The organism is uncultured Sulfitobacter sp. (genome assembly GCF_947497275.1).
Classification (GTDB): domain Bacteria; phylum Pseudomonadota; class Alphaproteobacteria; order Rhodobacterales; family Rhodobacteraceae; genus Sulfitobacter.
In genome coordinates, this window is the sequence record NZ_CANMFS010000003.1 from 1 (window position 1) to 57410 (window position 57410).

The 57410-nt window shown below is 62.4% G+C and carries 53 protein-coding genes (1 of these 53 running past the window's edge); 20 read left to right on the forward strand and 33 right to left on the reverse strand.

The features are described 5' to 3' along the window. Together Q1A06_RS06785 and Q1A06_RS06790 are read right to left on the reverse strand one after the other, a co-directional pair. Positions 1-3914 (reverse strand): filamentous hemagglutinin N-terminal domain-containing protein (locus Q1A06_RS06785; protein ID WP_299560606.1); only part of this gene is annotated, 3914 nt, incomplete at its 3' end. A gap of 64 nt (positions 3915-3978) precedes the next feature. Further along, positions 3979-5652, reverse strand: coding sequence for a ShlB/FhaC/HecB family hemolysin secretion/activation protein (locus Q1A06_RS06790; RefSeq protein ID WP_299560609.1), 1674 nt, complete (start codon positions 5650-5652; stop codon positions 3979-3981). 323 nt (positions 5653-5975) lie between these two features. On the opposite strand from Q1A06_RS06790, the gene Q1A06_RS06795 reads away from it, so the two are divergent. Genes Q1A06_RS06795 through Q1A06_RS06805 form a run of 3 tightly spaced genes read left to right on the forward strand, consistent with a single transcriptional unit; the run spans position 5976 to position 8671 of the window. Then, the gene (locus Q1A06_RS06795) at positions 5976-6392 is read left to right on the forward strand and encodes a CopG family transcriptional regulator (RefSeq protein WP_299560612.1); all 417 of its coding nucleotides are present in this window, start codon (positions 5976-5978) and stop codon (positions 6390-6392) included. Between the two features lie 31 nt (positions 6393-6423). Next, positions 6424-7515 (forward strand): PHB depolymerase family esterase, encoded by a 1092-nt coding sequence (locus tag Q1A06_RS06800; RefSeq protein WP_299560615.1) that lies wholly within the window; start codon positions 6424-6426, stop codon positions 7513-7515. Position 7516: 1 nt separating this feature from the next. Continuing rightward, entirely contained in the window at positions 7517-8671 is a 1155-nt protein-coding gene (locus tag Q1A06_RS06805; RefSeq protein ID WP_299560618.1) for a C45 family peptidase, read from the forward strand. A gap of 74 nt (positions 8672-8745) precedes the next feature. Here the strand turns inward: Q1A06_RS06805 and Q1A06_RS06810 are convergent, their stop codons facing one another. The 3 genes from Q1A06_RS06810 to Q1A06_RS06820 are packed head-to-tail and all read right to left on the reverse strand — an operon-like array spanning position 8746 to position 12430. Then, positions 8746-10944, reverse strand: a complete 2199-nt coding sequence (locus Q1A06_RS06810; protein WP_299560621.1) for a xanthine dehydrogenase family protein molybdopterin-binding subunit — start codon at positions 10942-10944, stop codon at positions 8746-8748. Next, on the reverse strand, positions 10941-11924 hold the full coding sequence (locus Q1A06_RS06815) for a xanthine dehydrogenase family protein subunit M (RefSeq protein ID WP_299560624.1): 984 nt from the start codon (positions 11922-11924) through the stop codon (positions 10941-10943). The genes Q1A06_RS06810 and Q1A06_RS06815 overlap by 4 nt, the downstream gene beginning before the upstream one ends. Next, positions 11921-12430, reverse strand: a complete 510-nt coding sequence (locus Q1A06_RS06820) for a 2Fe-2S iron-sulfur cluster-binding protein (protein WP_299562010.1) — start codon at positions 12428-12430, stop codon at positions 11921-11923. The genes Q1A06_RS06815 and Q1A06_RS06820 overlap by 4 nt, the downstream gene beginning before the upstream one ends. Positions 12431-12846: 416 nt before the next feature. On the opposite strand from Q1A06_RS06820, the gene Q1A06_RS06825 reads away from it, so the two are divergent. From Q1A06_RS06825 to Q1A06_RS06855, 7 genes are all read left to right on the forward strand, one after another. Next, positions 12847-13242, forward strand: coding sequence for a 6-carboxytetrahydropterin synthase (locus Q1A06_RS06825; protein ID WP_299560627.1), 396 nt, complete (start codon positions 12847-12849; stop codon positions 13240-13242). A gap of 1 nt (position 13243) precedes the next feature. Next, positions 13244-14017: a class I SAM-dependent methyltransferase gene (locus tag Q1A06_RS06830; RefSeq protein WP_299560630.1), complete on the forward strand. Its 774-nt coding sequence runs from the start codon at positions 13244-13246 to the stop codon at positions 14015-14017. A 100-nt stretch (positions 14018-14117) separates the two neighbouring features. Then, positions 14118-14933, forward strand: coding sequence for a RibD family protein (locus Q1A06_RS06835; RefSeq protein WP_299560633.1), 816 nt, complete (start codon positions 14118-14120; stop codon positions 14931-14933). Positions 14934-14989: 56 nt separating this feature from the next. Beyond that, positions 14990-15520, forward strand: a complete 531-nt coding sequence (locus Q1A06_RS06840) for a hypothetical protein (protein ID WP_299560636.1) — start codon at positions 14990-14992, stop codon at positions 15518-15520. Next, positions 15520-16491 carry a zinc-binding alcohol dehydrogenase gene (locus Q1A06_RS06845; protein WP_299560639.1) on the forward strand — a complete coding sequence of 324 codons (972 nt, stop codon included), beginning with the start codon at positions 15520-15522 and terminating at the stop codon, positions 16489-16491. The genes Q1A06_RS06840 and Q1A06_RS06845 overlap by 1 nt, the downstream gene beginning before the upstream one ends. After that, positions 16484-17338, forward strand: coding sequence for an inositol monophosphatase family protein (locus Q1A06_RS06850; protein WP_299560642.1), 855 nt, complete (start codon positions 16484-16486; stop codon positions 17336-17338). Before Q1A06_RS06845 ends, Q1A06_RS06850 begins: the two co-directional genes overlap by 8 nt. A 27-nt stretch (positions 17339-17365) precedes the next feature. Next, positions 17366-18421 (forward strand): glycosyltransferase family 4 protein, encoded by a 1056-nt coding sequence (locus Q1A06_RS06855; RefSeq protein ID WP_299560645.1) that lies wholly within the window; start codon positions 17366-17368, stop codon positions 18419-18421. Here the strand turns inward: Q1A06_RS06855 and Q1A06_RS06860 are convergent. The 4 genes from Q1A06_RS06860 to Q1A06_RS06875 are packed head-to-tail and all read right to left on the reverse strand — an operon-like array spanning position 18404 to position 22588. Continuing rightward, positions 18404-19351: a lysylphosphatidylglycerol synthase transmembrane domain-containing protein gene (locus Q1A06_RS06860; RefSeq protein ID WP_299560648.1), complete on the reverse strand. Its 948-nt coding sequence runs from the start codon at positions 19349-19351 to the stop codon at positions 18404-18406. The genes Q1A06_RS06855 and Q1A06_RS06860 overlap by 18 nt on opposite strands. Then, on the reverse strand, positions 19348-20979 hold the full coding sequence (locus tag Q1A06_RS06865; protein WP_299560651.1) for a sulfatase-like hydrolase/transferase: 1632 nt from the start codon (positions 20977-20979) through the stop codon (positions 19348-19350). The genes Q1A06_RS06860 and Q1A06_RS06865 overlap by 4 nt, the downstream gene beginning before the upstream one ends. Beyond that, positions 20976-21734: a CDP-alcohol phosphatidyltransferase family protein gene (locus tag Q1A06_RS06870; protein WP_299560654.1), complete on the reverse strand. Its 759-nt coding sequence runs from the start codon at positions 21732-21734 to the stop codon at positions 20976-20978. Before Q1A06_RS06870 ends, Q1A06_RS06865 begins: the two co-directional genes overlap by 4 nt. A gap of 53 nt (positions 21735-21787) precedes the next feature. Beyond that, positions 21788-22588, reverse strand: coding sequence for an endonuclease/exonuclease/phosphatase family protein (locus Q1A06_RS06875; protein ID WP_366523514.1), 801 nt, complete (start codon positions 22586-22588; stop codon positions 21788-21790). Positions 22589-22690: 102 nt separating this feature from the next. Here Q1A06_RS06875 and Q1A06_RS06880 point away from each other — a divergent pair, with 102 nt between their 5' ends. After that, positions 22691-23275, forward strand: a complete 585-nt coding sequence (locus tag Q1A06_RS06880; protein ID WP_299560657.1) for a YceI family protein — start codon at positions 22691-22693, stop codon at positions 23273-23275. Positions 23276-23342: 67 nt separating this feature from the next. Here Q1A06_RS06880 and Q1A06_RS06885 read toward each other — a convergent pair whose 3' ends face one another. The 8 genes from Q1A06_RS06885 to Q1A06_RS06920 form a co-directional block, all read right to left on the reverse strand. After that, a complete protein-coding gene (locus tag Q1A06_RS06885; protein WP_299560660.1) occupies positions 23343-24875 on the reverse strand; it encodes an AMP-binding protein in 1533 nt (510 codons plus the stop codon). Between the two features lie 40 nt (positions 24876-24915). Further along, entirely contained in the window at positions 24916-25686 is a 771-nt protein-coding gene (locus Q1A06_RS06890) for an SDR family oxidoreductase (RefSeq protein WP_299560663.1), read from the reverse strand. Between the two features lie 97 nt (positions 25687-25783). After that, positions 25784-26590 carry a metallophosphoesterase gene (locus Q1A06_RS06895; RefSeq protein WP_299560666.1) on the reverse strand — a complete coding sequence of 269 codons (807 nt, stop codon included), beginning with the start codon at positions 26588-26590 and terminating at the stop codon, positions 25784-25786. Further along, positions 26587-27360 carry an ATP-binding cassette domain-containing protein gene (locus tag Q1A06_RS06900; protein ID WP_299560669.1) on the reverse strand — a complete coding sequence of 258 codons (774 nt, stop codon included), beginning with the start codon at positions 27358-27360 and terminating at the stop codon, positions 26587-26589. Before Q1A06_RS06900 ends, Q1A06_RS06895 begins: the two co-directional genes overlap by 4 nt. Then, complete coding sequence (locus tag Q1A06_RS06905; protein WP_299560671.1) at positions 27357-28301, reverse strand: ABC transporter ATP-binding protein; 945 nt, start codon at positions 28299-28301, stop codon at positions 27357-27359. The genes Q1A06_RS06900 and Q1A06_RS06905 overlap by 4 nt, the downstream gene beginning before the upstream one ends. A gap of 19 nt (positions 28302-28320) precedes the next feature. Further along, on the reverse strand, positions 28321-29139 hold the full coding sequence (locus tag Q1A06_RS06910; RefSeq protein ID WP_299560673.1) for an ABC transporter permease: 819 nt from the start codon (positions 29137-29139) through the stop codon (positions 28321-28323). Continuing rightward, the gene (locus Q1A06_RS06915) at positions 29136-30080 is read right to left on the reverse strand and encodes an ABC transporter permease (protein WP_299560676.1); all 945 of its coding nucleotides are present in this window, start codon (positions 30078-30080) and stop codon (positions 29136-29138) included. Before Q1A06_RS06915 ends, Q1A06_RS06910 begins: the two co-directional genes overlap by 4 nt. A 52-nt stretch (positions 30081-30132) precedes the next feature. Then, positions 30133-31617 carry an ABC transporter substrate-binding protein gene (locus tag Q1A06_RS06920; RefSeq protein WP_299560679.1) on the reverse strand — a complete coding sequence of 495 codons (1485 nt, stop codon included), beginning with the start codon at positions 31615-31617 and terminating at the stop codon, positions 30133-30135. 380 nt (positions 31618-31997) lie between these two features. Between Q1A06_RS06920 and Q1A06_RS06925 the strand changes: the two genes are divergently transcribed. The 3 genes from Q1A06_RS06925 to Q1A06_RS06935 all read left to right on the forward strand — a co-directional run bounded on the left by Q1A06_RS06925 (position 31998) and on the right by Q1A06_RS06935 (position 36779). Beyond that, positions 31998-34103 carry a Hint domain-containing protein gene (locus Q1A06_RS06925; RefSeq protein ID WP_299560682.1) on the forward strand — a complete coding sequence of 702 codons (2106 nt, stop codon included), beginning with the start codon at positions 31998-32000 and terminating at the stop codon, positions 34101-34103. A gap of 445 nt (positions 34104-34548) precedes the next feature. Continuing rightward, positions 34549-35829: a flavin-dependent oxidoreductase gene (locus tag Q1A06_RS06930; protein WP_299560685.1), complete on the forward strand. Its 1281-nt coding sequence runs from the start codon at positions 34549-34551 to the stop codon at positions 35827-35829. A gap of 95 nt (positions 35830-35924) precedes the next feature. Continuing rightward, positions 35925-36779, forward strand: a complete 855-nt coding sequence (locus tag Q1A06_RS06935) for a universal stress protein (protein WP_299560688.1) — start codon at positions 35925-35927, stop codon at positions 36777-36779. Between the two features lie 57 nt (positions 36780-36836). On the opposite strand, the gene Q1A06_RS06940 is transcribed toward Q1A06_RS06935, so the two are convergent. The 6 genes from Q1A06_RS06940 to Q1A06_RS06965 all read right to left on the reverse strand — a co-directional run bounded on the left by Q1A06_RS06940 (position 36837) and on the right by Q1A06_RS06965 (position 43794). Continuing rightward, positions 36837-37454 (reverse strand): ABC-type transport auxiliary lipoprotein family protein, encoded by a 618-nt coding sequence (locus Q1A06_RS06940; protein ID WP_299560691.1) that lies wholly within the window; start codon positions 37452-37454, stop codon positions 36837-36839. A 4-nt stretch (positions 37455-37458) separates the two neighbouring features. Further along, positions 37459-39177 (reverse strand): MlaD family protein, encoded by a 1719-nt coding sequence (locus Q1A06_RS06945; protein ID WP_299560694.1) that lies wholly within the window; start codon positions 39175-39177, stop codon positions 37459-37461. After that, a complete protein-coding gene (locus tag Q1A06_RS06950) occupies positions 39177-39971 on the reverse strand; it encodes an ABC transporter ATP-binding protein (RefSeq protein WP_299560697.1) in 795 nt (264 codons plus the stop codon). The genes Q1A06_RS06945 and Q1A06_RS06950 overlap by 1 nt, the downstream gene beginning before the upstream one ends. Then, entirely contained in the window at positions 39971-41065 is a 1095-nt protein-coding gene (locus Q1A06_RS06955) for an MlaE family lipid ABC transporter permease subunit (RefSeq protein ID WP_299562016.1), read from the reverse strand. The genes Q1A06_RS06950 and Q1A06_RS06955 overlap by 1 nt, the downstream gene beginning before the upstream one ends. Before the next feature lie 234 nt (positions 41066-41299). Beyond that, positions 41300-42301: an ornithine carbamoyltransferase gene (gene argF, locus Q1A06_RS06960; protein WP_299560700.1), complete on the reverse strand. Its 1002-nt coding sequence runs from the start codon at positions 42299-42301 to the stop codon at positions 41300-41302. Between the two features lie 44 nt (positions 42302-42345). Beyond that, the gene (locus Q1A06_RS06965; RefSeq protein WP_299560703.1) at positions 42346-43794 is read right to left on the reverse strand and encodes a YfcC family protein; all 1449 of its coding nucleotides are present in this window, start codon (positions 43792-43794) and stop codon (positions 42346-42348) included. Positions 43795-43936: 142 nt separating this feature from the next. On the opposite strand from Q1A06_RS06965, the gene Q1A06_RS06970 reads away from it, so the two are divergent. Further along, on the forward strand, positions 43937-44545 hold the full coding sequence (locus Q1A06_RS06970; protein WP_299560706.1) for an exopolysaccharide biosynthesis protein: 609 nt from the start codon (positions 43937-43939) through the stop codon (positions 44543-44545). 50 nt (positions 44546-44595) lie between these two features. On the opposite strand, the gene Q1A06_RS06975 is transcribed toward Q1A06_RS06970, so the two are convergent. Together Q1A06_RS06975 and Q1A06_RS06980 are read right to left on the reverse strand one after the other, a co-directional pair. Continuing rightward, on the reverse strand, positions 44596-44808 hold the full coding sequence (locus Q1A06_RS06975) for a DUF2892 domain-containing protein (protein WP_299560709.1): 213 nt from the start codon (positions 44806-44808) through the stop codon (positions 44596-44598). A gap of 88 nt (positions 44809-44896) precedes the next feature. Beyond that, on the reverse strand, positions 44897-45238 hold the full coding sequence (locus Q1A06_RS06980; RefSeq protein ID WP_299560712.1) for a phasin family protein: 342 nt from the start codon (positions 45236-45238) through the stop codon (positions 44897-44899). Between the two features lie 263 nt (positions 45239-45501). Between Q1A06_RS06980 and Q1A06_RS06985 the strand changes: the two genes are divergently transcribed. Both Q1A06_RS06985 and Q1A06_RS06990 read left to right on the forward strand, forming a co-directional pair. Further along, on the forward strand, positions 45502-46626 hold the full coding sequence (locus Q1A06_RS06985) for a site-2 protease family protein (RefSeq protein ID WP_299560714.1): 1125 nt from the start codon (positions 45502-45504) through the stop codon (positions 46624-46626). Between the two features lie 81 nt (positions 46627-46707). After that, positions 46708-48240, forward strand: coding sequence for a PAS domain S-box protein (locus Q1A06_RS06990; protein ID WP_299560716.1), 1533 nt, complete (start codon positions 46708-46710; stop codon positions 48238-48240). Here the strand turns inward: Q1A06_RS06990 and Q1A06_RS06995 are convergent. Beyond that, positions 48237-48980, reverse strand: coding sequence for a response regulator (locus tag Q1A06_RS06995; RefSeq protein WP_299560719.1), 744 nt, complete (start codon positions 48978-48980; stop codon positions 48237-48239). The two genes, Q1A06_RS06990 and Q1A06_RS06995, sit on opposite strands and share 4 nt — an antisense overlap. A 174-nt stretch (positions 48981-49154) precedes the next feature. Here Q1A06_RS06995 and Q1A06_RS07000 point away from each other — a divergent pair, with 174 nt between their 5' ends. Then, positions 49155-49838, forward strand: coding sequence for a helix-turn-helix domain-containing protein (locus Q1A06_RS07000; RefSeq protein WP_299560721.1), 684 nt, complete (start codon positions 49155-49157; stop codon positions 49836-49838). A gap of 9 nt (positions 49839-49847) precedes the next feature. Here Q1A06_RS07000 and Q1A06_RS07005 read toward each other — a convergent pair whose 3' ends face one another. Then, positions 49848-50267 (reverse strand): DUF3775 domain-containing protein, encoded by a 420-nt coding sequence (locus tag Q1A06_RS07005; RefSeq protein WP_299560723.1) that lies wholly within the window; start codon positions 50265-50267, stop codon positions 49848-49850. A 206-nt stretch (positions 50268-50473) separates the two neighbouring features. Between Q1A06_RS07005 and Q1A06_RS07010 the strand changes: the two genes are divergently transcribed. Next, complete coding sequence (locus tag Q1A06_RS07010; protein ID WP_299560725.1) at positions 50474-51313, forward strand: universal stress protein; 840 nt, start codon at positions 50474-50476, stop codon at positions 51311-51313. Between the two features lie 208 nt (positions 51314-51521). Continuing rightward, the gene (locus Q1A06_RS07015) at positions 51522-53054 is read left to right on the forward strand and encodes a PAS domain-containing sensor histidine kinase (RefSeq protein ID WP_299560726.1); all 1533 of its coding nucleotides are present in this window, start codon (positions 51522-51524) and stop codon (positions 53052-53054) included. On the opposite strand, the gene ureG is transcribed toward Q1A06_RS07015, so the two are convergent. The 6 genes in view from ureG to Q1A06_RS07045 are tightly spaced (at most 12 nt apart) and all read right to left on the reverse strand, a layout consistent with a single transcriptional unit that may run on beyond the window. Then, entirely contained in the window at positions 53051-53695 is a 645-nt protein-coding gene (ureG, locus tag Q1A06_RS07020) for an urease accessory protein UreG (protein ID WP_299560728.1), read from the reverse strand. The genes Q1A06_RS07015 and ureG overlap by 4 nt on opposite strands. Then, complete coding sequence (locus tag Q1A06_RS07025; protein WP_299560730.1) at positions 53692-54339, reverse strand: urease accessory UreF family protein; 648 nt, start codon at positions 54337-54339, stop codon at positions 53692-53694. The genes ureG and Q1A06_RS07025 overlap by 4 nt, the downstream gene beginning before the upstream one ends. Continuing rightward, positions 54329-54817 (reverse strand): urease accessory protein UreE, encoded by a 489-nt coding sequence (locus Q1A06_RS07030; protein ID WP_299560732.1) that lies wholly within the window; start codon positions 54815-54817, stop codon positions 54329-54331. Before Q1A06_RS07030 ends, Q1A06_RS07025 begins: the two co-directional genes overlap by 11 nt. Further along, the gene (locus Q1A06_RS07035; protein WP_299560735.1) at positions 54814-55572 is read right to left on the reverse strand and encodes an HNH endonuclease signature motif containing protein; all 759 of its coding nucleotides are present in this window, start codon (positions 55570-55572) and stop codon (positions 54814-54816) included. The genes Q1A06_RS07030 and Q1A06_RS07035 overlap by 4 nt, the downstream gene beginning before the upstream one ends. A 12-nt stretch (positions 55573-55584) precedes the next feature. Next, entirely contained in the window at positions 55585-57294 is a 1710-nt protein-coding gene (gene ureC / locus Q1A06_RS07040) for an urease subunit alpha (protein WP_299560738.1), read from the reverse strand. A 4-nt stretch (positions 57295-57298) separates the two neighbouring features. Next, a protein-coding gene (locus tag Q1A06_RS07045; RefSeq protein WP_299560741.1) for an antifreeze protein crosses the window boundary here: on the reverse strand, positions 57299-57410 show its 3' end. Its footprint extends 203 nt past the window's final position; the window shows 112 of its 315 coding nt (coding positions 204-315); its start codon lies beyond the right edge, outside the window; it ends in the stop codon at positions 57299-57301.

The following is a 57410-nucleotide window of genomic DNA, read 5'->3' on the forward strand; positions in this document are numbered from 1 at the left end:
GCGAACTCCGTCCCGTCGAACGCCAGCGCACTGCCGTAGGTCTTGGCCGCGTCGTTCACCGTCAACTGCAGCGGCGCAGGAGTGATCTCCGCACTGCCCTCGCGCGCGACAACGGCATAGTCGCGCAGGGTGGAACTTGTCAGCGGCGTCGTGTCCAGCGTGAAAATCTGTGTACCAACGGTATTGTCCACAAAGGTCGGCGTTTCAAAGAGGGGCGTCGTGTCCAGCGTCTCGCCCGCGTCAGCGAAAACGTAGATGCCCGGTCCGCCAGAGACGGTTCCGCGGGCGACGGCGGTTGTCGTCTGGCCGTATGTAAGTACCAGGGCGCCAGGCGTCGCGAACACAACCCTGTCTATTGTGTAGATCGACGGGTAGCGGTTGATGGCACCGGGTGCCCAGACGTTCGCGAAATCCCATCCTGCCGCCTCGGCGCGTGTGAAAAACCCTTCTGTGTCCTCGAACTCTACCGTGCTCAGCCCTTCTCCGAGGCTTGCATCGCCGGTATCCGCTTGGCCCGCCGTGTCGACATCCCAATAGGACGCCGTAACCGTCGCTTCGGCGTTCTGTCCGATCAGCCCGCCGACTGTCGCAACACCTTCACCCTCATTCGATACGATGCCGTTCGAGTAGGTGTTGAGAACGGTGCCGCCTCCAAGAGCGCCGATGAGCCCTCCAACGAATTTACGAGCGAAACTGGACGCCGACACATCGCCACTGGCGTAGCTGTCGCGGGTCGTGCCGCTGAACTGAGTACCGGTGTGCCCTCCAACGGCGACCGGCACCGAGAGGGTCTGCCCCGATGCGGAACCGCGCGCCGCTGTGCGGGTCTGAGTATCGGAGTTCAGCCCGGTAAAGCCGCCGACCGACGACGCGTAGTTAGCTCCGCTCGTGCTGCCGTTGAAGGCCAGCATGGACAGGCTTGCATCGCCACTGGCGAATGCGTCCGTGATGGTGCCCTCGTTGCGGGCCGCGAACCCACCCACGACACCTTCGAGGTCGGTGGCGTAGGACGCAGCGCCGGTCGCGGCCGCCTCGCTGATCTCACCGGGGCCGCCGCTGTCGCTGCCGCGACCGTTGGTACCGACAAAACCTCCCACAAAACTGTTTACAAGCGCCGAGCTAACCGTGAGATTGCCCGATGCCGTGGCGCCGCTGATGGGGCCAAAGTTTACGCCGACGAGCCCGCCTGCCTCGGTTGTACGCACGCCTTCGACCAAAGCTTCGTTCGACACATCGATGCTGCCGGACGCCGTGACGTCCGTGACCGGACGGACCGCGCTGTTTTCGTTGAAACCGATCAGCCCGCCGATGCGCAGATCCGATCCTGCGGCTGCGATCGAAAGGTTGCCGGTGGCGTCCGAGCCGGTGATGGATCCGATGTTGTAACCCGCAAGCCCGCCTGCATAAACGGCATCTTCCAATGCGCTTTCCACCGACAAAGCCATCGCACTGGTGGCGTTGGTGATGCCTTCGATCGAGGTGTTTTCCCCTGTAAGCCCACCGATGTACAGCGGTCCGCCACTTCCGTCTGCGGCAACCGTACCGGATGTCGTGACTGTATCGACGGCACCGCCGTTGATGCCGACCGCGCCGCCGACGTGCCGCTGGCCGATGGTTGTCCCTGTTTCGAGAACCTGACCGGTAAAGGTGCTGTTGGACAGCGTAGAGAGGAAACTACGCCCGACAAGGCCACCAACAATCAGATCGGTATCGGACTCGTTCTCGGCGGAAACACGGCCCTCGAACCGGCTGTTGTTCAGCGTTCCTCCGGCGCCGCGCATGTCCCCCACCAGCCCGCCGGCGATGGTTCCGAATTCATTGGCGACGATGCCGGTGGCGGTGACGTTCTCGATCGTCGTATCAATCGCCGTTCCGATCAAGGCGGCGGAAATATTCGACCCGCCAATGAGCACGTTTCCAAGGGTCAGATCCTGGATGTCCGCCCCGTCGGTCCTGGCGAAAAGCGCGGCATCGAAATCATTGGAAGCCAGATTGTTGATGGCATTCTCCTGACCGTCGAACGTGCCGCCAAACGCCGATCCGCTCAGGCCGTCGATTGCGGCGAAACCGTCGCCGCTGTTCCAGTTTTCGGTCCCCGAGGCCTCGATGTCGTTCGCCAGCGCAAAGCTTTGGTTCAGCAAGGCCTGTGTCCTGAGCCCCTGTACCCCGTAGATATCGGTCAGCAGGTACGGATCCGCCGCAGTACCGGTGCCGCCGAGCGCGCGTAGAAAGCCGGTGTCGGTGTTCTGTGCGACCTGAAAGTCGGTCGCATCGAATGCTGGCAGCGCCGCGCCAAGCTGGGCCCAGTCGCCGCGCAACAGCTCGAACGTGCCCACGTTCACGGAACCGGCGGGGCCGGTGGTGATCGCACCGCCTGCGTCGATCTGCAAGCCACCCGCATCCGCATCGACACCGGCATCGAACCGCACGTCTCCGGCGGCCTGAAGTGCCAGAACGGTCGGCGCCGTCCAGTCTATTTGCGAAGCGACGGTGATATCGCCGTTTTGCGCGCCGACGGTCGCGCTACCGGTCGAAACTGTCACATTGTTACGCCCCAGGTTGTCTTCAAGCTGGGTGACTGACAGGGTCGAATTGTCAGCGTTCGGTGTTAAGTCAGTTGCCGTCAGCGTGCCGCCCGATGTCGGTACATCGTCAATTGTTACGTTGTATGGATCGAGCAGCAGTGTCCCGAACGCGCCGTGGGGGGCACTGGTATCAACCATGCCGCTGAACGCGAGCGTTTGCTTGCCGGAAACTTCGACAAAACCGCCGTCCCCTGCCGACGTACCGCCGCGTGCTGAGATGGTGCCGGCGAATTCAGTCCAGGTGTCGGACCACAGGATCACACGGCCTGCGTCACCGCGCGCACCTGCATCGGCGGTGATCGTGGTGTCGACATCGACGCCAAGGTAGAGTGCTGTGGGCAACGTGTCGCCGCCCTGGTAATCGCCGCCGATGCGCACGATTCCACCGCCGCCGCTGGCGTCGATCTTCGCGCCGATCAGCGAGATATCGCGGCCTGTGATAGTGACATCACCGCCGCCGGGCCGGGCCGCAGGGCGGCGCGATTGCGCCACGATGATGGCCGGGCGCCGTTGTTTCTTCGCCCGCGTTGTCGCGCGGCCCGAAACCGTCACCCGACCACCCGCACCACCGCCCAGCGTGATCGTGCCGTTGCTGACGGAGACCGAGCGCGCCTCGGCCACGCCCGACAGGTTGATCGCATGGCGGGCCGCGTGTCGCGCAGTTGCCGCCTGCATCTCGATCAACCCGCCATCGGCAGAGACCGTGCCTGAATGCTCGATCAGTGCGCGCATCTCGTCGCCGCCCTCGGAAGGGATCTCAACCTGCAGGAAACGGTCGCCTGACAGATCGAGCGTCGTACGCTCGCCCGCGCCAAAGCCGATCCGGCCCATCGGCACCATGACAAGACCGGAGTTCGAGACGCGACCGCCCAGAAGGGCCGCAAATCCGCCGCGCCCGATGATGATCCGGCCCGCGTTGTCCACGGCGGCTGAGCTGCCCACCCCGTCGAAACGCAGGCGCCCCGCCATGAAATCGTCGTCGTTCGTATCCAGCGTGGAGCCGACAAATCCGCCCTGCGCGCGAACTTCGCCCTGCGGACCGATGAACAGACCGTTGGGATTGACGACGAACACCTGCCCCGTCGCGGTCAGCCGGCCGTGGATCTGGCTCGTCGTATCACCGGTCACGCGGTTCAGGATCGCGCTCGAGGTGTCGGGCTGGCGGATGTCGACCGACCCGCCGCGCCCGATGGAAAACCCGTCCCAGTTCACGATCGCACGGTCGCTGCCCTGGTTCAGCACCATCCGCCCCGCACCCGGCGTCGAGATGGTGACATTGCCCTTGATGACGCTGCCACCCTGCGGCAGGACCGTTTCGGCAAGGGCCATATGCGGCTGTAGAAACCCCAGAAGAACCAGGGTTAGCGGTGTCAGGCGGACAGGCCCCCGGGAATCAGAAGCGGAAATTACCCGAAATGCTGAAACGCGTGTCATCCGAACCATGGTTCCGTTCTCCTCTGGCCACTTCGACCCTCAAACTGCTTGCTCTGAAACGTGAATCTGTCTGTGAAATTAGGTCCAGCCCGACGCCGTAGGACTGGGCGTTCTCGCTGTTGCGCTCAAGCGCCGTGGGCCGTTCAATCGAAATTCCGCCCGCAGCAAGAAAGACATAGGGGCTTACGACGACAGGCGTGTTGCCCAGCGCGGTCTTGGTCTGGTGCGCGATCTCGGCTCGCACGACCCAGCCGCTGTCACCGCGCAATTCGCCGGATTCAAATCCCGACAGTTCGCGCACGCCCGACAGGCCGAATTGCTCCGCCGTGACAAGCGCGTCTCCAAAAGAGATCTGCGCACGCCCTGTCACCGCCAATACGATGCTCTCGCTCAGGGCGCGCTGATGATAGCCTGAAAAGCTCAGCTTGGTAAAATCGGCATCGGCGCCCTGACGTGACAGAGGTGTTCCCACACCGGCGTCAGCAGCACTGCGCGCGCCCCATACATCGACGCCGCGCGACAGAACGGCACCGGCATCGGTGAACGCTCCGTCGTCGTGGATATAGCTGACGTTGCCGCCGAACCGCAGCACGGTCGTCTTGTCCTCGTAGATCGGCGTGATGCCCCCGGAAATCAGATCCTGGCTGTCGCGCTGGCGATCGATCGAGAACTGCGTGCTAACGTTAAGCTGCCGCGCGCGGATCAGCGGATAGATCAGCCGCAGGGACTGACGGTCGAAGTTCGACCGAGTCGGCGCCGCATCGTCGTCGGGGGTCGTGTCGCTGGTGGTTACTTCTGCGTTGAGGACCAGACCGGATGGCCCAAGCGGCACCACGAAGCCACCTGCCAGAACGCGGTAGCGCGGATCGCTGCCCAGATAATCGCTCGGCGCACCCGACGCGCGGAGGTACAGCGTTTCACCGTATCCGAAAGGGCTGTTGAATTCGATGCCCGCATTCAGCGTCAGGCGGCCCAGCTCATCCGAGGCGTTGTTGTCGAAACCGACAAAACCAGTGATTTTCTGGTACTCCGGATCCAGTGTCAGCACCGTCCCCCCCGGGCGTTGTCCCGCCCCCAGCACCGTGCCAAGTGCAACGCCGGCGGTGTCGCCCGCCAGCAAAAGCTGTCTCTCAAGCTCGGCCAGCGTGAGCCCCTTGCGGTTGACCAGCGGCGCGGTCAGCTGGTCGATCCGCCGCTGCACCTCAGGCGGGACGTTGCTGCGGTCCACTGTCTCGACGAAACCGTCCACCACGACCACTCTCAGGACACCGCCGTCGCGCAGACTTTGTTGGGGCAGCACGACCCGGGCCAGAACGAAACCGGCGTTGGCATAGGCTTCCTCCAGCGCACCGACAGCGTTGAAAAGTTCCGACACCGGTACACGGCCTCGCGTCAGCCGCGCCTCGAGCGCGGCGTTGGCTTGCGCCATCTGCGGCAACCCGCCTTGCAACGATACACCCGAAAGTGTGATGCCGATCCGCTCCGCGCCCGGAGGGGCTTCGGTGCTGGTCGCGCCGGAAAACACGATCGCGCCGTCGAGCTTTTGCAGCGGTGGGATGAAGCTGTCGGGCGTCACGCTGCTTGCGGTGTTGGCGTCTTGTGCGCCGACGCTATCGGAAAGCACCAAAGCCATCGCAAGAGCACAGGACGCAACGGTTCTCGGACGCAGGTTTCGGATCACCATCGGGCGCACTCCAGACAATAAATTCGGACAAACCGGACACGAAAATAGTACATGAGCCAAAAATCACAGGCTCTTGACGTAGAGTAACCCGCGCAATGGCGCAGTTTGCAAGGAATTTCTACATTTTTGCGCCGCTACGCGTCACAGATCGGTGCGAACCACGGGGTAGCACCGCAGCGAAAAGCCGCCACATTTACGCTTCGCGCGCTATTCGATCTTGATCTGGTGACAATTACCATCCATATACCATCCAATCAGATGGAGTTTTGATAATGACCAACGTCAGACAGCTGCGCGACAAGACACCCGAAAGCGAAAAGATCACGATCAATCTCGGCTACGTGGACCTCGGCCGCATCGATCTTCTGGTGCAGGAAGGGTTCTATTCAAACCGCAGCGATTTCATCCGTACGGCGATCCGCAATGGGCTGGAGGCGCACAACGAGGTTGTGAGCAAGTCAATCGAACGACACACGATGGAATTGGGTCTGCGCGATTTCAGCGTGTCGGACCTGGAGGCGCTGCGCGCCGCGGGCGAAGTGCTGCACGTCAAGGTCGTCGGTCTCGCGCGGATCGACCCGGATGTCACGCCGGAACTGGCGCTGGCGACCATCGGTTCGATTACGGTTCTCGGCGCCCTGCAAGCCAGTCCCGATCTCAAGAAGGCACTCGCCGACCGCATCAAATAGGCGTTTCAACGCCGATCAAAAAGGAAAGAACATGAAAAGATTTAACGCCGGTGCACCCCACCGGGCGACCGATGACGCACGCGTCGCGCACTACAGCGCCGCTTCCGATCTGGTACGCAGAACCCTCGCGCAGCACGGGCTGATGCCTGCCGCGCAGGAAGGTGACGCCGGTGGCCTGCCGTTCGCATCGCCGGATATCACGGGCCTGTTTGGCAGATTGGGCACCGCACACCGTCGCGCACCCTCTGTCGAGGCAGCACTTCCTGCCGGTGCCAGTTTCGAGCGACAGACCTATACCTGCGCCTCGGGCACCCGTGCCTATCGCACTTACGTACCGTCCACAGGCACGCAAGGCATCGCGGGCGTCGTACTGATGCTGCACGGCTGCACACAGACACCAGAGGATTTTGCCGCAGGAACGGGTATGAATGCGCTGGCCGAAACGCACCGGCTGGCCGTTGTCTATCCGCATCAGGCACGCGGAGAGAATGCACAATCCTGTTGGAACTGGTTCCGGCGGGGCGACCAGATGCGCGGCCGGGGCGAACCCGCCCTGCTTGCCGGTCTGGTGGCGCAGGTAGCCTCGCAGCATGCAACCCCGACGACACCCGTTTTCGTCGCAGGTCTTTCCGCCGGCGCGGCGATGGCCGTTATCCTTGGCGAGACCTATCCAGAGGTTTTCTCCGCCGTAGGTGCCCATTCGGGCCTGCCCTTCGCTGCAGCGACGGACATGCCATCGGCTTTTGCCGCTATGGCAGGCCAGGCGCCGCGCGCGGCCGGGTCTTCGGTCAAAGGCACCGTGCCGACCATCGTGTTTCACGGATCTGCGGACACGACTGTGCACCCATCCAATGGCGACCGGATCGCGCGTGACGCGCATCATCCGGATGTCCACCAGCCGTTGGTGACAGACAACCAAAGCACCGTCGCAGGCCGGCGTGTGGACCGCACGGTTACGACGACGCAACAGGGCCGGCCGGTGCTGGAGCACTGGCGCATCGACGGCCTCGGCCATGCATGGTCCGGCGGGCAGCCCGCCGGATCCTACACCGATCCTGCGGGGCCGGATGCGAGCGGTGAAATGATCCGTTTCTTTTTTGAAACCACTTCTGAGAGCAAATGACATGACCAATCTTACCCTGACTTTCGACGCCGTGGACGAAGCTATACCCGGACCGAAATGGGCCGCCCGCTGGCACCGGTCCTGGCCCGCCTACGAGGCGTGGTTCCTTGCGCGCGGCGGGGACTCCGGCCCGTCGGCGCGCACCTGCCGGGACAAGCTGACGCACTTCATGCCAGAGCTGGTACCGGTCTACGACCGTCTGGTCACATTGGCGGGCGGCTCGGAGAGAGCAGCGCGGTTCCTGTCGACCTGGTGCCCGCCAACCTATCTGGGAGGCTGCTCGCTTGCTGCGGTGGCCGACGGGCGCGACGTGCGACTGGTGCGTAATTACGATCTTTCACCTGACCTGAACGAAGGGCTGCTCTTGAGGACCGAATGGACCGGGGGCGCCGTGATGGGCATGGTCGAATTCCTGTGGGGGCTTTCGGATGGCATCAACGATGCTGGTCTCAGCGTCGCACTTGCCTATGGGGGGCGGTCAGAGTCCGCCGACGGTTTTGGGATCACGACGATCCTGCGGTACCTGCTGGAAACCTGCACCACTGTTGATGAAGCGATGACCGCGCTCAAACGGATCCCGTCGCATATGGCGTACAATGTTGTGCTGGCAGACGCCGCAGGCAACACCGCGAGTGTCGAGATGTCGCCCGGCGGCGGGGCGCGCCGGATGCCGCAGGCGATCGCGGCAAATCACCAAAGCGCGCCCAGCCAAGCGGACCATCCCGCGTTTACCCGCAGTTTCGAGCGCCACGCGCATCTCGCGCAGTTGGATGCATCTCCGACCGCGCTCAACGCGGCGTTCCTGAAAGGACCGCTTTTGCAAAACCGGTACGCGCAAGGGTTCGGCACACTGTTCACGGCGGAATACGATCCTTCCGCCGGTACGCTCGGTCTCACGCTGAACGGGACGCGGTGGGATCAGTCTCTGACCGCGTTCGAGGAAGGTCAGCGCATTGTCGACTACGCGCGGATACCCGACGCCGCCAACAATCCACTGCCGCCGCGAGAGGCGGTCAGTGATCTGCAAGGCGACACCTACACGCAAAGCGCGCCCGACTGGACCAGGGCCGCGCGCATCGACTGGAGCAAGGTTGCATCGGATTATGCCAGCGGCAAAGGGCGCCCGATCAGGTCGTATCTGGCCGACGTCGCATAGAACCGGCTAAGCCTACACGAATAAGCGGGCCCTGCTTGGACGTACAAGCAGGGCCCGTCCGATACGAAGATCCATTACGGATCGGGCAGATCCGGTATGATCTTGTCCAATGTTGCGGGATAGTCGCGCACGCGCACCCCGGTTGCGTTGAAGATCGCATTGGTCACCGCCGCGCCGGCGCCTGAAATGCCAAGCTCTCCCACCCCTTTGGATTGGATCGGGTTGGCCCATTCATCACGTTCCTCAAAAAACACAACATCAAGTTGCGGCACATCGAGATTCACCGGGACATGGTATTCGGCGAGGTTGTGGTTGACGACATGACCGTCGCGTTGATCGTGGACCAGGTCCTCGGTCAGCGCCGCCCCGATCCCGAAGATCATGCCGCCGTGGCATTGGGATGTCGCGGTCTGCACGTTAAGGATGCGCCCCGCCGAAAACACACCCAGCATCCGCCGCACACGGGTTTCGCCCGTCACGGCATTTACCGCAACTTCCGCGAAATGCGCGCCGAAGCCCGCGTGTTGCACCACCTCGCTCGTGTCTCCCGGCTCGATATGACCGGTCGCCGTCAGCGTTTCGCTTAAGAGCGCGCTGAGCTTTTTGCGTACGTTGCCGGAAGTCGCCATGCCGTCTTTCAAGGTCAGGTCGGATGCCCGTGCGCCAAGCATTTCGGCAACATCGCCGCGTAAGGACTGACAGGCAAGGAACACGGCCGATCCGACAGAGCTTGCGCCCCATGATCCGCCGGAGCCAGCGCCGGGGGGCAGATCGGTATCACCCAATTTCACAGTGACGTCGTCTAGCGGCAGTCCGAGCAATTCCGCAGCAATCTGGGCGAGTATTGTATAGGTGCCGGTACCGATGTCCGTCATGTCCGTCTCGACAACCACTGTCGCGTCGGGGTTCAGAATGACGCGCGCCTTTGCCTCCGACAGGATGTTGCCGCGTGCGGCGGACGCCATGCCGTGCCCGATCAGCCATTCGCCTTCGCGGTTCTGTCCCGGTGTGGCGTTGCGTTTTTCCCATCCAAATCGCTGCGCCCCCTCGGTCAGGCAATCCGCAAATCTGCGGGACGAAAATTCCTTGCCGTTTTCGGGGTGGACGTCGGGGATGTTGCGCAAACGCAAGTCGACGGGATCTATGCCTGTCTCATGAGCCAACTCGTCCATCGCGTTTTCCAGCGCAAGCATCCCGACCGCTTCACCGGGCGCGCGCATGGATCCGGCACAGGTGCGGTGAATGCGCGCGATCTGGTGCGAATAGGCACGGTTCTTGCCTGCATAGAGAAAATGGGTGGCGAGAGCGACGGGTTCGCTAAACGCCTCGCCGGGTAGGTTCGACACGGTCGCGTCGTGGCCAATTGCCGTCAGATTGCCTTGCGCGTCTGCCGCCAGACGCAGCCGCTGGCGGGTGCCGCTGCGGCGCATCGTTGTCTCGAATACCTGCGCGCGGGTCATGACTACGCGTACCGGCCGCTCCAGTTCCTTGGCCGCGATTGCAGCAGCCACCGCTTCGGGTGCGATGCCCAGCTTGGACCCGAATCCGCCACCGACATAGAGGGCCAGAACACGGACGTTTTCAGCGTCGATACCCAAGGCATCCGCGAGCTCATTACGGTTGTATTTAAGCATCTGGTAGGAGCCATACAGTGTCAGCTTGTCGCCCTCCCACTGCGCCAGGGACGCATGTGGCTCCATCGCCGCACTGTTTTGCGAGGGCGTCGTATACACGGCGTCAACGCTGGCATGGGCCTGTGACATCGCAGCATCTATATCCCCCTGCTCGGTCTGCTTGCCATCAGGCCGGTCAATGACGGCATCGGGATCGTCCGGATCAGTCGCCCCCGCCTGAGCAGAGTAGCTCACCTGCGCGGATTGTGCCGCGTGCCGGGCCTGTTCGAATGTCTCGGCAACGACAAGCGCGATGGGTTGTCCGAAATAGGCAACGTCGCGTGGCCCCTGGACCGGAGCTTCGTTTGCGGTGCCTTGCGCGGGGTTGCGCAACAGCCGCTCGTCGGTGATGACCGCAAGCACACCCGGCATCGCACGCAGCGCCTGTTCGTCGATCTGTGTCACCTTCCCCTTTACGACAGTGGCACGGACCAACACTCCTACAGCTTCGGATCCGTCCCCGAATTCCGCCGCATATTGCGCCTGCCCGCTGACTTTCAATGGACCGTCCCTGCGCGGTGCCGCAGTGCCCACGATGCCCTGCGCCATGTCGGCAAGGACATCCGGCTGCTTTGTGTCCATCTTGTGATGTGCGCTCATTGGTTTGTCTCCGTCGCTGTGCGCAGCACGGCCTTGAGCGTGCGGCGGGCAAGTGGGATCTTGAAATCATTCGCGCCGTAACCGCGCGCATCGGCAAGAAGGATGTCCGCAGCCTTGTCGAACAGCGCGTCGGACGGTCTGTTGCCAATCAACGCATCCTCGACAGCGTCGTTGCGCCACGGCTTAGGGGCGACACCGCCAAAGGCCAGCGTCGCGCGGGCAATTTTTCCGTCGTCGATACGGATGACCGCCGCAACCGACACGAGCGCGAAGGCGTAGGAGGCCCGGTCGCGGACCTTGCGGTAAATATGCGTGCCCGGTTCTGGTGCAGGCAGCAGAACGGCGGTGATCAGATCGCCGGGCTTCAGCACCGTTTCGATTTCGGGCGTATCACCGGGCAGACAGTAGAAGTCGCCGAGCGGGATGCGTCTCATATCGCCCGCCGTGTCTTCAACCTCGACAACGGCGTCCAGCGCCATCATCGCGACAGCCATGTCGGACGGGTGCGTTGCGATGCAGTGCTCGCTCGTCCCCAGAATAGCGAGGATGCGGTTGAACCCTTCTCTTGCCTGACATCCACTGCCCGGCTCGCGCTTGTTGCACGGCATAGCTGTGTCATAAAAATAGGCACAGCGCGTGCGTTGCAACAGATTGCCACCCGTGGTCGCCTTGTTACGCAACTGTCCCGACGCACCGGCCAAAAGCGCCCGCGACAACACCTCGTACTCCTGCCGTATCCGCCCATGCGCGGCGAGATCGCTGTTGCTGACCAATGCACCGATCCGCACGCCACCGTCTTCGGTGTCCGTGATCTGGTGCAACTCAAGCCGGTTGATGTCCACGAGCGCGTCCGGCGCCATGACCTCAAGTTTCATCAGATCGAGCAGATTTGTTCCGCCTGCGATAATCGTCGCCCCGGTCGCGGCGTGGTGCGTCGCGTCGGTCCGGCTGGCGGCACGGGCATATTCAAACTCTTTCATGGTGTTTCTCCCTCAGCGGCTTCGCGGATAGCACGCACTATTCCGGGGTACGCGGAGCAACGGCACAGATTGCCGCTCATTCGCTCGGAGATTTCCGCATCCGACAGCACGACATCCTCAGCCAGCGTCTCGGATACATTCGATGGCCACCCGGCACGGGCTTCTTCAAGCATCGCAGTCGCCGAACAGATCTGGCCAGCGGTGCAGTAGCCGCACTGAAACCCGTCGTGACGTACGAACGCCTCTTGCAGCGGCGACATTTTCTCCGGAGTGCCGAGGCCTTCGACGGTGGTAATGTCATCGCCGTCGTGCATGCAGGCCAGCGTCAGACAGGCGTTGATCCGCCGTCCGTTGATCAGCACGGTACAGGCGCCGCATTGGCCATGATCGCATCCCTTCTTCGTCCCGGTAAGGTCGAGATGATGGCGCAGCGCATCCAGAAGTGACGTACGCGGATCAGCGTCTATCTCATGCGCCTCCCCGTTGATCTTGAGCTGAGTCTTCAGAGACATGGATAGGGCCTTTCTGGTAGAAGTGTGCGGGCGTCCGGTGCAGGACGATCGCGTAAGGGATGGATCTATCGGCCAAGCGTGACGTTCTTCCGAACGCCGCTGACTTGAGGATTTTTTCGTACGACCGGACGGTGGCAGTGTCCTTGGGTGTTTTGGCAACCGCGGTGCGACACTTTGAGAACGCTAACCTGCCGCATAAGTTCCCCTTTTGCGCGAGTTGCGGTTTAACCCCCACAGAACGCAGCGACGCTCTGCGTCTGTTGCCCCTAAGTTGGAGCCTCGGACCGAGATCGGGACACGCACCTCTCAGCTCTGTGACAGAGGGGCCGACTGAATTTTTACCCGCTACGCTTGACCCGGATACGCGAGGCCGTAGATCAAGCATCTCGACTTAGAAAATTGGACCCCACATGTTTGCTGTTGAAGTTCGCGACCACATCATGATTTCGCACTCCCTGCCCTCGCCCGTCTTCGGCCCCGCTCAGGGCATGCACGGGGCCACATTCGTGGTCGACGCTGCGTTCTATACGGACGATCTTGACGATAACGGGCTGGTCGTCGATATCGGGCTCGCTACGGACGCCTTGGCCGCCACGCTTGCGCCCCTGCGGTATTGCAATCTTGACGAGGTACCGGAGTTCGAGGGCAAGATCACGACCACCGAGTTTCTGTGCCACCATATTTGGGCACAGCTGCGCGATGCCGCGAAATCGCAGGGGATCGGCGACAACGGGCGCCTGCGCCGGATCCGCGTGATGCTGCACGAAAGTCACCTCGCACGCGGTTGGTACGAAGCGGATATTTAGGGTGGCGTTCTCCGTTGACTGGCTGGCACTGCGTGAGCCTGCGGATATGGCAGCGCGTGATCGGGATCTGCTCGGGCAAGCGGCGACGATTGCCGCAGGGGGGCTAGCCGTTCTCGACCTTGGCAGCGGCACAGGATCGACCGCGCGGGCTTTCGACGCGGCGGGCGCGCCAGATCTGAAATGGCGGTTTGTGGACAATGACCCCGCACTGCTGAAAGTTGCGCGCGAAAGCTTTTCTGACAGTGCTCAAATTTTGGGTGACTTGGGCGACATCGACGCGCTGCCTCTGGACGGGGTCGGATTGGTGACCGCGTCCGCGCTGCTTGATCTGATGCCCCATCACTGGCTTTCGGCGCTTGCGCACCGCCTGCGTGCCGCGCACATCCCCTTCTATGCCGCACTCAACTATGACGGCAACTTGCTCTGGACGCCCAACCATCCGCAGGATGCAAGCATCACGGACGCGTTCAACGCGCATCAACGCGGTGACAAAGGACTTGGCCGCGCGCTTGGACCCGACAGTGGTGTGCAGGCGGCAGCCCAGTTCGATGCGCTGGGTTTCGACGTCTCTCTGAAGAACAGCCCGTGGAGGATCGGGCCCGGACAGGCCGCGCTGCACAGCGCGCTTCTGGATGGCATTGGCGCCGCCGCCGGCGAGGCCGGCCATCGCGGCGTACCGGAGTGGACAGCCGCACGCCATGCGGGCGTACACCACAGTCTTTGCGAGGTCGGTCATACCGATCTGTTGGCCATTCCCCCGGAATACGGCTCATGACATTGCGCGATACTGGGCTATTTCATACCGAAGAATGTTCCAATCGCTGTCCGAATACCGCAGCAGAACGGGTGTTGGCAGTGGCCTCAGGGAGGGCGAGATGAACCTTGTCGACGTGACACCGAGTGTCTGGGACAGAATTCTGGCAGTGCGCAACGGCAGGGCCTGTTTATGCTGTGGCGCCTGGTCACCGGGCGAGCGGCGCAGTCTTGCGCTTTACGGAGCACTTGCACAGCCCGATGCCGAAACTAGTGTTGTCGCCCAGATCGGTCAATCGCTCGACGGTCGGGTCGCCACGATTTCGGGCGATGCGCAGGATGTCTCCGGTCCCGACGGGCTGGCGCATCTGCACCGCATGCGCGCGCTGTCCGATGCGGTGGTCGTCGGAGTCAAAACCGCGCTGAAAGATAATCCGCGGCTGACGGTGCGCCTTGCACCGGGTGAAAACTCCGCCCGTGTGGTGATCGACCCGTCCGGCAGGTTGCCCAACGATACAAGACTGCTAACCTGCGACAATGCCCGGCGGATCGTCATCCAGGCGGTGGACAAGCCGCGGCCCGCCGGTGTCGAAGTGGTCCGGCTGCCGCGCGGTGACTGGATCGCGCCGGATGCGATCATCTCGGCGCTGCGCGGTCTGGGGCTCAAGAGACTGTTGATCGAAGGTGGCGGTGTCACAATCGCGCAATTTCTTGAGGCGGACGCGCTGACCCGACTTCACATTGCGGTGGCGCCTGTGCTGATCGGTGCCGGTCCGCAAGGTCTAACTACGACGCCGGTCGCGACGCTGGCACAGGCACGCCGGCCCATGACGCAGGCGTATGCACTTGGATCGGACGTTGTTTTCGACTGTGCGCTCACGCCTGCCACATCGCCACGTCCGACCTGCACCCATTCGGGGTGTACTGCCGAACACTGACACCTGCGCCGCCTGCCCTACCGCTCGCAAGTGACCGAAAACCGAGGACTGCAAACATGTCAACACAGACCGACACGCTCTCGCCCGCGCCGACCGGAAAGGTCGCGCGTTGTGTCACCGATGTGCGCATGGGGTCGCCCTGTGTCTTCGTGTCGGACAGCGACGACACCATTTCGGCAGCGGTCAGAACACTCTCAGACGCCGTGAAGATACTTTCCGCTGCGCGCCAGCCTGTCGTTACGGGCCAGCCTGCCAGCGTAATGTTCTCGACCGAAGCCGCGAATAACGAGCGATTGCATACATTTCACGAGTTCACCAATGGGGCCGGGGATTTGCCTGACTCTTTAAAATGCGATTGCGGCCCGCAAAGGCGCGCGGACCTTGGACGGACAGGATCGGAAGGTGCCAGCCTCCGGCGCTACCGCCATCAGGAAGGCCGTGGCAACGGTTTGGCAAACATGATCCGGGTCTATGTACATCAGGAAAAGTATCTCGACACGGGCAATGCCGATCACCGGTCGGCGCTCGAGGATGATGATGCCTTCGCGCGCGCTGCCAACGCGCAGAAACACGGAGGAGTCCTGTGATGCAGTTCGATCGCGAAGCACGGGCGCTGTGGATGACCGCCAGAAATAAGGCGGCACTGCGCACAACCCCCTATGACGTCCCCGATACCCATGTCGTCATCGAAACCATGTTTACGGGCATCAGCAAGGGCACCGAAAAGCTGGTCTTTGAAGGACGCGTGTCGCACGGTGAACACGAGACCATGCGCGCGCCTTTTCAGGAGGGAGACTTCTCGTTTCCGGTGAAATATGGATATGCCGCCGTTGGCCGCCTGTTGGACGGTGCCGGTGCGGGTGACATCGTGTTTGCTCTTTTCCCCCATCAGGACTACTTCTCAATACCGGTCGAAGCCGCTTTGTCGGTGCCGCCGGACGTCCCGGCCGCGCGCGCCGTGCTGGCCGCGAATATGGAGACCGCGCTGAACATTCTTTGGGATGCGGGCGTTCAGGCCGGGGACCGTGTGGTTGTCGTCGGCTGCGGCGTCGTGGGGGCGTTGGTGGGGTATCTCGCCAGACGAATTCCCGGCACCGAGGTGTGTCTGTGCGATATCGACCCGGGGCGCGCGACATTGGCAGACACGCTGGGGTGCAATTTTGCCCTGCCGGATGAGGCTCCGAATACCGCAGACGTTGTCATCCACGCCTCTGCCACGGCAGCGGGGTTGGCCACCGCGATTGCGCTTGCTGGAGTCGAGGCCACAGTGGTGGAGGCAAGCTGGTACGGCGAGGGTACCACGCAAGTTCCATTGGGCGGACGGTTTCACCAGCGGCGGTTGCGCCTGCTCAGTTCGCAGGTGGGTCGCATCCCGCCAAGCCATGCAGCCCGCTGGACCCATCGCCGCAGGCTGCAGGTGGCTTTGTCGCTGTTGGCCGACCCGACGCTCGACGCGCTGATCTCAGGTGAGACGCGTTTTGAGGAGCTGGCTGTGGCGTATTCTGCTATCCTCGGCGATCCGCAAACCCTGTGTCACAGGGTCCGGTTCGATGACTGATGCCCCCAACGATGCGACCACGCCGGTTTTCGACGGCGCCAGCGATACACTGCGCACCATGGTCGATGCGGCGGTCCAGGCCGGTGCGCTATTGGTCGCCGCGTCGCAACGCAGAACCGATCTGCGCGTCGATGAAAAATCCGCGGGCGATTTCGTATCAGAGGCGGACCGCAGCGCTGAGGCGCTGATCGCCGATGTTCTGATGGGCGCCTACCCGGCCTACGGCTGGTTGGGTGAGGAAACGGGCGCGCGCACGGGCCGGAACAGTGATCTGCGCTGGATCGTGGATCCGCTGGACGGGACCACGAATTTCCTGCGCGGCCTGCCACATTGGGCGGTGTCCATCGCGCTGTGCCGGGGCGAGGATGTCCTGTGCGCCGTCGTTCATGATCCATCAAAGGCCGAAACCTTCGTTGCCGAACGCGGCGCAGGCGCACATCTCAATGGACTTCCGATCACGGTGACCAAGGGTATTGCGCTGGATGCCGCGTTGTTCGCGACCGGCGTACCGGCGGGCGGGCGCATCACCTATCTGCCCGATTGTCTTGGCGATCTGGAACGGTTGATGCCGAGATCGGCCGGCGTGCGGCGCTGGGGGGCGGCGGCACTGGATCTCGCCTATGTAGCGGCAGGCCGCTACGACGGCTATTGGGAGCGTAACCTTGGCGCATGGGATGTTGCCGCCGGGATGTTGCTGGTTCAGGAGGCAGGAGGCCGCATTGCACCGTTGTGGCCGAGTCACAGCGTGCTGTCATCCGGGTCCTTTGTGGCCAGCAACGCCGATCTCGGCGACGCTCTCGCCGCGCAGATTGGTCGCCGTTCCGACTGCGAGGGTTGGCATGGCTGATCGTTTTCACGCATTTCAAGGACTGACATGACCGGAACTCTCGTCTTTGCCGTCCCCGGCGACATCCAGACACGCACCGGCGGATATCTATATGATCTCAAGCTGATGAACGCGCTTTGCGCGCTTGGCGTCGACGTGCGCCATATCGCGCTGGGAGACACCTTTCCCGCGCCGACACGCGCACACGCCACATCTGCCCTCGCGCAGTTGCAATCACTTCCCCCAGAGGACGCAGCCCTGGTGGACGGACTGGCGTATGGTGCGCTGGATACGGACGGTCTACGCGATGTGCGCGCGCCTCTTTTTGCACTGGTGCATCACCCGCTGGCGCTTGAAAGCGGCCTTGAGGCCGGTCTGGCCGATGCAATGGCTGCGCGCGAACGGGCCAATCTGGCGCTGGCGCGGCATATTTTCGTGACCAGTCCGCATACCGGCGGAATCCTTTCGCAGCATTACGAGATTTCGCCCGACCGGGTCACCGTGGTGCGGCCCGGTTTCGACCCCGTCGCCGAAATTGACACTGCCGCAAAGGACACGCCGCCGCTTATCCTGTCCGTCGGGATCCTGGCGCAGCGCAAAGGGCACGACATCCTGCTGCGGGCGTTATCACGGCTGGGCGATCTGCCGTGGCAGGCCGATATTGTCGGGCGCGAACACGAGCCGGGCATGAACGCACGTCTTTCGGCACAGATCAGGGATCTGGACCTGCGCGAGCGTGTTCGCCTGTCGGGTGAGATCTCAGACGCCGCACTCGAAAGCCGCTACCGGCGCGCGACACTGTTCGCGCTTGCCACCCGCTACGAGGGCTATGGCATCGTGTTCGGCGAAGCGATGGCGTACGGGCTGCCCATCGTGTCGACGCGTGTCGGCGCAGTGCCGGAGACTGTCGCCAAGGGCGCCGGGATGCTGGTGCCCGCGGACGATCCCGAAGCTTTTGCCGGGGCGCTGAGGCGTCTTTTGACAGATGCCAAGGCCCGCGAGACCTGCACACGGGCCAGTTTCGCGGCGGGTCAGGCACTTGCGGGTTGGTCCGATGCGGCGGCACTGGTGCGTGACCGGCTGCCGCTATCTACCGCGCCCTGAAGACGCGGTGGAAGCCGCAGTAGCGATCCCTTGACTTGGGTACGCAGCAAGCGTCAAAAGGCCGGGCACACTTGCGATCAACAGCGCAAGACCATAGGCCACACCCGCCGCAACCCCCGCCTCGGCTCCCGCGCCGATGATCGGGAAAAGCGCCGCAGCTGCTCCTTCGCGCAGGCCCCATCCGCCGACCGAAACCGGGATCATCATTGCGCTGAGGATCAGGGGCACAAGGACCAGCGCCGCTTCGACGGACATCACGGTACCGGTTCCACGGGCAGCGGCCCAGAACGCAAGGACCATCAACAGCGCAATCACCAGCGACAGCGCCAGTTGCCGCCCGATTACGTCAGGGGCCAACAACGCCGTCCCGAGCGCGTTCACGAAGCGGCGCAACGGCCCGACGAACCGCGCCAAGATCGCGATGCCTGCCCCCAGAATACCGAGACAAACACTGCCCCAAAGCGCGCCGCGCACCAGCCAACCGGGCCAGTCGACACCCCCTGGCAGCAGCGCCAGCACCGCACCGCCCAACAAGACAAGCGCCACGGCCGCCTGCCCCGCGAGACGCTCGATCATCACCGCATGGGCGGAACCGCTCAGCCCGCCCGCGCCGCGCGGGGCGCGGACAGCACGCCCCGCATCACCAAGCACACCGCCCGGCAGGCAAAGGTTCACGAGCTGCGACAGGTAGTATTCGCGCACCGCAAAACCAATGCCGAACATGGCCCCCAGACTGCGCGCCGTGATCTGCCAGCGCCACGCCATCAGGACGGTCATCAGCGTAAAACAGGCGACTGACACGGACAGCCAGCGCAGGTCCGTTTCCAGCAGACGGTGGTAGGTAGCAGACGGATCCACGCTCCAGAACAACGCGGCCAAAAGCGCCAGAGACACCGCCAACCGCAGCAGATATTCGCGCCACCGGGTCACGATGCGTCCGCCATGCGTGACAGGGTGCTGTAGGCGCGGATGAACCGGTCGCGGAAATCCTCCATCGGCCAGACCGGTGTATCCGCCTGCGGGACCATCCCGTCCTGCCACTCCCATCCGTCGGCCTGAGCAATCAGGTCGGGCGGCCCGATCAGGTGCACGGCCACATCACGGCTGTCGCTCCCTGCGACAAAACCGGCAGGCTGGTGATCCCCGAGGATAACAAACAGCGGCAGGTCATCGCGGCGCGCGGCGTAGGCAGTCGCGGCTTTGAGGGAATAGTCGACCGCCAGACGGTACTGATCGCGCACACGGTCACGGTCGCGCCAGACTGCGGCCGGTGTATCGCCCGATGCTGCAATCTCGTTGAACACCGTGCCGTCGCCCACATCGGCCCAGTCGATCATCCGGGGTACAGGGACCCAGGGTGCGTGCGACGAGATGAGCGCGATCTGAAGGAAATCGGGCCGCGGATCGGGCGGCAGCAGCGCCGCGTAGGCCGACAACGTGTATTGATCCGGCATCGTGACCCAGTTGAACGGAAGTCCGGCATAGCCCAGATCATCCGCAGCGAGGATGGTATCGAAGCCCATCGTCAGCCCTTCGGGCCAGGCCAGTGTGATTGCGGGCATGACAGCCGCCGTGCGAAATCCGGACGCCTGTGCGAGGTGGAACAGACTTTGTCGGCCGGAGGCCAGCATGGCGCCATAGCGCCCTTGATCGGTGGTGCGCAGACCAGAACCCAAGGTGCCGTGCGCCAGCCAGCTTTGCCCGCCGGCGGTGGGTGAGTTCAGCCACCCGCTGCGCATTGCGTAGCCCGCGCCCGACAACTCCGCCTCTGCGCGTCCCAGCGTCCCGACATGCGTTGGCGCGTAGAGAGGATTGTCAAAACTCGTTTTGCCATAGCTCTCGATATATATGACGACGATATCACGCCCGCCGGTCCGGTCGAAAAGCGCGGATTGGCCCTTGTAGGGATCGCGTGCCGCGGCCGTGCGAAACAGCCGCAATTCTGACAGGGCATCCCGACCACGCGTGATCTGTGCTGCGGCCAGAACGGCATTCGAGGCGGAACCGGGCGGCTCCACCGGTATGCTCCATATCCCCCGTGCTTTACCATAATCCGCAAGGGCAAGGATCACCGCTCCGGCAAACACTGCACCTGTCGCCAAGCGCGCGCGGGGCGAGAGAGGGTGCCTCGTGATCCTGCGCAGGGCAAGGTATACCGCGAATGTCAGGGTGCAAAACGCAACAAAACCAAGGCTCGCCGCGATCCACGCGGCAACCGGCCCGATGCTGCCGGATACCACGTCAAACCCGGCCCGTATCAGAAACATGTCGACCACAGGGCTGAACGGTCGGTTGAGCGCCGACAGCATTGCGAAATCACCGATCTTGAGAAGTACGATGAGCATCAGGGCAAAGGTAATGCATGCACTTAACGCGGCACCAACACGCCAATGCGGCGGCACCACGACAAGCCCCGACACGAGCACCACCCACTCCAACGGAAACGTCAGGGCTGCGTCTGACAGATCGCGGGGCGATGCGGGCAACACCAGCAGGACGTACAGCAACATTGCGCCAGCCGCTGCCGCGATACAGGCCCGCATGCGTGATCGATTCATCGTTGCCGCGCCAGATACCGGATGTCGCGCCCGAACGACCACACAAGCAGGGCCGCGGCACCCAGCGCGATTGCGCGGGCGGTCTGATCGGTGAACACGGGCAGCAGCAGGAGGCAAAGCGCCCCGATCTGGATGACGCACACAACCTTGCGGCCAAGGCGATCCGGCAGAGGCGCGCGCAGCCACCCCAAAAGGAACCCTGCCGCCAGAAAGGCGTAGCGGCTGAACCCGAGGATCAAAAGCTCGGGCCCGGCGCGCTCCGAAACCAGAAGCACGAGGGCAAGCATGCAGGCCAGTCCGGCATCGACTTCCATATCGAACCGGGCACCGTAGGCCGAGGGTACGCTTTGATGGCGCGCAAGCCATCCATCCAGACCGTCGAGCGCGAGCGCGGATGCTGCGACGGCGAAAATCGCCAGCCCTGCGCGGTCCAGCAGGGTCTGGTCGACCAACGCCACCGCCAGCGAACAGACGAGTGCAAGGCGAAAGAGCGTTACGGCGTTGGGACTGCCGTAAACATCTCGTGGATACCCCAGAGGTGCCATCGCGTATAGCGATGCCGCGGCAGCGCAGGCATATAAAGCAAAAGCGATCGCTGGTGCAGCGATCCCGCCTGCCGGATCGAGCAGACGCACAAGAACAACCACACCGACAGCAAAAAACGCCGCGAGCAGCGCCCCCTGCGCCTGGGCGCGCGACATATGCCACCAAGCCAGCACGGTAGGTCTGAAGGTAAAATGATTCCCGGTTCTCATCTCTACAGATTTAGCGTTCAACATCCGATTTCAAGACAGCGTACATCACAACGTCACACGCGGCTGTGCCCCGAGGGAACAGCGCAGATGCGCGCCACCAAGGGCCGGTGGTCCGACGCCGCGCGAATGGCGGGACTGTCGAGCGCGGCAAGCCCGGTCGGCCCGGTCGCATCGTCCGTCAAGATCCGGTCCAGCGGCAACACCGGGCGCCGCACGGGAAAGCTGGCCACAGCGCCACCGCGCAGCGTGCTGCCGAAGAACCGTCGCGAGAGCGCGAGACCGCCCCAGGGCCGCCACTCGTTCAGATCACCCAGCAGCAAGGTACGCATTTTTGGTCGCCGCGCGATGTACTGTCCCAAGGTGCGCATCTGCACCGCGCGCAGCCCCTGAAGAAGCGACAGATGCGTTGCAATAATGCGCAGATCATGACCGTTGCGGCGGACCTCCGCCACCACGGCACCGCGCGGATAATGTCCCGGCAGATCAATCAATGCGCGTGTGCGCACCTCGAACGCGGGATGCAGATACAGCACTGTTCCGAGAAAGCCGTGGCTTTGCGCGCCCCATCGGGCATCGGTCGGGCGATGTAACCAGTCCAGTCCTGTCGCTGCCTCGATCCGGTGCGGATCGATCAGACCGTCATAGGGCGGCTGCTCACCGTCCGCTTCTTGCAGGGCAAGAATATCGGGCCGTGTCGCCGCGATCTCGTTGGCGATCACCCGTTCAATTCTTTGCGGATCGACCCTAGTGTCGCCGCCACGCGCACGGTGGACGTTCCATGTCGCGCACCCGTAGGTAGACCGTGCTTGATGTTCGATGGCGGATATCCTCCGGGGATGCTTTACCGGATGTATTCCGCATACGGCTCACCCGCGCAAGGCGGGCATCGTATCGCTTGCCGCAAAGAAATTTTCGCTTAGACTTCAGGTCTCACCCCTCTGCGAAAGGATCCGCCTGTGACACGCTTTTTTCCTTCGGCCGCTCTCGCCCTCTCACTTGCCCTTCCCGCGCAAGCAGAGCCGCTCAGATACGAGCTTGATCCGGCCCACACCACAGTCGCTTTCACGATCCAGCATCTCGGCTACGCCGACACGCTGGGGCTTTTCGGCGAGGTTTCGGGCGGCTTTACCTACGACATGGAGACGCAGCAGCTGTCGGACGTCAGCGTCACTGTCGCTGCAGACAGCATCACAACCCTGAACGAGGCCCGCGACGATCATGTGCGCGGGAATGATTTTCTCGGCGTCCAGGATCATCCAACAATCACCTTCACCGCCGATAGCGGCACGGCGCGCAGTGACACTGCAGGCACCGTCAAGGGCGAAGTCACCATTCTCGGACAAACCCGTCCCCTCGCACTCGATGTCGAACTTGCGGGCCAAGGTCCCTATCCTTTCGGGCACAAACGCTTTGTCCTTGGCGTATCGGCGCGCGGCAGTCTGATGCGCAGTGATTTCGGTATGAACTACGGTGTCGACAACGGACTTGTCGGGGACGAGGTGCAGATATTGATCGAGACAGAAGCGATGCAGGTAGAGTGACCCAGAACCGGTCCGAGGTTCTGCGGCGCGGCGCGCTGCGGGTTGCGGCTCTGCGCATACGCAGCGACTAGATCTTGCGCCCGGTCTCTTTCCAGTATGCGGCCCGCAAACGTGGCTTGAATATCTTGCCGCTGTCCTCTCGCGGCAAAGCATCGTGAAAATCTATGATGCAGGGATGTTTGAAGCGGGCGAGCTTGCCGTCGAGCAATGCACGTACCTCTGCTTCGTCGGGGATCCACCCATCGGCGGGTTCGATCGCTGCGACGATCTTTTCGCCGAATTCCGGATCGGGCGCACCAAAGACCGCTACATCGCGGATAAAGGGTGCGCGCATCAGGACCGCTTCGATCTCGGCGGGAAAGATATTCGCACCGCCCGATATGATCATGTCCTTCTTGCGATCGGTAATGAAAAGATAGCCGTCCGCGTCGAGCCATCCCAGATCCCCCACCGAGACATGGCCATGCTTTTCCGCCATGCGCCTGCTATCGGGATCGTTTGAGTAATCGAAACCGCCGAAAGCTTCCATGCGGGCATAAATCTCGCCGACCGCGCCCGCCGGAAGCGTGTTCCCGTCGCCGTCGAGGATCAGAACGGTGCCGCCCATCTGCATCCGGCCGGCGGTGCCCGGTCTGGCAAGTGCCTCTGCGGATGACACCATCGTCATGAAACCGATTTCCGTCGCACCGTAGCTTTCCCAAAAGACCGGCCCCCACCAATCTATCATCGCCGCTTTGAGATCATGCGGCCAGGGCGAGCCCGTGGAGACGCAGAACTCTACCGATGACAGATCGTACCGCGACTTCACCGCTTCGGGCAGTTTCAGAAGCCTGCTCATCATCGTCGGCACCAGATAGACATGGGTGATGCGCTGCTGCGCAATGGTTGCGAGGAACGGCTCCGGTTCGAACCTGGGGGCGATGAGGGTCGACACCCCTTGTGCGACGAGCGCGGCACTCGTCAGCGTCGACGGTGCCGAATGATAGATCGGGGCGGCGGTAAAAAAGCGCGCACCGGGTGTCAGTTGCATCATCTCGGTAGCGACGCGCTTGAGCACATCTTCGAAATTTCTGCGAGGGCCGCTGCCGGTGCGACGGACACCTTTGGGTGCGCCCGTCGATCCGGACGTGTACCGCATTAGTGGGCGCATCATCTCGCGTCGCTGCAACGGTGCCTGCGCCGCGACAAGATCGCGCCACTCGGGGCAGTCGGGTCGGGCGTTGGCAGCGTGCACGTCGATACCGTAGGCTGCGCGCAGTGCCGCACCCGGTGCTACCGCAATGACCGTGCGCCCGTCAAGGGCCGGACCGAGAGCCTCGATCAGATCGCGGTGAATGATCACGAACCGCGCGCCGCTGTCGTCGCAGATGGCCGCGACTTCTTCGGCCGCCGCGTGCCAGTTGAGCGCGACGATAACCGTACCGGCCCGTGCTGCCGCACGCATGATCTCCAACTGCGCGAGGTCGTTGCGCATGATCACCGCAACCGGCACATCCGTACCGGCCCCCAGTGCGATCAGCGCCGCCGCCCCTTGTGCCGCGCGCATCTCCAGCGCGTCACGGGCTACGCGGGTGTCGAAATCGGCAACGAATGGCGCCATCCTGTCGGTCCTTCCAAAACTGAGCGGCGGTCTACGGATGTCAGGGCTTTGCCCCTTCGACTTCGGCGATGCCCACGAAACTGCGGTTCCACGTTGGCGAAATCAGGATCTCGTTGAGACAGACATGCGGCGGCGCTTCGGCAATGTAGCGCACGATCGCGCCGAGGTCCTCGGCCTTGAGCATCCTGGCCACGTCTTCCGGCGACGGCGGTTTCGGGCGCGATTCAAGGATCGGGGTTGCGACCTCGCCGGGCATCAGCGCGGTGCAGCGGATGCCGTGAACGCCCTCGTCCTGATTGATCGAATGGCTCAACGCGACGACGGCATGTTTGGACGCGCTGTACGCCGGCCCGGTCAGCCGCGACGGATAGCGCCCCGCCCAGGACGCCGTCAGGATCAACGTGCCCGCACCCTGTGCCCGCATCTGTGGTAGGACGGCAAGCACCCCGTTCATCACACCGTTGAGGTTGATGTCGACGACTCTTGCAAAATCCTGCGGGGTGATCGCGTCGACGGTACGGTTGGGTACATTGATACCGGCATTCGCCATGAAGATGTCGATACCGCCATGGCGGGCGATGAGATCTTTCGCAATGGCCAGTGTGGCATCCACGTCGACAACGTCGAGCGGTGCCGCCTCTGCCTTGCCGCCTTCGGCCCTGATCTCGGACACGACCCGGTTCAACTCTTCGACCCGCCGACCCGACACGACCACACGCGCGCCACTGTGGGCGAGTGCCTTGGCCGATGCCTCCCCGATACCGCCCCCTGCGCCGGTGATCCATGCAGTCTTGTCTTGTAGTGCGTTCATTTCGATCCTTCCCTGAATATGTGTTCGATTGAAGCCGAAACCCACCCCTTCAGGTCTTTGTCGAGGATTACCGCGGTGGGCTGCACGTCTTATGCGATCAGCGGAACGCCAACAGTTGCGCATGGTCGATGGTGCCAAGATCCTGCTGCTCCGGGCTGAGTGGTACGAAACTGATCGAAAGGCCCGAAGGGCGATGATCGCAGACCGCCATGGTGGTGCCTTCGAGCAGGCGCAGATCGTAGTCTTCCAACAGATCCACCGTGTAATCGAGGCCACTTGTGATGCACACCGGGATGCCGTGCCAGTGATGTACGCGGTTGATGTGGATATGCCCCGACACGATGCCCGCGACATTTGCGCTCTCAAGCGCCTCGGCAAGCCTGTTGGTCGAGGCGAGATCTACTGTTTCCCAGAGCAATCCGCTGTCGTCGATGCGCGGCGGGTGGTGCATGACGATGAGCTTCGGCAACTCCGCATGCTGGGTCAGTGCCTGCGCAAGATCGGCGAACTGCGCCTCGCAAATCGCACCCGCGACCCGCTCGGGTACCTTTGTATCGAGAGTGATCACATGCAGACCGCCGAGCACCCGATCGTGGAAATGGGGGCCATCCCCCTGCCCCGTCTCAAAGACGGCGTGGAATTCCGCGCGCAGATCATGGTTGCCCAGCGCCATTACGACAGGCACCTGCAGGGGAGCCAGCAGATCGCGCACCAGCGCGTAGCTCGCGGCATGACCGGTGTTCGTCAGATCGCCGCTCGCCACCACGAAATCGGGCGGCGGCTGCATCGCGTTGATCAGTCCGACAACCCGCTCAAGCGTGTCACGGCTGGCGCTTTTATCCACGGGATCATCCGCATCGGGATGGGAAATGTGCAGATCGGTAAGGTGGATGAAGCGGGTCACATTCTGTCTCCGGCGGCTTTGAGGAGGGATCGGGTATAGCTGTGCGCGGGTGCGTTCAGGATATCGCTGGCCGCACCGTATTCAAGCACCTTGCCGTGCTGAAGAACCAGAAGCGTATCGCAGATCGATGCGACCACGGCCAGATCGTGACTGATGAACAGGATCCCGATGCCCAGGTCGTCCTGAAGATCCATCAGCAGATTAAGGATCTGCGCCTGCACCGATACGTCGAGCGCCGAAACCGCCTCGTCCGCGATCAGTAACCTGGGGCGCGTGACAATGGCGCGGGCGATGGCGATGCGCTGGCGCTGACCGCCGGAGAACTCGTGCGGGTACTTGCCGCCATCGCGCGGGTGCAGGCCCACCTGTTCGAAAGCCTCGCGCACGCGTTCGGGCGCGCGGATGCCCATTGCGCGCAGCGGCTCTGCGATGGACCAGCCCACCACGCGCCGCGGATCGAGCGAGCTGAAAGGATCCTGAAAGATCATCTGAAACGCGGGCCGCAAGCGGCGCAGTGCGGCGGGCTTGAGCGCATGGATATCCTGCCCCTCGAACGCGACCTGCCCCGCATCCGGCGCCTCGAACGCCATCGCCATGCGCGCCAGCGTCGATTTTCCCGACCCGCTTTCGCCCACCACACCAAGGGTGCGACCGGCGGCGATTTCAAAGCTCACATCGTCCACGGCGGTAACGTGTGGTGTCTTTCCCAACAGCCGGGTGCGCGGCAACCGATACCGCCGGGTGAGGTTTCTTGCCCGCAGCAGGGTCATTCAGGGCCCCCTGCCAAGGCGTGGCAGGTGGCATTTCGGGGGCCGACGGGTGCGGGTTTCACATCTGCGCAGAAGGAACGCTCGACCACGCAGCGCCCGGCAAACCGGCAACCCTGCGGCAGCGCCTCGAGCGGCGGCACCGTGCCGGGGATCGTCGGCAGCCGCTTGCGCCGTCCACCCGCATCACGCGGCACCGCACGCGGATCGGGGCGCGCGGCCAGCAGTCCCTGGGTGTAGGGATGATGCGGATTGGCCAGCACATCCGCCGTGCGCCCCCGCTCGACGATATCGCCGCCGTACATCACCGCGATGTCGGTTGTCGCGCGCGCGACCGCGGCAAGGTCATGACTGATGAACACCAGTGCCATTGTGCGCGTGCGGCTCAGATCCACCAGCAGATCGGTAATCCTCAGCGCGACATTTGCATCAAGCGCCGTCGTCGGCTCATCCGCGATCAGCAGCTCTGGATCGCAGGCCAGCGCCAGCGCGATCAGCACCCGCTGACGCTGGCCGCCTGACAGTTCGTGCGGGAACATGCGCAACCGTGCTGCGGGATCGGGAATACCGACCTCCTCGAACAGGGAGATCACGCGCGCGCGGGCCTGCGTCTTGCCCATCCCCAGATGCACGCGCATCGGCTCGGCCACCGTATCGCCGACGCGGCGCAGCGGATTAAGCGCCGTCATCGGTTCCTGGAATATCATCGCGGCACGGCGTGCGCGGATGGATTGCCAGCGCGCCTCGGAGGCCTGTGCCATGTCGACGCCGTCGATGGTGAGCGTGCCGGTCAGCGTCGCGGCCTCGGGCACCATGCCCATCAGGCAAGCGGCCAGCATGGATTTGCCGGACCCGCTTTCCCCGACGATCCCGATCCGGTCGCCCGGCGCGATGCGCAACGACGCCGCGCGCAGGGCCGCGCCAAAGCTGAAGCGTACCGTCATATCGCGCATCTCGAACATCTCAGCGCACCCTCGCCAGCCGGGGGTCGGTGATATCGCGCAAACCGTCCCCCAATAGTCCGAAGCCCAGCACCGCTGCGACGATGCACAGGCCCGGATAGACCGCAAGTTCGGGTGCGAGATAGATCAGTGTCTGCGCCTCCGACAGCATCCGCCCCCAGCTTGACGCGGGCGGCTGTGCGCCGAGCCCGAGATACGACAGAGCCGCCTCCGCCAAGATCGCGACTGCGAATTCGATGGTCGCCTGCACAATGACGGCGGCGGCGATGTTGGGCAGAATGTGATCGCGGGTGATCGCCAGTTTGGTCATGCCTGCGGCGCGCGCGGCCAGCACGTATTCGCGCGTCCATATCTGGTTGGCCGAGGCCCTTGCGACCCGCGCGAACACGGGGATGTTGATAAAGGCGATGGCCAGCACCGCATTGGTCAGCGATGGCCCGAACACCGCAGCCAGCATGATCGCGAACAACAGCGCCGGAAACGCAAAGCCCAGATCGGCCAATCGCATCACCGCATCCTCCACCCAGCCGCCCAGCGCGGACGCCAGAAGGCCGAACGCCACGCCAACGGAGCCGCCCAGCAGCACCGCCACCAATGCGACCGTCATGGAATTGCGCGCTGCCGCCATCAACTGACTCACGATGTCGCGGCCCAACTGATCGGTGCCCAGCCAATGCACCGCCGAAGGATCCGCAAACTTGCCCCGGATATTGAGCGCGGTTGCGTCATGCGGCGTCCAGATCAGCGACAGCGCCGCCGTGCCGACCATAAGAGCCACCAAAACCGCACCGATGATGAAATTGGCGGGCAGCAGTCTCATGCGCGGGCCTTCAGGCGCGGGTCGATCAGGATGTACAGCAGATCGACGACGAAATTCGCGGTCACGACGATGACGGCGAACAACATCACCAGCGCCTGCACTGTGGGCAGGTCGCGGTTGGAAATGGATTGAAAGATCAGACGTCCAAGACCGGGCAGATAGAACACGTTCTCGATCACGATCGTGCCGGTCACGAGAGCCGCAAATTGCATTCCCACGATCGTCACGATCGGCACCAGCGCGTTGGGCAGAACGTGACGCCACAGGATGCGCCGCTGCGACAGTCCGCTTGCGCGTGCAGTGCGGGTGAAATCCTGCCGCATCACCTCGAGCGCAGAGGAGCGTGTCACCCGCGCCAGAACCGCCGATTGCACCAGCGCCAACGCGACCGTGGGCAGCACCAGCGAGCGCACCGCCGCCACCGGATCGGACCAGCCGGAAAAGCCGCCGGGCGGCAGCCACCGCAGCTTGACCGCGAACAGCAACACCAGAAGGATCGACAGCCAGAAGGCAGGCACCGCGATGCCGAGTTGGCTGAGAAACATCGTGGCCCAGTCTCCCGCTTTGCCATGGCGGGCCGCCGCGAATACGCCGACCGAAAGCGCAACGGCCAGCGTGACGATCATCCCCGCCACCGCCAGCGAAATCGTCAACGGCAACCGCTCCGCGATAAGGTCGGCCACCGGTACGCGAAAGGAATGGCTGGTGCCGAAATCGCCTTTCAGCGCGCCGCCCACCCACGCGAAATACCGCGCGACGACCGGATCGTTCAGACCCAGATCTTCTCGCAGCGCGGCAAGCGCGTCGTCCGTCGCGTCCATGCCGAGGATCGTCAGCGCCGGGTCGCCCGGCAGCACGTTCATCACCGCAAATACGACAATTGAAACCGCGATCAGCGTCGCGATAAATCCAAACGTGCGGCGCAGCAGGAAATAGGTCATCTCCGGTACGGCTCACGGAGAGGGGTCGCCCCCTCTCCTTTCCCCGGGCGGATCACCCGTTGGAAACGTTTTTCAGTGGCATGTAGAGCACCGGTGACGAGGACCAGTAGCCCTCCACCTCATTGCGGAACACGCCCAGAAGCGGCATCTGGAACAAGAACCCGTGGACCGCCTGATCGGAGAGGTACTGCTGGCCTTCCTTGAGCAGCGCATCGCGCGCCTGCGGGTCTGCCTCGGTCGAGATGCTTTCCCACAGGGCGGTGAACTTCGGATCGTCGTAGCCGTAGAAATAGTCAGGTCCGCGCGCGAAATTGCCCATGTCATTGGGGCTGGTGTGCGCGATGATCGTCATGTCGTAATTCTTTTTCTTGTAGACCTCGTCGATCCAGAAGCCCCATTCCACATTCTCGACCTTCGCGTCGATGCCCGCGTCCGACAGCTGTGCCTGAATGATCTCGGCAGAGCGGGTGGCATAGGGGAATGGCGGCACGCGCAGGGTCATCGTCTGGCCCGCGACGCCCGCCGTCTCGAACATCTCGGCCGCCTTGGCGCTGTCGGTGGGATAGGCATCGGTCAGATCGACGTAGGCGGTGCCGTGGGGCGGATAAAAGCTGCCGATGGGGATCGCCTTGCCGTACATCGCACCATCAATGATCTCGTCGCGGTCGATGGCGGTGGCGATGGCGCGGCGCACCTCGATGTTGTCGAACGGCGGCTTGGCGTTGTTGATCGCAAGGATCACCTCACCCTCAGTACTGCCCTGATTGACGCGAAAGCGTGGATCGGCCTCGAACTGCTCAAGAAGCTCGGGCGCAGGGAAGCCGGGAAACGCATCCAGTTCTTCGGCCATCATCGCCGCGGTCGCGGCGGCGGCATCCGAGATGAAGCGGAACGTCACGCTGTTGAGTGCCACCGTGTCCGCATCGCGGTGATCGGGGTTCTTGACCAGTCTCAGCCTGTCGCCTCGCGTCCAGTTGTCGAACTTGAACGGCCCGGTGCCGACGGGGTTGATGTTGTTGGTCTCGGCGGATTCCGACGCCACGATGGCGCTGTCGCCCTGCCCCATGTTGAACAGGAAAAACGCGTCCTTGTTCTTCAGCTTGATCTGAACTGTGCGCGGATCCATCGCGGTGACGCTCTCGATCTGTTCAAAGATGTCCTTGGACGGGTTCACGCTGTCTTCGGCCATCGCGCGGTCGAATGAAAACACTACATCCTGCGCGTCGAACGCGGTGCCGTCGTGGAATTGGGCGGCATCGGTCAACGTGAAGGTATACGTCAGCCCGTCGTCAGAGACGTCCCATTCGGTCGCCAGATTGGGCCCGACCTCGCCGTTCTCGGCGACGATGGTGAGTGATTCGAAGACGTTTTGCGTCATCATCCCATCAATGGATGCGGTCGCGTCCGCCGTAGGGTCCAACGACGTCGGTTCCTGCTGAAGCCCGAGCACCAGCTCATCGGCCTGCGCCGCTGTCGCGCTGAGCCCGAGCGCCAGCGCGAAAGCCGTGAACCGCAGCGAATCTTGAAAATGCATCATGTGAAGCCCCCCAAAGGTCAATTGCATCTGCCCACAAACGCAGCACCGCGTGCAAGGCAAGTCCAACGTAAGAAGCGCCACCCGCCCAGGTCAACAGTAATCCCTTCGGTCGCCCTTTTCCTGCACCTTACTGGCGGGCGACGCGGTCAAAACCCGAGCCACTATTGAGACACCGAACCGCCGGTCCGGGCAGGCGGACCGACCGCCTGCCCCATTTGTTTTAAATTCAACGCGCTTTTGCCTCAATTGAAGCGAAGTCCGGCCTCAGTCCAACTGTATCTTTTCAGGAAACGCACTGTCCCCAGACGGGTGGCGCGCATGAAACAGACATCAGCCGCAGCGCCGCAGGAGCGCCGGCATTCAGGACAGGAGCACCGACGATGCCTACAGGATATCTGGTAACACTCGGCAACGGTGCATTGGGTGTCGGAGACATCATTTCAGGCGGCACGGTCAATTTCACCACGGCCTCGACCATCGGCTCGGGTCAGTGGCAGTGGACCGGGGCGTACAACGGCCAAGCCTACACCAACACGCTGGAGCCCGGGACCTACTACTACGCCACCAATGGCAACGTCTATTTCGTGCCGCAATACGGCAGCGTGACAACCCTCACCAACGGGACTGCCGTTTCCGCACCTTCGTTTACCCTGCCGTCGAACGGTACGGTCAGCGGGACATCCGGCGCGGATGTGATCGACAGCACGTACACGGACGCCGATGGCGACCGGGTCGACCGAGATCCGGGCGCACCCGACGACAGCGTCGTCGCGGGCAACGGCAACGATACGATCATCGCCGGAATGGGCGGCGATACGGTGTCCGGCGGTGGCGGCAACGATCTGATCTATGGCGACAGTGGCCCGTCCACCGCCGCCCCCGTAACCGAACACATGAGCTGGGCCGCGCAAGGAACCGACGGGAGCAGCGTTGCGGGCGGCTTTACCCAAGATACCGGCGCGATCAACGTGACCGTCGGGTTCACCGACACCGGCAACAATAATCCCACCTATCAGGTCGAAACCTCCGACACGATGTACTCGGCGGGCAACGAGAATTTCCCGGTCAACTCCTCGTTGTTCCTGTTCGGCAATGGTGACGGCGCGACGTCAACCACAACGATCAGTTTTGCCGCCAGCCCCGGTGCGGAGGTCGCGGATGGCGTCAGAAACCTTGAATTCCGCATCAACGACATTGACTGGGGATCGGGCAACCACACCGATGTCGTGACGGTCAACGCCTTCGATGCAAGCGGCGCGCCGGTCACTGTGACGTTCACGCCGGCGGGTAGTGATACGGTATCGGGAAATACAATCACCGCTGACACGGCCGCAGACACATCGGCCACCGCTGGCGGGTCGGTTCTGATCCAAGTGGCCGGGCCGGTGTCCCAGATCCAGATCCTTTACGGCAACGGCCAGGGCGGGACGCAGGGCATCAACCTGAGCGATCTGCGCTATGAGATCATTCCCGAAGCGTCGGGCGATGACCGCCTGTCCGGCGATGCGGGCAATGATACGATCTACGGCGAAGGCGGCGATGATACGTTGCTGGGCGGTGCCAACAACGACCTTCTGGTCGGCGGCACCGGTGCCGACAGCGTGCTGGGCGGCACCGGCAACGACACGATCCGGGCGGGGCAAGGCGACACGGTCGACGGCGGCGACGGGGATGACCTGATCACTTTGGTCGATCTGGGCGAGCCAGGCAGCGGTACCATCACGATCCAGGGCAACACCGGCACGCAGTCGGACGGCGATACCCTGGACCTCAACGGTCTGGCCGACCGTACGACACTGAACATCGCGTCCGACATCGACGGCGAGCGGTCGGGGACCATTCAGATGCTGGACGGCACCATCGTCAACTTCTCCAACATCGACAACATCATCTGCTATACGCCCGGCACCTGTATCCTGACGGAGGGCGGCTATCGTCCGGTCGAAACCCTGCGCCCGGGGATGATGATCGCCACCCGTGACGATGGCCTACAACCGCTGCGCTGGGTCGGCAGCAGCACCCTGCCCGCGCAGGGAAATGCGGCCCCCGTCGAGATCGGGGCGCATGCGCTGCCGGGGGCCACCGGACCGCTGCGGGTCTCGCCCCAGCACAGGATGCTGATCGAAGGGCATCAGACGGAGTTGTTGTTCGGCACGTCTGAGGTTTTCGTCGCGGCGGCTCATCTGCTGAACGGTCGGGACGTGCGGCGGGTGATCGGCGGCACTGTCACCTACATCCACCTGATGCTGGACCGCCATCAGGTCATCTATGCCAATGGCATGGCGTCGGAAAGCTTCTTCGCGGGTGGTCAAGGATTGGAGTCGCTACACCCTGCAGCGCGGGAGGACCTTTTCCGGCAGTTCCCCGCCCTGCGGCGCGCGCCCGACAGCTATGGCGAAACAGCGCGGATTTGTCTGAAAGCGGCGGAGGGACGGATGCTGTCGCAACGGCTGTTCGGGGACATAGACATTTTCGCGGCGGCCTGATGTACTACGCCCCGGTGCAGGGCGCAACGGGGACGCGGCTCCTTGCGCTTCGCGGGCGCAGCCTCACCGATAGATGCGCGAAATGAGCATCCCCATACACCGGCCACATAGGAACAGCGCCATCCGTTGTGGCAGGACCCGAACCACAGCAACTTGACGACATCCCTGTAATCGCTGCCGCCACCGGGCAGTGCCGCCGCAGTCACGGATATGATCACTGGCGATTTCAGGCAGTTGTCTGAGCTGTTGCGGGATCATACGCCGGGAATTGACTTTGCGGTCCATCCCTGCGTCGCCGGTCTTGTGCCTGCCGGAGCCGCAGCACACGCGGTATGCAAGGCGCTGCCGATCCCACCTTGCCCGCCCCGCGGGTGGTCCATATCCGCCCCGTTGATGCGCACACCGCTTCTGATAGGCTCGCGGCACACGGTCGAAGGAAAACACGATGAAGCAACTTCCTGTCCTGATTGCCGGTGGCGGCATCGGCGGGCTTGCCCTAGCGCTCACGCTTGATCAGATCGGCGTGCCGTTCAAGGTGATCGAAACCGTGAACACGGTGCGCCCCCTTGGCGTCGGGATCAATCTGCAGCCCAATGCAGTTCGCGAACTCTACGATCTGGGGATCACCGCGCGTGAACTGGACAGTCTCGGCCTTCCGATCCGTGAATGGGCGCTGGTCGGGCGCAACGGGATTGACATCCATGCAGAGCCGCGCGGCCGCGATGCGGGGTATCGCTGGCCGCAGTATGCGCTATATCGGGGCCGCTTCCACATGCTGCTTCATGATCATCTGATACGGCGGGCGGGCACCGATGCCTTGCAGTTGGGATCGCGGGTGACGGGGTACCGCAACAATCCCGATGGTACTGTCACGGCCGAGATCACCGACGCGCGCGGGTACACGACGCACCTGCGCGGCGCGCTGTTGATCGGTGCCGACGGGATCCATTCGAACGTGCGCGCACAGATGCACCCCGACCAGCCCCCCATCCATTGGGGCGGTGCCGTCATGTGGCGCGGTACCACAAGGGCACGGCCCCTTCGTACCGGCGCATCCTTCGTGGGCCTGGGCGGCAGCAAGCAGCGGATGATCATCTATCCGATCACCGCCGCCGATAGCGATGGTTTCGCCACCATCAACTGGATCGCCGAAGTCGCGTTCGAAAACGCGGGCGACAGACCCGCCGGATGGTTCAAGCCCGCGGACCTGCCGGATTTCGCGCACCATTTCGACGACTGGTCGTTCGACTGGCTGGATGTGCCGGCGCTGTTGCAGGCGGCCGACGTGATCTACGAAAATCCCATGATCGACCGTGACCCGGTGGCGACCTGGCGCGACGGTGCCGTGGCGCTGATCGGGGACGCCGCCCACGCCATGTACCCGACCGGATCGAACGGAGCGAGCCAGGCGATCATCGACGCGCGGACGCTGGGCGCCACGATGCTTGCGCGGGGTGTGACGCCGGACGCGCTGGGCGCCTATGATGCGGCCCTGTGCGGGCCGGTATCGGAACTGGTACTGCGCAATCGCGGTGCGGGACCGTTCGGATTGCTCGATATTGTCGAGGATCGGTGTGATGGCGTATTCGACACCATCGACGACATCGTATCCCCGTCCGAACGGACCGCGTTCATGGCGCGCTACAAGGCTGCGGCGGGGTTTGCCATGGACACGCTTAACAACGCCGACCCGATGATTGCCGCAGATGCAAGAATAGGGGCATAGCCACGTCCGGCCCTTTCATCCGGCTTGATCGAAATCAAAGCGATGAGCGGTGCCGCTTGATACCGTCGCTAAATCCCCACTTTAGGAAGCTTGCGATGAAAAATGCCACCCTTCTCGTTGTTCTCGGTATAGGCGCCAAACCGACGGATCTCGAACCGCTGAGCTCCAGCGCACGAGACAATAATCTTCACCTGAATGTGCTCGTCCTCGGTGGCATGCCACCGTTGCCGGTTTTCAACTACGGCATGGGGGGATATGGCGGCACCCCGATCCCGGACTACTGGCATGAGCAGGTCGATACGCAGAACAGGACGCTGGACCAGAACCGCAAGGAAATTTCACGGTATTTGGCCGATCAGGGCGCCAGCGCGGAGGTCCGCGTGGTCAGCGGTGAGACGACAGCACTTATGGACGCGGTCGCGGGCATCGCGCTGGCCTGCGACCGGGTCGTCTTCGGCGACGATCTGCGCGATGATCCGCAACTGTTCAACGACGCCTTGCGCGCGGCGTTGTTCCGCGCACCGGCGGGGGTCATGCTGAACGCGCTGCAATCGCCCTCGGCGCTCGCACCGAAATCCGTGTTCGTGTCGTGGAAGGCATCGGTGGCCGCGTCGCGTGCGGCGCATGTCGCTCTGCCGACCCTGCGCCGCGCGGACACTGTCACGCTGGCGTTGTTCGATCCGGTCGCGACCAGCGCACAGGACGGCGAAAATCCCGGCTCGGACGTCGCGGCATGGCTTACCCATCAGGGTTGCAGCGTCGAAGTGCAGCAATATCCCAGCGGCGGCGGTGAGATCAGCAAGGCGCTGATGCAACGTGCCAAGGAGACGTCGGCGGATCTGATCGTGATGGGGGCCTATGACCACTCGCGGCTGCGCGAAACCGTGTTTGGCGGCACCACCCGCAGTATGATCGAACAACACGGGGTGCCGGTTCTGCTGACCCACTGATGGTCTGATCCCTGCCCTGTGCCGGAACGCATCCGGCACAGACCGCGCCCCGACACCCTATGCGCGCGCGACGGCCCAATCCGCCATTTCGGGAAGCAGCGTATCGAGCGCGCTTTGGAACGCCCGTACGATTGACAGCGCACTGTCATCGGGGGCGATCGCAGTACCCGAGAAACTGCGGTTGGCAATCACCCGCTGGTCGCGGTCGCTTAGCAGGGTCAGCGCGACGTCGATCCCCACGTTCAGCATTCCCTCCGGCATGACCGTTACTTCGAATTCATCCATCCGGACCAGAAGGGCGGTATCGGGGACCGGGCCGCCTTCGCTGCGGCCAACGTATCCGATGCGGTCCGTTCCTGCGATGCTGCGGATCAACAGCGATTGCAGCACGAGCGGTGCTTCGTCGCTCCACCGGGCGTCCGGCAGATAGGTGATCGCGGCGGCCGCGGGTTTCACCATGATCCTGTCGGTCGACATTGCCGCCGGCGCATCCGGGCGTGCCACCAACAGCGTGCGCGATGTCCGTCGCCCCGCCTTCGACCCGGCTGCGGGTCTCAGGTCATAGGTATCTAACGGCTCAGACGCCGAGTTCAGCGACGATAGCGCGCTGCATCCACCCAGGACGCAAACGGCGCCGGTAAGAGCCGCGCGGCGGCTGAGTGCTTTTATCTGCATGGCATCATCTCCGGTAATCTGGAACACGGTTCGAATCGAGCAAGAAGCGCGCAGGATCGCGTTCGATCTTGCGCACGAGGCTGTCGAGCGACGACAGCAGACGACGGCCCTCGGCACCAAGCTGCGTCAGCTCCGACAGACCGGTTTGCGAAAATGTCGTGATCCCGGGTGCGGCGGAGGCGACTGCCTGCTGTACCCGTACTACGACGTTATCGGCCCGTTCGATCAAGGCGCGCAAATCGGCGGCAATCGCCGGTACGTCGCGGGTTACATCCTCGACGGCGACACTGATGCGATCGGACGCTTGGCGAATATCGCTCATCACCGGCGAAATATCGGTTTCCAGCACTTCGGTCGCGGCGTCGAACGTGACCTCGGCGGACCCAAGCGCGCCATTGGCCTGCGTCAGTGTGACGTCGAGCGCATCAAGGCTGGTCTGTACGCGTCCGAACATTTCATTGGCCGAGGTGAGAGCCTGCTCTGCTTTATTGGCGAGTGGGTCGAACCGCCCCGTCGCCCCCGTAAGATCCCGCGCGACCCGGTCGACCGCATCCGATGCGGACGCCACCGCGCCGCGTACATCCTTGACGACCGCAGGCACATCGTTCAGGACCACGGTTTCGATCGTAGCAATCGCCGATTTCGCGTCCGCGAGCACCTCGCGCGCTTCGGCGACGAGCAAGGTACCGTCGCCGTCCACAAGGGTGTAGATGCTGTCGGAAGCGTCAGTCACCGAGGTAAACGCCGAGTTCGCCTCTGTGAGCGTTCGTTCCAGTTCGGCCAGCCGGGCGTTGAGCAGATCCGCCGTTTGGGAAAAACCGTCGAGCGTCTCGCCGGATTGCCGTTGCAATGTCGAAATCGCGCTGTTGGTGTTCGCGGCGGCCTGAGAGACCTGCTCAAGTATTTCGGGGATCCGGTCGCGCAGGATCACCTGTGCCTGCGAAAACGTTCCCTCGATTGATTCGACCGCACCAGTCGACGTATCGAGCGTTGTCTGCGCGGTGGCGAAAGCATCTTCGGCCGCGATCAGCGCGGCATCCGCCCGTTCGAGCGTGGTTGAAAAATTCGATCCGATCCCGTCCAGATTTTCGGTAAAGACCGAGATCTGGTCAGTTGCGTCGCTCACTGTACCGGTGATTTCCGAGAAATCGGTAAGCGCCTGTTCAAGCCCGCCAGAGGCCTGGTCCAGATTGCGCAGGATGTTGGTTACATAGTTCTGGTTCTCGGGGCCGGTCAAGGACTGGAACTGCTCGAGCAGGCGGGTGGCTTCGCTGACAAGGTCGGGCGCGTCTTCGACCAGCGCCTGTACCGTTGAGCGGCGCGATGGGATGATCGGCAATTCGCCGTCGGAAGCTGTCAAAGTTGGCGAACCGGACGTACCGCCCGACAGCGAGATATAGGCCACGCCCGTGACCCCCTGCGACTGAAGTTGCGCTACCGTGTCTTCGTGGACCGGTGTATCGGCATCGACTTCGATCGTCGTGAACACCTTGGACGGATCTTCCTCATAGATCCGCAGGCCGATCACCTCGCCCACCGAAATCCCGTTGAACAGAACGTCGCCGGACGAATCCAGCCCCGAAACATCCTCGAACAGGATCCCGTAGGTCTTGTATTGTCTGTCGATCTGAACGCTGGCGAGCCAGATGAAAAATCCTAGCGTGCCGAGGATCGCCATCAGGGTGAAGGCGCCGATAAGAATGAAGTTCGCGCGGGTTTCCATCAGGATGCCCCCTCTTGCGTGGCCGACGGGATCGCGGCACGCGCACGCGGCCCGTGAAAATATTCACGCACCCAAGGATGATCTACCTCGAGCATGTCCGCCATCGTGCCCACTGCCAACACCTTTTTTTCCGCCAGAACCGCCACACGGTCGCAAATGGCGTGAAGACTGTCGAGATCATGCGTCACCAAAAACACCGTTAGGCCAAGTGCCGCCTGCAACTGCTTGATCAATTTATCGAAAGCGGCCGCACCGATCGGATCGAGGCCCGCCGTCGGCTCGTCCAGAAAGACGATTTCGGGGTCCAGAGCGATAGCGCGCGCAAAGCCTGCCCGCTTGCGCATGCCCCCCGACAGCTCGGACGGGTATTTCGCCTGAGCGTTTTCGGGCAGGCCGACCATGCGCACCTTGATCCCCGCCAGCGTCTCGCGCAGCGCATCGTCAAGGTGCAGTTGCTCGCGCATCGGAGCCTCGACATTCTGGCGCACGGTCAGCGAGGAAAACAGCGCACCGTCCTGGAACATCACGCCCCAACGGCGGCGCAGGGTGCGGTAGTCTTCATCCGATGTGTCGCGCACGCTTTCGCCGAACACCTCGATCTGGCCTTCGTTGGGCGTCAACAGACCGACGATGGCGCGCAGCAGCACCGATTTTCCGGTCCCCGATCCACCGACCACGCCGATGATCTCGCCGCGCCGTACATCCAGATCAAGACCGTCGTGCACGGTATGGGTGCCAAAGCGGGTCACAAGCCCGCGCACTCTGATGATATGATCGTCCGGTGCCTGCTGCATCAGACCCCCACAATCGCGAAAAATATCGAAAACAGCGCGTCCATCACGATCACCATAAAGATGGACAGCACCACCGAAGTCGAGGTGAGACGCCCTAGGGATTCCGCGTTGCCCCCCACCTTCATGCCCTCGTAACAGCCGATAATTCCGATGACCAGCGCGAAGAACGGCGCCTTAATCATGCCGACACCGAAGTGCCACACATCGGTATTCGACACCAGCCGCGACTGGAATACCCCCGGTGATACGCCAAGTTCGATCCACGACATCACCGCCCCGCCAAGCAGCCCCGACACATCGGCGATCAGACCCAGCGCAGGCAGCATCAACATCAGTGCCAGCACACGGGGCACCACCAGGATCGTCACGGGATCGAGGCCGAGCGTGCGCATGGCGTCGATCTCTTCGCGCATCTTCATTGACCCAATCGCGGCGGTGAAGGCCGAACCGGAGCGCCCCGCGACGATGATCGCGGTCAGCAGGATGCCAAGTTCGCGCAGCACCGAAATTGCGATCAGATCGACAACGAATACCTCTGCCCCGAACTGGCGCAACTGCGTCGACCCCTGAAACGCCAGCACCACGCCGATGAGAAAAGCCATGAGCGCGACGATTGGCACTGCATTCACGCCGACTTCCTGACAGTGATGCACGACCGAGGTCAGCCGCAACCGCCGCGGGCGTATCACGATCCCCGCCATCGTGATGACGATCTGCCCCAGAAAAGAGACCAGCTCGACCGCTGTCTGGCCGAACCGCACGACACTGCGCCCGAACGCCTCGAGCGTATCGTTCAGGCTGCGCTTCTTGTCTTTGGAGGTGTCCTCGGGTGGGAGGTTCTCGCGTACGGTCTCGATCAGTTGAGCCTGCGCGTCCGATCCGCCTTCGATCCCGATTTCCGCGCCATCCGCCGCCGCACGCCGCTGTAGATCGACAAGAAACCACGCCCCCGCCGTATCCATCTGGCTCAGATCAGAAATATCGATGACGGTGACGTCGCGCAGCTTTTTGACCTGTGCCGCGCTGTCGAGATCCTGCACGGCTTCGATATACAGACGGCCCGCAACCCTGAGCCGGTCATCCACAACCGCCATCTCCACCTTGTCGCCGTCACCGTTCGGGTGTGGGGTCACGCGGTCGCGCCTTTCGAAAGAAACCTTTAGGTGACTCGTCCATCCCGCAGTTTGCCCCGCACTACAAGCCCCCGGAATGTCGCAGGGCCGTGAAATCCAACGCAGTTGTGGACGGAATGTCGAGGTTTCCGGCGCCCTGCGCTGACCGCCAGTCCCGACCGAAGACCAGCCTCGGCAGGCGCAACCGGTTGTAAATCAGCTTCCCAGCGTCGCCACGAGAACCGCCTTGATCGTGTGCATACGGTTCTCGGCCTGATCGAATACGATGGAAGCGGGACTTTCAAAAACTTCGTCCGTCACCTCCAGCGCGTCAAGGCCGTGTTCCTTCTGAATGCGCGCGCCGACCTCGGTATCGGCATTGTGAAACGCGGGCAGACAATGCATGAATTTGGTATCGGGATAGCCCGTGCGCGCCATTAGCTCCGCATTGACCTGATATGGCAACAAATCCGCGATTCGCTGCGCCCAGACGTCGTCGGGTTCTCCCATCGACACCCAGACGTCGGTATAGATGAAATCGGTATCGCGGGTGCCTTCGCGGATATCGTCGGTCAGCGTCAGCCGCGCGCCCGTTGCTTGCGCGATTGTCCGAGCCTCCTCGACCAGCGCTGCGTCGGGCATCAGCGACTTCGGACCGCACAGGCGCACGTCCATCCCCATTTTCACACCGCCGATCATCAGGCTGTCGCCCATGTTGTTGCCGGTGTCCCCCAGAAAGCAGAACGCGATCTGTGACAGCGGGCGGTCGCAGTGCTCTTGCATGGTCAGCAAATCAGCGAGAATTTGGGTCGGGTGGTATTCATCGGTCAGCCCGTTGTAGACCGGAACGCCCGCCCATTGAGCGAGTTCCTCGACAATCTCATGGCCGAAACCGCGGTATTCAATGGCGTCATAGACGCGGCCCAGCACGCGGGCCGTGTCCTTGACCGACTCCTTTTTGCCCAGATGGCTGCCGGTTGGACCCAGGTAGGTCACATGTGCCCCCTGATCGTAGGCGGCAACCTCGAACCCGACGCGGGTGCGGGTGCTATCCTTCTCGAAAATCAGCGCGATCTCCTTCCCGGTGAGGCGTGGCACCTCGGTACCAGCGGATTTCGCATGCTTCAGATCGGCGGAAAGGCGCAGCAGAAACGCGATCTCCTCCGGGGTGAAATCGCGCAGGGCGAGGAATGATCGGTTTTGCAGATTGAGTGACACTCTGTGTCCTTTCAGAAAATACGTGCCGAAAACAGTCGCGCGGGTCAGAGCACGACGCCAAGGGCGAGCGCGGCCATGTTCAGCACGGTCAGAACAAGCAAAAGTGGAGCGACGAAGAGAAGCCACCGGTTATAAGGGATCCGCCCGATGGCCAGCGCGCCGACCACCACCGCCGAGGTTGGCGTGATCAGGTTCACGATGCCCGATGCGGACTGGTAGGCCGTGACCGCCAGTGAGCGGTCGACGCCCGCGAAATCAGACACCGGTGCCAGGATCGGCATCGACAGGACTGCTAGACCGGAAGTCGACGGCACGAGAAAGCTCATCGCGACCTCGATCCAGTACATGCCGGTGATAAACACCACTTCTGAGCGTCCTGCGATCAGCTGCTCGGACGCATGCAGCACGGTATCCGTGATCCTGCCCGCGTCCATCACAACGACGATCCCGCGCGCCAGTCCGATGATCAGTGCGACGCCAAGAAGATCCCGCGCGCCGTTCACGAAGGCTTCGACAAACGGTTTCTCCCCGACCCATCCAACGGTGCCGATAATCAACGACGCTGCTAGAAACAGCATCGACATCTCGGCCATCCACCACCCGCGCAACGCCACGCCCCAGATCATCACCGCGAAGGTCAGCGCGAACAGGATCAGTACGACTTTGTTCCGGGTGGTCAGCGCCGCATCCAGCCCCGACGCCTCGCCGGCGAAGTGGCGTTCGTTTTCGGCCCGCCGGTCCGCGACGATGGACGCCGAGGGATCCGCCTTGACCCGCGCGGCATAGCGCATCACGAACGCCACACAGATCAGCCAGCCCACCCCGAGGATCGCCAGCCTGAGCAACAGCCCGTCGGTGAACGCAATACCCGCGGCGTTTGAGGCGATCGTCGTGGCGAAAGGGTTGATCGTGGAGCCCATGACGCCAATGCCCGCACCCAGCAGGATCACCGCCACACCGGTCGCGGCGTCGTAGCCCGCCGCAATCATTACGGGGATCAGAATCGCGTAGAAGGCCAAAGTTTCTTCGGCCATGCCGTAGGTCGTGCCTCCGGCGGCAAAAAGCGCCATGAGGATCGGGATCATCCATTTCTCGCGCCCGCGCATCCCGGCCATGGCCGCCGTGATGCCACCGTCGATGGCGCCGGTCCGGTTCACCACTCCGAGAAATCCACCGATGAACAGCACAAAGAGCGACACATCAATGGCGTTGGCCGCATAGCTTGCCGGATCGTAGAACCCCGCCACAGGCGCGCGCAGGATGTCGAGCAGTCCCTGTGGGGCGCTTTCGACGACACGGTACGTGCCGGGCACCGGCGTTTCCTTGCCCAGCGCCTCGTTTGTGACACGGTCGTATTGACCGGCCGGAACAATCCAGCTGAGCGCGGCAACCAGCACAATCAGGCCAAAGAGGATGGTAAAGGCGGACGGGAACCGGTCGTGCCGTTCTGGGTCTTGCGGGTCCGATGATTGCATCGTTGGTGTGTCTGACATATTTTGCTCCTGTCGCCTAAGGGCCGGAACCGGCCCTCTGGGAGCACAATGCCGCAAATGACGGAGCGGCGGTTGATCCTTGTCAATCCGGCGCAGGAGCGTGCGGAGGGACGCCAATCCACCCTTGGACCGGAGCACGCTTTTGACGATCCTTCCCCCATCGCCACCATCGCCCGACGGCTTCGCCGCGTTGATCCGATGGGTCGATGGCGAACTGGCCGCCGGGCGGCCGGTGACGCTGGGCGACGCGCTCAATCAGGCGGGTGCGCGTATGCACGGTGCCGCCATCCTGTTGCTTGCGCTGCCCGAATCCATTCCGCTGCCGATTCCGAGCTTCGGTGCCATTCTGGGAGTGCCACTCATCATAATTTCTGCACACCTCGCCCTGTTCGGCGAAGACGGCGAGCTGCCGGAACGCGCGCGCGCCATCGTGCTGCCGCAACAGATGATCGCCGTGATGGTGCGCTATCTGTTACGCCCGTTGCAGCGGGCAGAACGGATGACGCAGGACAGAATGCCAGCATTGGCCCGGCGCGAGCGGCTGGTGGGGATGGTCTGTCTGGCGATGTCGTTGTTGTTGCTGCTGCCCCTTCCGTTCATGAACGTGCCCCCTGCCCTCGCTCTGGTCTGCATGTCATGGGGGTTGGCGCAACGGGACGGCGTTTTCGTGGGTCTCGGGCTTGCGGTGGCGGCGGTATTCATCGCAACGCTTCTCGCGTTGGCCGATCTGGTATGGGGCGCCATCGCCTGATGCAACGCGCATCGGACCAGTATCGACGCCCAACGATACCGTAGCGCGGGTCAGCGCGGACAGGTCGACATCCCCAACAGCCGGTAGAGAGGACAGAATCTGAAGAAAGCGGTGCCGATGAGGACGATCCCGATCACCACCGATACCACCGTGACCGCCGTGCCGGGCGCGATGCCAAATAACCCCGTCAGCGGCACGATGATCAGCAGTGCCCCGATGATGAACCGTAAGATGCGGTCGACTGTACCTACATTGATTGTCATGTTCCGAACTCCTTTTTCTGCCCAAGCACTATAGCTCCGGGCTTGCCTTGTCGGTGACATTGTCACACAACGTCCCTGCGCAGCGTCATCAGCCTTTCTTGGCGTTCGCGGCCTCAATCCGGGCTCTCATCCGCTCCGTCAATTCAACGAGCTTTCCGGTTTCTTCATGATACTGGTCGAACGCCTTCTGCATGAACTGGGCATGAACATGCTGGAATTCCTCGGGCGACCTGCACTGCATCAATGCCTGTTGCGCCTCGACGTCTTCCTTGATGCGGCGCGTTACAAACGTGCTGATTTCGGTGCCCATATCGGTCAGCACTTCGAACCACGGCGCGCTCATGTAGGCGGTGGGCGTCAGTGACCAGAAAGCGGCGAACGGATCTGCCGTGGTGTTATCGTCCTCTTGCTTGTCGTCCTTGCGAGTCATTCCGGTCTCCTTGCGGGATATGTTGCGGATGTGCTGCACACTAGTGCGCATCGTGGCGGGTCCGATTGATCTGCCTCAATACCCGCAGGCGAGAACGCGCCGATAGTCGGACTTACGGTCCTGCCCGGATGACCGTTCGATAATTTCGCAGCTGACAGGCCACACCATGCTCCCCAATGTCACCCCCCACAGACCCTTCCGACAGAGCGCCCTGGGATGTCCGGGGATCAATACGCGTCTCCCGAAACAGCGAGGCATGGAAAATGTGGGGTAACGGCGTCAGAATTGCCCGACTGTTCGGCTTCGATATCAAGATCGACGCAAGCTGGCTCTTGATTGCTACCCTTGTCGTCTGGAGCCTTGCGACGGTCTACTTCCCCGCGAGATTGCCCGAGGCCAGTCTTGCGGTGCGCGTCTCTGCCGGGGTGCTGGCCATGCTCGGCCTGTTCGGATCCCTCATTCTGCATGAACTTGCACATGCTCTTGTCGCGCGGCGATGGAACATAGAGATCAAGGGCATTACGCTATTCTTGTTCGGCGGCGTCGCAGAGATGCAGTCGGAGCCGGAAAGCGCGGCAAGCGAGTTTCGCATCGCCATTGCCGGACCGCTCGCCAGCCTTGCAATTGCCCTGTGCTTCTGGATTACCGCTCACGGCACGGCGCATTTGGGTGCGCCCCCCGCATTTATCGCGGTGCTCTCCTATCTCGCCTGGATCAATCTGCTGCTGGCGGTCTTCAATCTTCTGCCCGCGTTTCCGATGGATGGCGGGCGGGTCCTACGCGCATGGCTCTGGGGGCGGTCCGGCAATCTTCTGGAGGCGACGCGGCGCGCCACCGCGATTGCTGTCCTGTTCGCCTACGGATTGATCGGTCTGGGCCTTTACGCCACCTTCTCGGGTAGCTTGGCATCCGGCCTCTGGCCCGCACTGATCGGGCTGTTCCTGTTGGCCACATCCCGCGCAGCACTCGCACAGGTGGAAACCGGCGCCGCGCTCGAAGGTCGGCTGGTCTGCGATCTGATGACGTCGAACGTCACCACCGCCCGCCCCGATCTGTCCCTGAACGCGCTGGTTCACGACATATTCCTTGAACAAGGCGTCAGCTTCGTTCCCGTAGTCGAGGATGACGCGCTGCTGGGGTATGTCGATTTGCAGATGGCGCGCAAAATCGACCGCGAGCATTGGCACGCCACCCGCGTCGAGGATGTGCTTGAAACCGCGGCACCCGACAATACGGTGGATGCGCGCACCCCCGGCCGCGATCTGTTAACCCGGATGACACGGGAAGGCCGGCGCAAATTCCTGGTCACGCAGGAAGGGCAGCTGGCCGGGATCGTGACGTTGGCGGATGTGCTCGGTTTCCTGAGCGTGTTTCGTGAACTTGGCTGAATTCGCACATTTGCGAGTGGCGCGAACGGATAGGATTTGCGAAAACGGACGCATTGTTATGCACAACCGGATCGACGCCCCATGAAACATATCAATGAAGCCATGCTGCTGCGCGCTCTTCTGGATGCCTCGGTCGATGCCATCGTGGTCGCGGATTCCGAAGGTATTATCCTGCGGCTCAACAAGGCTGCAGCGACTCTCTTCGGCTACAGCGTCGAAGATCTTACCGGCAAGAACGTCAAGCTGCTGATGCCTGCAGGCGTCGCGGCGTATCACGACGACTATTTGCAGCATCATCTGAAAACCGGCGAGACGCGGCTGATCGGAACCGGACGCGAGGACACCGGCGTGCGCGCCGACGGCACGCCTTTTCCCATGCATCTTTCCGTCGGGCGCGCAGATCTCGACGGCGACGTTGCTTTCGTCGCCATCCTGCACGATCTTACACGGCGCCGTGCGGCCGAAATGGCGGCGGAACGTTCGCAACGGATCGACGCAATCGGCCAGATGACGGGCGGCATTGCCCATGACTTCAACAATCTTCTCGCTGTGATCGTCGGAAACCTCGAACTGCTGGAAATGGCCGAGCGCGATGGATCGAATAAGGCGCTGATACACGATGCGCTGGAAGCGGCAGAGATGGGCGCGGATCTTACATCGCGGCTTCTGGTCTTTGCGCGCAAGAGCGACCTCAAGGCAGAGGTGCTGGTGATCAATTCCGCCGTTTCGCAATCGCTGGCCATGCTGCGCCGGGCTGTCGGTCCGCTCACGGTGATTGAAGAATCGCTTGCCGCTGATTTGTGGCAGGCGCAGATCGACCAAACGCAACTCCAGACCGCTGTGCTGAACCTCGTGCTGAACGCGCGGGACGCGATGCCGAAGGGGGGGCGCATCTTCATCGAAACGACGAACATGACGTTGGACGATGATTATCTGGCGCAGGAAATCGGGGTGGAGCCGGGGCGTTACGTACGTCTTTCGATCAGCGATTCGGGCGAAGGTATGTCTGCCGACACCCAGAAGAAGGCGCTTGAACCCTTCTTTACGACAAAACCGGTCGGCAAGGGCACTGGGTTGGGTCTTTCGACGGTCTACGGGTTTGTAAAGCAATCTGCCGGACACCTTACGATCTATAGTGAGCCGGGTCAGGGCACCTCGATCAAACTATATTTTCCGGCAGTCTTTTCGGAGGTCGAGCAGGACGCCGACGCGCTGTCCGTGCCCGAGGCGCTGGCCGGTACACGGAACGGGCGGCTGGTTCTCTTGGTGGAGGACGATCCGCGCGTGATGCGCACTTCGCAGGCCCGGCTTGCGGCGCTCGGGCTCGACTGTATCACGGCACAAAGCGGCGATGCGGCATGGGAAATTCTGCAAGAGCGCGACGATATCTGGCTGGTATTCTCGGATCTGATCATGCCGGGCACGATGTCCGGACATGACTTGGCAAAGCGCCTTGCGCAGGAAATGCCGCACATCCGCGTGCTGCTCACTTCGGGGTTTTCCGAAGGTGTCCTGCGCGATGGCCGGGTGGAGGCGGAGTTTGCCATTCTGCGCAAACCATTCCGGCAGGCCGATCTGGCCGCCGCTTTGCGCGCCCTGATCGCATCGCGTTAATTCTGCGCGGCGGCCTGTTCGGTGAGCATATAACCGACGCCACGCACAGTCTTGATCAACCGCGGTTGCGCCGGGTCGCGTTCGATCTTCTTGCGCAGACGCGCGACCTGATTGTCGATCGTCCGGTCCAGCGGGGTCCACTCCGGACCGTCGATCAGGTCCATCAACCGGTCACGTGACAGCGGCCGTTTGGCGTTGTGCAAAAATGCCGCGAGCAGCTTGAAATCGGCGGTCGTGAGATCGCTTTCGACCCCGTCCCTTTCGGTCATCGTCATCCGTTCAAGGTCGATCGACAATCCGTCGAGCAGCAGCCTTTCGTCCGCATCGGACAGGACCGCACCCGGTCTGGGCTGCACATCGCGGCCCGCCGTCCTGCTGCGCCGCAGGACGGACCGCACCCGCGCGAGGACCTCGCGGACGTGAAACGGTTTCGCCAGGTAATCATCCGCGCCCAGTTCAAGCCCCACGACGCGGTCGATCACATCGCCTTTGCCGGTGACCATGACAATCGGCACATCCGTCGTGCGCCGGATATCGCGCGCCACATCCAATCCATCGTCGTCGCCCAGATTGAGGTCGAGGGTAACAAGATCGGGCAGCACTGTCGCAAACGCGGCTTTCACCTCTGCTGCGTCCGCGGCCTCCATCACGGCATAGCCGTCGCTTTCGAAACACCGGCGCAACAGAACGCGGATTTTGGGGTCGTCATCGACGACAAGTATGGTGTGCGCAGCGGACATTGGGTCAAATCCAGATAGCTTCAATTGAAAATAGCAATCATTGGGCGGCTTTGGAAGGTGCAGCCGGGGCAACTTCACCACCGCTACAAATTGATACAATCGAATACTTAGCGAAGGGTCATCCTGCGACACGGAATGCACAGTCTGTGCACGGAACAAACTGGGGGACAGAAAATGTACGTTACGCATTCAACACAGACCGACGGCACGCACGGGCCGTGCCATGCGATTGCCGCGCCGCAGAGCCGCAAACAAGCGCACGTCTGGACCCGGCACACCACCGGATCGCATCTCTTCCACGAAGGTGACGCCGCCGCGTTCGTATATGAGGTCAGATCGGGCAGTGTGCGTTTGACGCGGGTGCTGGAGAACGGGCGCCGACAGGTCATCGCCTTCGGTCTGCCCGGTGATATCATCGGATTTCCCAACGGGGATCGCCACCATACGGATTGCGACATCATCGCCAACGCCGATATCGTCGCCTATCCGCGCCGGATGCTCGAAACCGAAGGAGCGGACCCACAGACCCACCAACGGCTCCTTGACGCGGCATTGAACGAGATTACCGCAATGCAGGATCATTTCATGATGCTGGGGCGCAAATCGGCCGTCGAGAAAGTTGCTTCGTTTCTGCTTGTGCTCGCGCAGCGCACCGGCACGCTGTCCGATGGCGGCATGATGTTTTCCCTGCCGATGAGCCGTGCCGATATTGCTGATTTTCTTGGCCTGACTGTCGAAACCGTAAGCCGCACCTTCAGTCTCCTGCGCAAACGGGGCATCATCAGTCTGGAGACGCCGCAAACCGTATCGGTCCATGACCACGGCGGTCTGGTTGCGGCATCGCAGGATCCTGAATAGCGGACCTCGTCAATAGGTACCGTCGCGCAGGATATGATCGTGGCCCAATGCTTCAAGACCGCTGACGATCTCGTCGGCGCATAGGGGATGCGACAGGAAATAACGGGCCGTCGGCGTGTCCGCACGCTCTCCGGCCATCGCAAGTGCCTCGTGCCAGTCGTCCGCTTCGAAGTCCCCGCGTCCGATCCACATGAGGGCGACGAGTTCCTGCTGGTGTTCGGGGTCCATGCCATCGATCTCTTCAACGAGTTCTCCGCGGGTTCCCTCGGTGCCGATTTCCTCGGCCAGCGTGATGTGGTGGCCACCGTTCCCCGCATTGTCCCGGGCGTCGCGCGGTATATCCTCGTCGCCGAGGCTCACGGCGCGCATCTTGAACACAAGACGGCTGAGAAACCCGGGCTCGATCGTCAATTCAATTGCATCGCTCATTTGCTTGTCCCTTGCCTGCGAAGTTATGGTGCCGACTGTCTTGGCGGCCCTGCGGGTCTAGCACGCACGCGCGCAGCGCTATTTGATCGGGATCAACCCGTCACCGCAATCATGCGTCATCATCACACAGGACGACAGCGTTCCAAGCATCTGCGGCAGCGCAAGACGACATCGCGCATCATGCCGGTTCAACAAAGGACTCCGATATGACCCTGAAGACAATTCTTGCATGTTTCACCGACGAAACCGGCGCCGAAGGTCTGGCCCGCGCGGCCTGCGCACTCGCTCGCCGCCACGACGCCCATCTGATCGGCGTGCATACCGTGGAGACGCTGATGTCCTATCCCGGTATCGCCGTACATATGCCCGATGCCGTCTACGAAATCTACGGTGACGCTCAAATGGCGCAGAACGCCAAGCTGAAGGCTGTGTTCGACAGGCACACGCAGAACGAGGATTTTGTCGCCGAATGGCGGGTCCTGAGAAGCGATCTGGAAACCGGGGCGGAACGGATCGTCGAAACCGCGCGCTGCGTGGACATCGTATTGCTGAGCGCCGCGCAGGGTGACGAAGACAAGCCTGCGCAGCTCAAGCTGAGCGAGGCCGTCATTCGCGACGCCGGCCGCCCCGTGATCAGTGTTCCTCACACGTTCGACGGTGATGTTCTGGGCGAAAGCGTCATGATCGGCTGGAACGGCACCCGCGAGGCGGCACGCGCGGCACATGATGCGCTGGCTCTCTTGCGCGACGGCGACAGTGTGCAAATCCTGCGGGTCAACGACAGCAGCTTTGATGCATTGAACGATCCCGCCTCGACCGACCTCGCGGCAGGACTGGCCCGCTACGGGATCGAAACAACGCTCGTGCAGCGCACATGGTCCCACGGCGGCGTGGCAGAGGCGCTTGACAAGGAAGCGTTCGAGGCCGGAGCGGACCTGATCGCGGTTGGTGCATTTGGCCATTCACGGGCCTATGATCTGGTCATCGGCGGCGCCACACGCGACCTGCTCAGGCACGCCAAGCTTCCGGTGATGTTCTCACGCTGACGCAACGATCTTGGGGCATACCGCAATACCCGCGCGTCGGCGGGCCGTGCGATGCGGCGTGCGCATACGGTCCGACGTGGGCACGTGCGCGGTTTCGTGCTCGGGAGTTGCACTAAATTTTGACCTTTTTGCCCTAATTTCGGCGCTTTCACAGGTCATACCTGCGCAAAGGCTGGACGAGAAACCCGACCCGCCCAGAGGACAGAGCATGAAAAACACGTCGCTGAAATTGTTGCAGTACGCGCTGGCCTGCGTCGGCTTACAAGCCGTTCGCAAGGACCGCGTTCGGGATTTGTCCATACTCGATCACGAAATTGAAGCCCTCAACGCCCATTCCATCGTCAATCTGGTCTCTGCGGACGGCGAGGTACTGGAAGTCAACGACCTGTTCGTCGAAACATTTGGCTACAGCACCGATGATATCATTGGCCAGCCGATAACGATCATCTATTCAGAAAGCGAATGGAGCAACTTCGACGCGATCCACGCGGCCCTGACCAGCGGCACCTGCTGGACCGGCGAACAACGGCTGAGACGCAAGGACGGCACCACCGTTTGGACCCGAACCACCAGCTATCCGCTGTTCGACAAGAGCGGTGAGCACGTCAAGAGCATTTCGATCCGTACAGATGTCTCGGGTTCGAAATTCTCCGATTCAGAACGTGACATGCATGCTGCCCTGCATATGTTTCAGGACGAAATGTTCATGTTCACGCCGGATACGTTGCGCTATACCTACATGAACCGCGCGGCGATGGCGCGCTGGGGCTGGTCGGAAACCGACTATATGAATACCCCGCTGGCCAGTTCGATGCCCGGCTTCGACGAAGAGGCATTTTTGCGAAAGGTGCAGCCGCTACTCGATGGCCGCGTATCTGAGTTGGTCTATATTTCCGAACATTTCGAAACACCGTACGAAGTGACGCTGCAACTGACGCACACCGCCGACGGTGCCCCGCGCTTTGTCAGCATCGAACGCAACATCGCGGAGCGGCTTGAACTCGATCGCGCCAAAGAGGAATTCACCGCCACTGTCAGCCACGAATTGCGGTCACCTCTTACGTCGATCAAGGGGGGGCTGGGCCTGGTTCTGTCCGGTGCGGCAGGCGCTATCCCTGCCAAGGCGCGCGGCCTTCTGGAAATTGCGCATCGCAACGCCAATCGCCTTGTGCTGATTGTCAACGACATGCTCGATCTGGAAAAGATCGCGGCCGGTCAGATGTCTTTTGCCTTGCGCCCCTGCGACGCCGTCGATCTGGTCAACGAAGCCGTCCGCGCCAACGAGGCGTATCTGGATCAGTACAATATCGGTGTTCGGATCGAAGGCACCGATGCGCCAGCCCTGCTCGTCTGTGATGCGGACAGGATGATGCAGGTACTGGGAAATCTGCTGACCAACGCGGCGAAATTCTCGACCGAGGGCAGCGATATTCGCGTGGCTGTCGCCACGGACGACACCGGTGACGAAATCACCTTGACGGTTCAGGATTACGGCATGGGCATCCCCCAGGATGCGCAGGAAACCATTTTCGAGCGTTTTACCCAAGCGCGCAACAGCGACCGTGCCCGGACCGGGGGCACCGGTTTGGGTCTGAGCATCGTAAAGGCGATCGTGGACAGTCACGAGGGCCGCGTGGAAATGGAAAGCTCCGAAGGGGTCGGCACCACTTTCCACATCATCCTGCCCCGTCGAACCGGAATGAGCGAAGAAACGACCGCCCGGATCGAGGCAGCCAGCTAGCCTGCCGGGTTCTTGTGCCGCATCCTGGTGTTCAGCCCACCGGCCGCGAGGATATGCGAGACGACTGCATCCGCGCCCTCGCCGTGTCGCAGCGCACAAAACACGAATGGTTTGCCCACGCGCATCCGCTTGGCATCACGCTCCATAACGTCGAGAGAGGCACCGACGTGCGGTGCAAGATCAGTTTTGTTGATCACCAGAAGATCGGATTTCGTGATCGCCGGCCCCCCCTTTCGGGGGATTTCCTCTCCCGCAGCCACATCGATTACGTAAAGTGTCAAATCGGCCAATTCCGGACTGAACGTCGCCGAAAGATTGTCACCGCCGCTTTCGATCAACACCAGTTCCAGATCAGCATGCCGGCGCTGCATTTCAGCCACTGCCGCCAAATTGATCGACGCGTCCTCACGGATCGCGGTGTGCGGGCAGCCGCCGGTTTCCACGCCAAGCACCCGGTCGCCGGGCAAAACCTGCATCCGCATCAATGCTTCGGCGTCTTCCTGCGTGTAGATGTCGTTCGTGATTACCGCCACTGACAGATGCGGGTGCAGCGCGCGTGCAATCGCGGCGGTCAGCGTCGTTTTGCCCGCGCCCACCGGGCCGCCGATACCGACGCGCAAAGGGCCGTTCATCACTGTCATGTGCGAAAAATCCTGTGTTCAAGTGTTTCGTGGTGCATCGCCGCGATTTCGGCGGCAAAACAGCTGCTGAACAGAGCGTCGGGCGGAACGCCGCGTGTCGCATCCGCGACAGCATGACATGCAGCGCCCAGCGCGTGCAAGACCGCCTGCCCCTCCGTCTGGCCCAGCGGCACCAGCCGCACGGCGCAGGACACCAGATTGGACGCGAAGGCCTGCAGGTAAAAAAGCACCGTCAGATCGGCGGGTATGCCAAGTTGACCGCTTGCATAGCCTGCTGCGACAGGATGTGTGAGATCGGGAATGTCGATCTTCCAGATCGTGCGCGTGGTCCGCGCGAATGCAGTGCCCTGCGCCGTACTTTCGAACAGGCGTTCCGCGCTGGGAGCGTAGGCGCGCGCCACAGCGTCGATCAGCGTGACCGCGTCACGGTCCCGGCACGCGTGGGCCGCGCGCAGCAGGATTGCATCCGCCTGCCCGCTGCCATGAACAAGCAGATCGCGAAGCCAGACCTCGAGCTGCGCCGCGGTGCTGATCCCGCCGCGCTGGATTACCGTTTCCAGCCCGTGAGAATAGGCAAAGCTGCCCAATGGGTAGCTGGGAGAGAACCATTGGCCCAACGTAAGAAGGACCGCGTCATTTTCCATGCGTGTGGTCGTGGCTGTGCGCCGTGGCACCGTGGGCATGACTGTGCGTGCGTCCGTGACCGTACGCGCCGCCCTCGGGGGTAAAGGGTTGATGTACCGGCGTGACCCGTGCGCCCAAGTGTTCGAGCATGTGACCGATCACCGGATCATTCTGGATCAGAAGATGGTCCGCTTCGATCTGGCAGGGAGTATGCCGGTTGCCGATGTGCCACGCAAGTTGCACAAGATTGCCGCCTGTAACGCGCAACAGGGGCTCCTCCGCTGCAACGATCTCGATCAGGTGTCCGTCGTCCGTTTCCAGCGCGTCACCATGATTGAGCGACGTGGTATGCACCAGATCCACCAGTACGTTCTGCCCGTCCTGCGTCTGAATAACCTTGCGCCGCAAAAAACGGTCGTCGTAGCCAAGCCTTGAGCTGCCAAAGGCCCCTTCCCACGTTCCGGCGGGCCGCACGGTTTGGCTCAGATGTTCGGTCATGGCAGCAACCCCGCGCCAGCAATGCCAAAGTGCGCACGCCGATGACAATTCGGACACAAGGCAATTACATTCTCAACTGCATCCAGACCACCATCGCCAAGGGGCAGAATATGGTGGACCTCAAGAAACGGCGTCCCGTCCTTGCGTAGAAAGGGGGCTTCTCCCTTGCAGTCTCCACACATACCGCGCGCCTTGTAGAGTGCTTCGGCGACCACATCGGGATTGCGCCGATAGGTCCTCGTTATCCGCATTACAGGACGCGGTCTCGCAGGTGCGGTAGCGAGCCTTGCTTTTCGTCCTGCGTCATCTCCGAGCGCCCGCGAGACAGCGAGCAGAAATTTGTCGTCTTCTTCCTGCGCCGCCAGCGGGCTGATTTCCGGCAGAGCTGTCTGCGTCAAAACCTCCTCGGCAATCCGGCGGATCGCCTTCTGTGGCCCGCCGTTGGACAGTGCCGCGTAATAGTCGACATGTTCCAGTACCGCTTTCGCCGCCCCTCGCCGCGCATCGACGCCATAATCGCGACCGATCCATTCAAGCAGGGCGGCTGTATCGCTTATCTTCATGGTACTTGCGTACTGCTCCGCGCGGAGCATTCCGACAATTGAATCGATGTAGCGCAGGGCGGAACTCGCGCCGATGCCCGATTTCTCGATAGCCTGATCCTTGGCTTGAGACAGGCCGCGTTTGCTGTGGAACACGTCGCGCGCGGCGGCATAGCAGGACCGAACCTGGGCTAATGTGATTGCGTTGGCCATCTAATTATTCTCTCAATACAGGAAATAGCGTTGCGCCATCGGCAGCACGTCCGCCGGCTCGCAAGTCAGCAATTCGCCATCGGCACGGACTTCGTATGTCTCCGGATCGACCTCGATCTGCGGAGTCGCGTGGTTGTGGATGAGGTCCTTCTTGCCGATGCTGCGGGTGTTCGACACGGCCACCGTTTGCTTGGCCAGTCCCAGGGTCTGCGCCAGACCATCGGCCTGTGCCGCGCCAGAGATGAACGTAACAGACGATTGCGTCAGCGACCTGCCGAAAGCCCCGAACATCGGGCGGGAATAGACCGGTTGCGGTGTCGGGATCGACGCGTTGGGATCGCCCATTTGCGCCACGACGATGGTTCCGCCCAGCAAGACCATTTCGGGCTTCACGCCGAAAAACGCAGGGTTCCATAACACCAGATCGGCGCGTTTCCCAACCTCGACAGATCCCACAACATGGCTCACCCCCTGCGCGATCGCGGGGTTTATGGTGTACTTGGCGATATAACGGCGCACCCGAAAATTGTCGTTGTCGCCGGTTTCTTCCGGCAGCCGTCCGCGCTGCTTGCGCATCTTGTCGGCGGTCTGCCACGTGCGGATCAAGACCTCCCCCACGCGCCCCATGGCCTGACTGTCGCTTGCGATGATCGAAAATGCGCCCATATCGTGCAGGATATCCTCGGCGGCGATCGTCTCGCGTCGGATACGACTTTCGGCAAAGGCGATGTCTTCGGGGATCGACTTGTCGAGATGGTGACAGACCATCAACATGTCCAGATGTTCTTCGATGGTATTGGCGGTGAAAGGACGTGTCGGATTGGTCGAACTGGGCAGCACGAAATCCTCGCCGCATATCTTGATGATATCTGGCGCATGGCCCCCACCCGCGCCTTCGGTATGGAAGGCGTGGATCGTGCGGCCCTTCATGGCTGCGACCGTATGCTCGACAAAACCGCTTTCATTCAGCGTGTCGGTGTGGATCATCACCTGCACGTCCATGTCATCCGCGACCGACAGACAGCAATCGATGGCAGCCGGAGTCGTCCCCCAATCCTCGTGCAGCTTGAGCGCACAGGCACCGCCACGCACCATCTCCTCCAATGCTGCAGGCTGGCTGGCGTTGCCTTTGCCCGACAAGCCAATGTTCATCGCAATGCCATCAAAGGCCTGCAGCATGCGTCCGATGTGCCACGGACCCGGTGTGCAGGTAGTGGCAAGCGTACCGTGCGCGGGGCCAGTACCCCCGCCGAAACAGGTGGTCACACCGGAGTGCAGCGCGTCCTCCATCTGTTGGGGTGCGATGAAATGAATGTGGCTGTCCATCCCACCGGCGGTCAGGATGCGCCCCTCGCCTGCGATGATCTCGGTCCCCGGGCCGATAATAATGTCGACGCCGGATTGCGTATCGGGATTGCCCGCCTTGCCGATGGCGTGAATCAGACCATCGCGCAGAGCCACGTCTGCCTTGTAGATACCCGAATGGTCCACGATCAGCGCATTGGTGATGACCGTATCGACGGCGCCCCCACTGCGTGCCACCTGGCTTTGACCCATTCCGTCGCGGATCACTTTGCCACCGCCGAACTTCACTTCCTCGCCGTAAGTCGTCAGATCCCGCTCCACCTCGATGATCAGATCGGTATCGGCAAGGCGCACGCGATCGCCTGTGGTTGGTCCATACATAGCTGCGTATTGGGCGCGGGGGATTTCGACGGGCATCGCTTCAGCCTTTCTTTTTCAGGCCGCGTTTGCCCAGCCGCTTTGCGTTGGCGCGGGTTTTCTGACGGATCGGCTTGATCGCTGCCGCCATCACGCGATCCGGCGTACCGCCTGCA

Coding starts and splice junctions, on each gene's coding strand:
- Q1A06_RS06790 (WP_299560609.1), bottom strand. CDS start 5,652: ATGGCTTTGGTGCTTTCCGATAGCGTCGGCGCACAAGACGCCAACACC.
- Q1A06_RS06795 (WP_299560612.1), top strand. CDS start 5,976: ATGACCAACGTCAGACAGCTGCGCGACAAGACACCCGAAAGCGAAAAG.
- Q1A06_RS06800 (WP_299560615.1), top strand. CDS start 6,424: ATGAAAAGATTTAACGCCGGTGCACCCCACCGGGCGACCGATGACGCA.
- Q1A06_RS06805 (WP_299560618.1), top strand. CDS start 7,517: ATGACCAATCTTACCCTGACTTTCGACGCCGTGGACGAAGCTATACCC.
- Q1A06_RS06810 (WP_299560621.1), bottom strand. CDS start 10,944: ATGAGCGCACATCACAAGATGGACACAAAGCAGCCGGATGTCCTTGCC.
- Q1A06_RS06815 (WP_299560624.1), bottom strand. CDS start 11,924: ATGAAAGAGTTTGAATATGCCCGTGCCGCCAGCCGGACCGACGCGACG.
- Q1A06_RS06825 (WP_299560627.1), top strand. CDS start 12,847: ATGTTTGCTGTTGAAGTTCGCGACCACATCATGATTTCGCACTCCCTG.
- Q1A06_RS06835 (WP_299560633.1), top strand. CDS start 14,118: ATGAACCTTGTCGACGTGACACCGAGTGTCTGGGACAGAATTCTGGCA.
- Q1A06_RS06840 (WP_299560636.1), top strand. CDS start 14,990: ATGTCAACACAGACCGACACGCTCTCGCCCGCGCCGACCGGAAAGGTC.
- Q1A06_RS06845 (WP_299560639.1), top strand. CDS start 15,520: ATGCAGTTCGATCGCGAAGCACGGGCGCTGTGGATGACCGCCAGAAAT.
- Q1A06_RS06850 (WP_299560642.1), top strand. CDS start 16,484: ATGACTGATGCCCCCAACGATGCGACCACGCCGGTTTTCGACGGCGCC.
- Q1A06_RS06855 (WP_299560645.1), top strand. CDS start 17,366: ATGACCGGAACTCTCGTCTTTGCCGTCCCCGGCGACATCCAGACACGC.
- Q1A06_RS06865 (WP_299560651.1), bottom strand. CDS start 20,979: ATGAATCGATCACGCATGCGGGCCTGTATCGCGGCAGCGGCTGGCGCA.
- Q1A06_RS06870 (WP_299560654.1), bottom strand. CDS start 21,734: ATGAGAACCGGGAATCATTTTACCTTCAGACCTACCGTGCTGGCTTGG.
- Q1A06_RS06885 (WP_299560660.1), bottom strand. CDS start 24,875: ATGGCGCCATTCGTTGCCGATTTCGACACCCGCGTAGCCCGTGACGCG.
- Q1A06_RS06890 (WP_299560663.1), bottom strand. CDS start 25,686: ATGAACGCACTACAAGACAAGACTGCATGGATCACCGGCGCAGGGGGC.
- Q1A06_RS06900 (WP_299560669.1), bottom strand. CDS start 27,360: ATGACCCTGCTGCGGGCAAGAAACCTCACCCGGCGGTATCGGTTGCCG.
- Q1A06_RS06905 (WP_299560671.1), bottom strand. CDS start 28,301: ATGACGGTACGCTTCAGCTTTGGCGCGGCCCTGCGCGCGGCGTCGTTG.
- Q1A06_RS06910 (WP_299560673.1), bottom strand. CDS start 29,139: ATGAGACTGCTGCCCGCCAATTTCATCATCGGTGCGGTTTTGGTGGCT.
- Q1A06_RS06915 (WP_299560676.1), bottom strand. CDS start 30,080: ATGACCTATTTCCTGCTGCGCCGCACGTTTGGATTTATCGCGACGCTG.
- Q1A06_RS06920 (WP_299560679.1), bottom strand. CDS start 31,617: ATGATGCATTTTCAAGATTCGCTGCGGTTCACGGCTTTCGCGCTGGCG.
- Q1A06_RS06925 (WP_299560682.1), top strand. CDS start 31,998: ATGCCTACAGGATATCTGGTAACACTCGGCAACGGTGCATTGGGTGTC.
- Q1A06_RS06930 (WP_299560685.1), top strand. CDS start 34,549: ATGAAGCAACTTCCTGTCCTGATTGCCGGTGGCGGCATCGGCGGGCTT.
- Q1A06_RS06935 (WP_299560688.1), top strand. CDS start 35,925: ATGAAAAATGCCACCCTTCTCGTTGTTCTCGGTATAGGCGCCAAACCG.
- Q1A06_RS06940 (WP_299560691.1), bottom strand. CDS start 37,454: ATGCAGATAAAAGCACTCAGCCGCCGCGCGGCTCTTACCGGCGCCGTT.
- Q1A06_RS06945 (WP_299560694.1), bottom strand. CDS start 39,177: ATGGAAACCCGCGCGAACTTCATTCTTATCGGCGCCTTCACCCTGATG.
- Q1A06_RS06950 (WP_299560697.1), bottom strand. CDS start 39,971: ATGCAGCAGGCACCGGACGATCATATCATCAGAGTGCGCGGGCTTGTG.
- Q1A06_RS06955 (WP_299562016.1), bottom strand. CDS start 41,065: ATGGCGGTTGTGGATGACCGGCTCAGGGTTGCGGGCCGTCTGTATATC.
- Q1A06_RS06965 (WP_299560703.1), bottom strand. CDS start 43,794: ATGTCAGACACACCAACGATGCAATCATCGGACCCGCAAGACCCAGAA.
- Q1A06_RS06975 (WP_299560709.1), bottom strand. CDS start 44,808: ATGACAATCAATGTAGGTACAGTCGACCGCATCTTACGGTTCATCATC.
- Q1A06_RS06980 (WP_299560712.1), bottom strand. CDS start 45,238: ATGACTCGCAAGGACGACAAGCAAGAGGACGATAACACCACGGCAGAT.
- Q1A06_RS06985 (WP_299560714.1), top strand. CDS start 45,502: ATGTGGGGTAACGGCGTCAGAATTGCCCGACTGTTCGGCTTCGATATC.
- Q1A06_RS06990 (WP_299560716.1), top strand. CDS start 46,708: ATGAAACATATCAATGAAGCCATGCTGCTGCGCGCTCTTCTGGATGCC.
- Q1A06_RS06995 (WP_299560719.1), bottom strand. CDS start 48,980: ATGTCCGCTGCGCACACCATACTTGTCGTCGATGACGACCCCAAAATC.
- Q1A06_RS07000 (WP_299560721.1), top strand. CDS start 49,155: ATGTACGTTACGCATTCAACACAGACCGACGGCACGCACGGGCCGTGC.
- Q1A06_RS07005 (WP_299560723.1), bottom strand. CDS start 50,267: ATGAGCGATGCAATTGAATTGACGATCGAGCCCGGGTTTCTCAGCCGT.
- Q1A06_RS07010 (WP_299560725.1), top strand. CDS start 50,474: ATGACCCTGAAGACAATTCTTGCATGTTTCACCGACGAAACCGGCGCC.
- Q1A06_RS07015 (WP_299560726.1), top strand. CDS start 51,522: ATGAAAAACACGTCGCTGAAATTGTTGCAGTACGCGCTGGCCTGCGTC.
- ureG (WP_299560728.1), bottom strand. CDS start 53,695: ATGACAGTGATGAACGGCCCTTTGCGCGTCGGTATCGGCGGCCCGGTG.
- Q1A06_RS07025 (WP_299560730.1), bottom strand. CDS start 54,339: ATGGAAAATGACGCGGTCCTTCTTACGTTGGGCCAATGGTTCTCTCCC.
- Q1A06_RS07030 (WP_299560732.1), bottom strand. CDS start 54,817: ATGACCGAACATCTGAGCCAAACCGTGCGGCCCGCCGGAACGTGGGAA.
- Q1A06_RS07035 (WP_299560735.1), bottom strand. CDS start 55,572: ATGGCCAACGCAATCACATTAGCCCAGGTTCGGTCCTGCTATGCCGCC.
- ureC (WP_299560738.1), bottom strand. CDS start 57,294: ATGCCCGTCGAAATCCCCCGCGCCCAATACGCAGCTATGTATGGACCA.